The sequence below is a fragment of the Streptomyces sp. BBFR25 genome, assembly GCF_044590125.1.
In the GTDB taxonomy this organism is placed as follows: Bacteria; Actinomycetota; Actinomycetes; order Streptomycetales; family Streptomycetaceae; genus Streptomyces; species Streptomyces canus_D.
Genome location: NZ_CP172447.1, coordinates 7,158,542 through 7,213,838, shown reverse-complemented (window position 1 = coordinate 7,213,838; position 55,297 = coordinate 7,158,542). Strand labels below are relative to the sequence as shown.

The following is a 55,297-nucleotide window of genomic DNA, read 5'->3' as shown; positions in this document are numbered from 1 at the left end:
TGTCTGACGTATCCCGACGACGACTTCCGCGCCCGGCTGCCCCTGCTGCGCGAGGCGGCGCCGCAACTGCGCGGCTTCACCGACCACGCGACGGCGACCGGGCAGGGCGCGCTCCAGGCGCACTACGTGGAGGTCTTCGACTTCAAGAACCGGCACAGCCTGTACCTGAGCTGGTGGACCGACGGCGACACACGCAACCGCGGGATGTCCCTGGTCCGCTTCAAGGAGCTGTACCGCGCCCACGGCCTGGAGTTCACCGGCGAGGAGCTGCCGGACTTCCTGCCCGCGGTCCTGGAGTTCGTCTCCCGCACCGGGGACATGGAGATGCTCACCGAGCACCGCGACGCCCTGGAGCAGCTGCGCTCGCGGCTCACCGCCTTCGGCACGCCCTACGCGTGCGTCCTGGACGCCGTGTGCGCCACGCTGCCGCCCGCACCCACCGGAGCCCGCCGATGAACGTCTTCCTGTGGGGCGTCCTGCCCTACGCCGCCTTCGCGCTGCTCGTCGCGGGCCTGGTCTGGCGGCACCGCTACGACCGCTTCGGCTGGACGACGCGTTCGTCGCAGGTCTACGAGTCCAAACTGCTCAACATCGCCTCGCCGGTCTTCCACTACGGCATCCTGTTCGTGCTCGCCGGCCATCTGATCGGCCTGTTCGTCCCGGCGTCGTGGACCGAGTCCCTCGGCGTCAGCGAGCACGCGTACCACCTGTTCTCGCTCTACGGCGGCACCTTCGCCGGGGTCCTCGCGGTCGCCGGGATCGGCATCCTGATCTACCGCCGCCGCACCAACGCGCCGGTCTTCCGGGCCACCACGGCCAACGACAAGGTCATGTACGTCTTCCTGCTCGGCGCCCTGCTCCTCGGCATGATCGCCAAGCTGTCCGACACCTCGGGCGACGGCTACGACTACCGGAGCACCATCGCCCCGTGGTCGCGCAGCCTGTTCACGCTGAACCCGAGGACGGAGCTGATGGAGGGCGTCCCGGTGCTGTACCACGTGCACGCGGTGGTCGGGATGGTGCTGATCGCGCTGGTGCCCTACACCCGTCTGGTGCACATGTTCAGCGCGCCGCTTCAGTACCTGACCCGTCCGTACGTGGTCTACCGGTCGCGCGACCCCAGGCAGCTGGGGCCGCGCCCGGACCGGCGGGGCTGGGAGCGCACGGGCTCCTGACCCTCGCGGCTACCTGCCCGCCACCACTTCCGGTCGCAGCATCAGGGCACGGAGCTGCTCACGGGTGAGCGGCGGGGTCCGCAGCAGGGGGCCGAGCTGTCCGTGGCCGCGGTACCCGGCGCTGTCGCGGACGAACAGGGCCCGGCCGTCCGGGAGCACGAGCCGGCCGGTGAGTTCCTCGCCCCACTCCGGGCCGTCCTCGTTCCGCTCCCCCGGCTGCCGCCAGATGGTCAGCACCCGGCCGCCGGACAGTTCCTCGCGCACGCAGTCGGTGCGCGGGGGCTCGGTGCCGCTCGGCACGCAGAGGTCGTGGGCAGGGTCCTGCCCGTCGGGGAACTTGGCCTCCAGGTACCTCCGGTCGCGCAGGGCGACCCCGAGGTAACCGACCCCGTCCGCCCGGCGGACGGCGTACCAGCCGTCCAGAGCGCCCTGGGACTCCCCGCTGGTGGCGGCGTCCAGATCCGCGCCCTTCAGCAGCACGGCCAAGGAGACCTCCTCGACCTCCCCGGCGTCGGCGGGCAGCAGCCCGGCGAGCCTCTGCTCCCGCCCGGAGCCACCGGTCAGTTCGGTGTGCTCCGGAGCGGCGGCGGAGGGGGAAGCGGTGGCGGACGCCCGGTCCGCCCCGCCGGAGGGTACGGCGGACACGGTGAACACCGCGCCGGCCACGACGGCCAACGCCCCACCGGCCACCGCCGCCCGGCGCCTGCGGCGCACTCTGGCCGCCTCGGCGAACACCGCCGCCGTGTCGAACGAGGGACCGCCGGCCTCCTCGGCGGCCCGGGCGAGCAGGTCACGCACCTCGTCGTCCTTGGCGTCGCTCATACGAACTCCTTCCCCACCTGGGCGCGGAGAGCCGCCAGCCCTCGGGCCGTGTGGCTCTTCACCGTGTTCTCCCGCATCCCGAGCACCGCGGCGGTCGCCTCGACGCTCTGGTCCTCCCAGTAGCGCAGCACCAGGACGGCCCGCTGCCGCGGGGTGATGCGGGCCAGCGCCTCCCGCACCACCATCCCGGTCTCCGAGTCGGGCTCGGGAGCCGCCCGTTCGGGCAGCTCCCCGTACGCGTGCTCACGCCGCCAGAACCGGCGTCTGCCCTCGATGAAGGTGTTGAACAGCGTCTTGCGGGCGTACGCCTCGACGTTGTCCAGCTTCTGCAGGCGCCGCCAGCCGAGCACGACCTTGACCAAGGTCGTCTGCACCAGGTCCTCCGCCTCGTGGCGGTTGCCGCACATCAGGTAGGCGCTCCTGAAGAGCGCCAGGCGTCTGTCCCGGACGAAGTCGTGCAGCGCGTCCTCACCGCGGTCCACCCCACCCCCCTTTCCCCACCCGCCCGCGCGGACGGTCTCACCGTTCAAGTGCGGTGGCCCGCGCTCCTGGTTGCGGCCCGGGCCGTCGAATCGGGCGGCGGAAAAGGCGACGGCCGTCGCAACGTCCCGCGCCCGCCACCGCACTGAGAAGGAGTGCAGACGTCGAACACCGAGAGCGCAGCGGGAGAAGTCAGTATGAGTGGAACACGCCTCCGAACGAGAACCGCCTTCGCGGCCCTGGCCCTGGCCGCGGTCACCGTGCCGGCCGCCACGGCGCACGCCGACGCCCGGTGGTCCGCCACGGACCTGACGCGGGTGGGCGACGCGGCGCTGACCGGCGTCACCAGGGTGGACGGCGACACCACCTGGGCCTACGGGGTCCGGGTCGCCCGGGAGGGCAAGGTCGAGCGCAGGACGCCGCTGCTGCTCGCCCACGACGACGGTGGGAAGTCCTGGCGGGAGATCCCGATGCAGGGGTTCGCCGACCGCTCCAACCAGGTCAGCGCGATCGACGCGGTGTCACAGGACGACGCCTGGATGGTCGGTGCCTACGAGGAGCCCCGGGGCGTCTTCCTCACCCAGCACTGGGACGGCGCCGAGTGGCGGGTGGTCGACGCCCCGGCACCCGAGGGGAAGCGACTCGCCGGCGGCGGACTGCTGGACGTGTCGGTGCGGGCCTCGGACGACGTGTGGGCGGTCGGCTGGCTCATCGTCGTCGACAGCGAGGTACCCGATCCCGACAAGCCCGGGGGGGGCATCCAGGAGACGCACGCGGAGGCGATGGTGCAGCACTGGGACGGCGAGGCGTGGCACATCGTGCCGGTACCGGACGCCACCTCGCTGTGGACGTACTCCGTCACCGCCCTCGCCGACGACGACGTGTGGGTCTCCGGCTACACCTCGGACGACCGGCCCGCGATGCTGCACTACGACGGCACTTCCTGGTCCCGCGTACCGGTCCCCTACGACGGGGTCAACGGCGAACTCGTCGACCTGGAGGCCCGCGGGCCGAACGACGTCTGGGCGGCCGGGAGGAAGCTGAACGACGACGAGGACACGGGACACGCCCTGCTCGCGCACTGGAACGGCCGCTCCTGGAAGCAGGTGCCCGCACCCGCCGACGCCGGTCGCGTGAACGACCTGACCCTCGCGCCCTCCGGTGTGGCGGTCACCGGGGAACAGCGGGACGGCACACCGTACGTGATGCGGCTGCGCGATGGCCGCTGGTCGCAGCCCTCCGTGCCACCGGGCGGTACGGACGGCAGCCGGTACCTGAGCGGAGTGGCCTGGACCCCGCGGGGCGTCACCGCCGTCGGCTACGACCTGGGGGCGACGGGCCTTCCCAGCCCGTTGCTGGTGACCGGCGGGCGCTGACCGTCGGCCGCGCAGGACCGACCGCGCCCTCCAGCGCTGCGCGTGAGCGTGCTGGAGGGCGCGGGGCGTCGAGGTCAGGCGAGCTTGGCCGTCAGGGTGATGGTCGTGCCGGTCAGGGCCTGGCTGACCGGGCAGTTCTTCTTGGCGTCCTCGGCGGCGGCGACGAACGCGTCGTTGTCGAGGCCGGGGACGGTGCCCTCCACGGTGAGGTGGATGCCCTTGATGCCCTCACCCGGCTGGAAGGTCACGTCGGCGGAGGTGGTGAGCTTGGTGGGCGGGGTGCCGGCGCCGGCCAGGCCGTGCGACAGCGCCATGGAGAAGCAGCTGGAGTGGGCGGCGGCGATCAGCTCTTCCGGGCTGGTCTTGCCGTTCGCCTGCTCGGCGCGCGACGGCCACGACACCGGCTGCTCGCCGATGCCGGACGAGTCGAAGGTGACGACACCGTTGCCCTCGAGCAGGTTGCCTTCCCAGACGGTGTGTGCGGAGCGCGTGGTTGCCACGGCGGGTCCTCTCGAATTCGCTTGCTGTAGCGGGGTGGTAGGAGCCCGTGTCCGGGTTCCCACCCCCATCCGATCACACTACGGCTCAGCTCACTCGGAAGACCGGCCCTCGGGCGGTGAACGGCAGTCGCGCGCCCTGCGGAATCAGGTAGGCGTGCTCGCGCCGCACCCGCAGGACGTCGCACCAGCCGTCGGTGATGACGAGGACCGGCGCGGTGGGCGGGAAGTCGTCGGCGCGCAGCAGCAGATCGACGCCGGGCTGGAGGACGGTGCCGCCCCGGCCGTGCACCCGGACACGTCCGGCGATGTCCGTCACGGGCAGGTACCCGGCGTCGTGCGGCGCGGCGTCGCAGAACACGACGCGGGCGGCGGGCACGTCGCGGGCCTCGGCGTAGGAGGCGATGGCGCCGAGCGCCTTGCCCAGCAGGGTGCGGTCCATGGAGCCGGAGGTGTCCAGGACGACGCCGAAGGTGCACCGGGCAATCTCTTCCGGCGGGAAGTACCGCCCGGCGCGCGGGATGTCGGGGGTGGCGGCCTGGCGCCGCGAGGGGCGCGCGTACGACCGGACCGGCTCGGGGCGGGGCACGAACTCGTCGAACCAGCGGGCGAGGCGGGCGTCCCAGGGCAGCGGCGGGTGGCTGAGGGCGCGGATCTCCTCGATCAGTCCGCCGGGCAGGAAGCCGCGCTCCTGCTGCTGGTGGAGGTCGAAGCCCTGGGCCAGGCCCCGGCGGTAGAAGCCGTCGAGGTCGACGTAGTCGCGGGGCGCGCCGAGCGGGGCGCCGAGGACGTCGCCGACGCCCTTGCCGCGCAGGGTGGACAGGCGGCGCATGCGGCGCAGGTCGACGGCGATGCGGTCGTAGACCTCCTCGGCGGACAGCCCGGCCAGCTCCGGGTCGTGCAGCAGGCCCTCGGGCATGGTGCCGACCCGCATCTCGACGAGCCAGCCGTTGACGACGTAGTCGCAGGCGACGTTGAACAGGTACGGGTCGCGGGTGCGGCAGCGGTCGCCGTGGCGCAGGGCGGCGTGCAGCATCTCGTGGGCGAGGATGAAGCGCCATTCCTCGTCGTCGTACCGGCGCAGCGGGTTGACGTAGATCTCGCCGGCCTCGGCGTTGACGGCGGCGACGGAGATGCCGTGGGCGCGGGCCAGTTCGGCGTCGGCGACGAGGGTGATGCCGGAGGCGATGCCGCCGAGCAGCGGGTAGGACGAGACGAACCAGCTCAGGGCCTGCTGCCAGGGGTGCAGGCGGGTGGGGCCGCCGAGCATGGCGTCGCGGCGGCCGCCCGCGAGGTCGAGGGCGGTGGACATGGTGCGGGTCAGGGCGTGGGCGAAGGCGAGCTGCCAGTCGGGGACCTGGAGGTTCCAGCCGTCCCAGGGGACGAGCAGCTGGTCGGGCTCGCCGCCCGCGGTGCCGCAGTGCTCGTAGGCGGCCGGGATGCCGCCCTCGCGGCGCCAGGCGGCGGCGATGCGCTCCTCGTCGCCGTCGGGGTAGGTCGGCGGCAGGTGGTCGGGGGTGCGGCCGACCGGGAAGGTCTGGAGGAAGCGGTTGACGACGGTGCAGCGGGCGGCGAGGTCGTAGCGGTCCGGCGGGACGCGCTCGCCGTTGGCGGCGGGCACGTGGCCGAAGCCGAGGTGGATCAGGGCGTGGGCGATGGCCCAGGCCCAGTCGGCGGGTTCGGCGTGGCGGGTGGGGTGCAGGTGGACCCGGCCGTTGGAGCTGACGCGGACCAGTCCCTGCCGGGGCGCGACCTTGCACTCCTCCTCCCGGCAGAGCTTGACCTCCATGGCCGCGAGGGCCGGGTTGGCCCACACCAGCTGCACGCCCTTGGCGCAGTCCTCGGCGGCCGGGTCCTTCTTCTTCTGCTGTTGCTTCTGCTTGCGGGCGCGGCTCACCGGCGGGCCTCGACCAGCCGGGGCATGTCGCGGGCGGCCTCGACCAGGAACCAGGCGGGCAGCAGCGGGTTGCCGTGGGCGTCGGAGGCGATGACGCTCTGGGCGACCTCGACGGAGATCTCGGCGAGCTGTACGAGCAGCGACTTGGCGCGGTACGCGGTCTGGCGGCCGTTCGCCGACATGTGCTCCTTGCTCGCGGGCAGTTCCTTGACCAGGCGGCCGCGGAAGGACTCGGCGAGGTAGTAGAGCAGGTCGCGGTCCTGGAGGCGGCTGGGCCAGCGGGCCTCGCCCTTGAGGATCGCCTCGATGCCGAACCGGCTGCGGACGATCTTGACGTAGCCGCAGAAGGCGGTCGCGTGGGCCGGGGTGAGGGTGCCGTGCGCGAGGACCTTCAGGGTCTCCTCGTCGAGGTCCTGCCCGAAGGAGTGCAGGGCGTCGGAGAGCATGTGCCAGGAGCGCGGGGTGGAGAACGGCTCCTCGGTCTTGGGCGGCTTGGACCACAGGTGGTCGGGGCGGTCGGTGAGGTGGTCGGTGATCCAGGGGTGGATGCCGTGCTCGGCGGCCCAGAGCAGCCAGTCCTTCGCGGAGGCGTCCAGGTGGACGTGGGTGAGGCGGTTGACCAGCGCGGAGGCGAGGGGGCGGGCCAGCGCGTTGTCGGTGGCCCGGTTCCCGGCGCCGATGACGATGGAGCCCTTGGGGAGTTCGTAGTTCCCGATGCGGCGGTCCAGGATGAGCGAGTAGAACGCCTTCTGCACGTCCGGGGTGGCCGCGTTCAGCTCGTCCAGGAAGAGGCAGTACGGCTCGTCGCGGGCGATGGACTCCGGCGGGCAGAACACCGACCGGCCGTCGCGGATCTGCGGGACACCGATCAGGTCCTCCGGCGCGAGCTGCGTGCCGAGCAGGCTCACACACTCCAGGCCCAGCGACTCGGCGAAGTTCCTCACCAGGGAGGACTTGCCGATGCCGGGTGCGCCCCACAGGAACACCGGCCGCACGGTGGCGAGGCCGAGCAGCAGTTCCGGGAGGCGGGCGGGAGTGACGGTGACGGCTGCCTGCACGCAGGGGCTCCTCGGGCTGCTGTTCGAAGCGGACCCGCACCAGTGTGGGCGTGACGGGGCCCGTACGCAGCCGAATTACCGCGCGGCGGGTCCGTCCTGCCGCCGCCTGCGGGCCGCCATCACCGCGTACACCAGTACGCCCGCGAAGAGGAACAGCACACCCTGGTAGACCGCCGCGTAACCGGCGCCCGCGACCAGCCACAGGGAGAAGGCCGCCGCGACCGCCGCGATCACACCGTCCCGCGCCAGGCGCGCCCGGTCGACCTTCTCGCCCTGCCCGGAGACCAGGTGGAAGATCTGGGCGGCCGTGGCCAGCAGGTACGGCACGGTGGCGGTGAAGGTGGTGACCAGTACCAGGACCTCGAAGACCTTCGCCGAGCCGGACGTGTAGTTGTAGACGGTGAGCAGCGAGGCGAGGACGACGGTGACGCCGACGCCCACGGTGGGCACCCCGCGCCGCCTGCGCGCGAACGCGGCCGGGAAGAGGCCGTCCCGGGCCGCCGCGTACGGGGTCTGGGCGCTGAGCAGGGTCCAGCCGTTGAGGCAGCCGGTCATCGAGACCAGGGCGGCCAGCGCGACGGCCCAGCCGCCCCAGGCGCCGCCGAACATGGCGTTCACGGCGTCCGAGAAGGGGGCGTCCGAGGTGACCAGGCGGTCGTGGGCGACGGTGCCGAAGACCGAGAGGGTGCCGAGGAGGTAGACCAGGGCGGCGCCCGCGGTGCCGATGACCGTGGCCCGGCCGACGGTGCGGCGGGGGTCCTTGACCTCGCCGGCGCTGACGGCGGCGGACTCCACGCCGAGGTAGGAGAAGAGCAGGATCGCGGCGGCGGCGGAGACCGCGCCGATGCCGCTGGAGCCGCTCGCGTTGAACGGACCGAGGTTGTCCGGGTCGAAGAAGAACAGCCCGCCGACCGCGACGAGCAGCAGCGGCGCGAACTTCAGCACGGTGGAGACGAGCTGCACGGCGCCGACATAGCGGGTGCCCGCGAAGTTGGCGAGCGCGGGCAGCCACTGGATGGCGAGTGCGGCCAGGCACGCCGTCCAGCGGTGGTCGTTCACCGGGATCAGGACGTCGAGGTAGCCGACGGCGGCGACGGCGAGGGCCGCGTTGGACACCCAGGTGGTGATCCAGTACGCCCAGGCGGCGAGGAACCCGGCGAAGTCGCCGAAGGCCTCGCGGGCGTAGACGTAGGGGCCGCCGGTGCGCGGGTCGCGGGCGGCGAGGCGGCCGAAGACCAGCGCGAGCGCGATGGCGCCGACGGTCAGGACGCCGAAGGCGAGCAGGCTGATGGTGCCGAAGGGGGCGACGGAGGCCGGGAGCAGGAAGATGCCGCCGCCGATGATGTTTCCCATGACCAGGGCGGTGGCGACGGGGAGCCCGAAGCGGCGGGCGTGCCGGCCGCTGCCAGGGGCGGGGTCGGCGGGAGCGGTGGGGTCGGGGGCCGCGGGGGTCGCCTGCGGTTCCGGAGCCGGTGGGGGGACGGTCCCGGTGACGTGCATGGGGTGGTGCGCCTCTCATGGAACGGGGCCCGGGATCGCCGGACGCGCCCATGGTCGGGCACGGTCCGGCGCCGCTCCAAATCAGGCGCTTTTGTCCTGCACGAACCCGTCCGCGACGGGAAAAGGTGCGCTGTCCGCGACGTTCGGCCGCGAATCGTCCGCCGGGTCCACGGGCACCTGCGGGCCGTTCGACTCGCGCAGCCAGCGCCGCAGCACCCGGTGGACGTGTTCGGCGCCGGCGATCTCCGCGTCCTCGGCGACCGGCGGGGACAGGACGACCGGCGACAGCAGGAAGGCGTGCGACTGGGCGCCGCCGAGCCCACCGTGCGAGCCGATCTGCTCCTCGAAGGCGAGGACCTCGCCGTCGACCGGATCGTGGAAGGAATTGACCATGACGTCGGCGGTGTGCGGGAAGGAGTGCGTGCGGCGTACGGCGTCGGCGGCACCGGGCCCGAAGGGGGCGAGCGGCCCGGGGTCCTCGTCGAGCCGGTCCAGGGGCACCTCGGCGCCGCGCGCGCCGAGCACGACACCGCCGTGTTCCTCGCTGCGCACCAGCAGGAAGCCGATGCCGGGGTGGTTGGCGAGGGTCGGCAGCAGGGCGGGGTGGCGGGCGTCGATCTCCTCCCGGGTCATCCGGTGCGGGACGTCCGGGAAGGAGACCAGCCCCAGGTTGCCGGAGGCCAGCACGATCGGCTCGGAACGGCGCCCGGTGGGGGTGTCGGCGGGCCGCTGCTGCTCGGCGCCCTCCTCGACGGGGCGGTGCAGGGCGGCCCGTACGGTGTTGCGCGCCTCGGCGCCGCTGCGGGTGCGCCGGGCACTGCGCGGCACGGGCAGTCCGCAACCCGCCCGCACCAGGTCGGCGAGGGTCAGGCCGTAGCGCGCGCGGAAGGTCTCGCCGGGGCTCTGGCCGTGATCGGACAGGAGCACGATCCGGTACGAGCGGGGGGCGTGCTCGGCGACCTTCTCGATCAGGGCGAGGGACCGGTCGAGCCGCTGGAGGACCTTGGCGGCGTCCCGGCCGCCCGGCCCGGAGTGGTGCGCGACCTCGTCGTAGGCCACCAGGTCCGCGTAGACGGCGGTGCGGCCGGCGAGCATGTCGCCCATGACCGCGGCGACGACGACGTCGCGTTCGACGACGGTCGCGAAGGCGCGCACGAAGGGGTAGAGACCGCCGCGGGAGACCCGCGGGCGGACCTTGTGGACGCGGGCGCGGGTGGACTGGCCGATCTCCCGGCACACCTCGGCGACGAAGGACATCGCGGTGCGCACGGCGTTGGCGGGGTCGGAGAAGTAGGCGAAGTAGCCCGACCTGGAGCGGGTCTCGCGGCTGCGGCGGCGGGTGGCTATGGACAGCACGAGGGCCTGCTCGTCGGCGCCGCCGCCGAACAGGTTGCCGCGGCTGGCGCCGTCGAGGCTGAGCAGTCCGCCGTCGCCGGTGCGCCGGACGGCGCGGTACTGGAGTTCGGCGGCGCTGGTCGGGCGGTTGCAGACCATGACCTCGCCGCTGTCCTTCTCGTACCAGCGGAACGCGGGGACGTCGTGGTTGCTGCCGTGCAGGATGCCGAGCTGGCTGGCGCCGGTCTGGCTGGACCAGTCGGTGCGCCACGGGGCGAGCCGGTGGGTCGCGGAGGTGCCGGTGCGGCCGAGCCAGCGGGCGACGGTGGGCATGGCGCCGCGGTCGACGGCGTCGAGCAGGACGTCGTGGCCGACGCCGTCCAGCTGGAGGAAGACGGTGCCGGGGCCCGCCGGGCAGGGCGGGCCGGATCTGCGGCGGCGGTCGGCGAGGCGGTACAGGCGGCGCCGGTAGGCGTCGTCGTCGCGCACGGCCAGCGCACCGCCGGTGGCGGAGGCCACGGCGGACATGACGGCGGCCACCACGACCGCCGTCTCCGGGGCGACGCCGCCGCGTCCGGCCGGGTTGACGTCGATCGCGAGGAGCAGCAGCCCGCCGTTGAGGAAGAAGACCAGCAGACCGAGGACGAGGGCCGGCACCAGGAGCAGCAGGCGGACCATGAGCGGCCAGACCAGGGCGGACAGGAGGCCGAAGGCTCCGGCGCCGACCGCGGCGGTCATGGCGATGTCGGTCGCGCTGTCCCCGTCGGGCGACTGGAGCCGGAAGTCGGGCAGGATCCCGGCGAGCACGAGCATGGTGACGGTGGAGACGGCCCACACCGTGACACTCCGCCCCATCTGACTGGCGACCCGGCGCCAACGCCCTCCACCCACGCTCCGCACACCTCACGTCCCGGCCCGTCGTCCGTGCGGGCCGTGTCCACCCTGCCACAACGCTCCGGAGTGCCCGTTTGTCCCCCCGGGTCCGGTTCACACCCGCGCGACGGCGGTCAGCGGCCGTCGTACCCGGCCGTCGGCATCGAGAGCCTGCGGTGCACGCACGCCTTCATCCGGGCGTCGTACGAGGGTTCCGCGTGGCCGACGGTCTCGACGCGGACGCCGCGCCGCGCGCACTCCGTGGTGAAGTCGTCGACGGAGGACAGCGCGCTCTCCAGCACCCGGCGGCTGGGCGCCACGAACAGGTCCTGGCCGGGGCGCACTCCGTCCCACAGGGCGTCGTGGTCGTGCCGCAGACCGCGCACCAGCAGCTGTCTGGCGACGACGTAGCCGTGCTCCGCCGCCCAGTGGGCGCACATGGCGTGCTGGCTGCGGGAGTCGACCAGGAAGGGGTCGTCGTCCAGCTGTTCCAATGGCGTCAGACTCGCGATCGCCGTCACCCGCACCGGCCTCATGGTGTCCCCCCTCACCTCCCGTCACCTCCCGTTTTCGCCGCCGACCCTACTCCTGGACGTAGGCTTCGGGGAGTCGCGCGAAGGAGGCAAAGAGGTGCCGGTGGAGCTCACGTGGTGGGGTCACGCCACCTGCACGGTCGAGGATTCGGGCATCCGTGTGCTCACCGATCCCCTGTTCGTCCGCCGGCTCGCCCATCTGCGTCGCAGGCGGGGCGCGGTGCCGCCGCCTGCGGCGTGGCGCGCGGACGTGGCGCTGATCTCCCATCTGCACGCCGACCACCTGCATGTGCCGTCGCTCGCGCGGCTCGCGCCGGGCACGCGCCTGCTCGTGCCCCGGGGCGCACGACGGGCGGTGCCGGGGTTGCGTCGGCTGGGGCACCTGGAGCTGACCGAGGTGGTGCCGGGTGACGAGGCGAGCGTCGGTGACCTGCGCATACGAGCGGTCCCCGCGCGGCACGACGGGCGACGGCTGCCGGTCGGACGGCACCGCGCCCCCGCGCTCGGCTATGTCGTCGAGGGCGAGGCGCGGACGTACTTCGCCGGGGACACCGGGCTGTTCGACGGCATGGAGGAGGAGGTCGGGCCGGTCGACGCCGCGCTGCTGCCGGTGGGCGGCTGGGGCCCCTATCTGGGCGCGGAGCACCTGGACCCGGGGCGGGCGGCCGAGGCGCTGGCCCGGCTGGCGCCGCGCACGGCGGTGCCGGTGCACTACGGCACGTACTGGCCGATCGGGATGGACGCCGTGCGCCCCCACGAGTTCCACACGCCGGGCGAGGAGTTCGTGCGCCTGTCGGCGCTGCGCGCGCCGGGCGTGGCGGTGCACCGGCTGGGGCACGGCGAGAGTGTGCGGGTGGAGGTCGCGCGGTGAGCTGGCTGGGGGCCGCGACGCTGAACATACCGACGGAGCCGACGCAGCAGGCGCTCGGCTATCCGTCGCTGTTCCTGCTGGTGCTGATCGGGGCGCTGGTGCCGGTGGTGCCGACGGGGGCGCTGGTGAGTTCGGCGGCGGTGGTGGCGATGCACCAGACGCTGCCGTTCGCCATGCTGATGGTGTTCGCCACGGCGTCGCTGGCCGCGTTCTGCGGGGACATGGCGCTGTACTGGCTGGGCCGGCGCGGGGTGGGCTCGAAGAACGGCTCGCGCTGGCTGGAGGCGATCCGGTCCCGGGCGCCGGAGGACCGGCTGGAGCAGGCGCAGGACAAGCTCGCCGAGCACGACGTCGCGGTGCTGGTGCTCTCCCGGCTGGTGCCGGCGGGCCGGATCCCGGTGATGCTGGCCTGTCTGCTGGCGGAGTGGCCGCTGCGCCACTTCGCGCGCGGCAACCTGCCGGCCTGTCTGGCCTGGGCACTGACGTACCAGCTGATCGGGGTGCTGAGCGGCGCCCTGTTCAGCAAGCCGTGGGAGGGCGTGGCCGCGGCGATCGCCCTCACGGTACTGGTCAGCGCCGCCCCGGGCGTATGGCGACGCTTCCGCCGCCCGGCAAAGGCGTAGGCCTCCGGCGGTTGGCGCGAGGCTCCGCGGCGGCCCCACGGAGACCTGGCGGCGGTCCGTGTGTCGTGCGGTGGGGTCGCTCCGGCCGGGTGGCGGTGGCTACTCCAGTACGCGGGAGGCGCCGACCGGTAGGTCCCACAGGCGTTCGCGGGGCAGGCCCGCCTGCTGCCAGGCGGCGCGCACGCGGGTGAGGGGTTCCAGTACCGGTTCCGCGGACAGCACGAACGTGCCCCAGTGCATCGGCGCCATGTGGCGCGCGCCGACGTCCTGGGCGGCCCGTACCGCCTCCTCGGGGTCGCAGTGCACGTCGCTGAGCCACCAGCGGGGGTCGTAGGCGCCGATGGGGAGCAGGGCGAGATCGATGCCGGGGTAGCGGCGGCCGATGCGGGCGAACCAGTGGCCGTACCCCGTGTCGCCGGCGAAGTAGACGCGCCGCCCGTCGGGGTCGGTGAGGACCCAGCCGCCCCACAGGGTGCGGCACGTGTCGGTGAGGCTGCGCTTGGACCAGTGGTGGGCCGGGACGAAGTCGAACCGGACCCCGTTCAGCTCGGTCGCCTCCCACCAGTCCAGCTCGGTGACCCGGGTGAAGCGACGGCGGTGGAACCAGCGGCCGAGACCGGCGGGCACGAGGACGGGGGTGTCGCGCGGGAGCCTGCGCAGGGTGGGCGCGTCCAGGTGGTCGTAGTGGTTGTGGCTGATGACGACGGCGTCGACGCGGGGCAGGGCGCTCCAGGCGACGCCGACGGGGGTGACCCGGGCCGGGGTGCCGAGGATCCGGCGGGACCAGACGGGGTCGGTGAGCACGGTCAGGCCGCCGATCCGCACCACCCAGCTGGCGTGTCCGGCCCAGGTGACGGCGACGGTGCGTGCGTCCACGCGGGGCAGCTGGCCGGGGGCGTAGGGCAGCCGGGGGATGTCGGCGAGTCCGGCGGGGCCGGGTCTGACCGCGCCCTCGCGGGCGAATCTGGCGAAGGCCTTCAGACCGGGCAGCGGCGCGGTCAGCCGGTCGTGGAAGGTCCGCGGCCACACCCGGTGCTCGGCCGGTGGCCGGGGCTCGGCGAGCGGCGGGTGGGCGGCGCCCGCGTCGGTGTCCTCGGCGGACGCGGGGGTGCTCGTGGTCGACCGGGGCTGCTGCGTCATCGAGGGGGCTCCCATCGCTGAGCGTCGCGGAGACCGTCGAAGACCGACTTCAGACCGGTCAACGCGCGTCGCACGTGTGGCAGTTCCAACGGGTCCGTCGAGGTGAGGCACTCCGTCCGCCGCTCGTCGGTGCCCGCGTCGAGCAGGGGCCCGGTGGCGAGCCGGACACGCAGGGCGGGCAGGTCGTCCCCGAAGCGGTGGCCGCCGGGGGCCGGCATGCCGAGCCGGGCGCTGAGGAAGTCCTCCAGTTCCTGGGCGTCGCCGACGCCCTCGGCGCCGAGCGCGTCGCGCAGCGGACCCAGGTCGGCGTACAGGTGGCGGCCCGCCTGCGGAGGGCGGGCGGTGGCGCCCGCGGCGACCACTGCGGCGTGCACGGCGGCGGCCACGCGCGCGTGCAGGCGTACGGCGGCGGCCCGGCGGTCGGTGACCGGCTCGGGTTCGTCGAGCGCGTACCCGGCCGCGGCGGCGACGGGTGCCGCGACCCGGGCGCCGAGCGCGGTGAGCACGTCGAGCACGCGCGCGTGCAGGCCGTTCCCGGCGGCGGAGGCGGGGAAGCGGGCGACGGCGGCCGGCCAGGCCGGCGGCAGCAGCGCGCCCGCCAGGTCGGTGACGACGGTGACCCGCTCGGGCAGCATCTCGGCGGGGCTGAGGAGCACGGTGGCGTGCGGGTCGTGCAGGGTGTCCCGCCAGGTCTCGTCGCTGACCAGGTGCAGCCCCTCGCCCGCGGCGGCCTCGACGGTCTCGTGCAGCAGCTCGGGCGGCGCGACCGTGCCGGTCGGGTCGTCGGCGACGGACAGCACGAGCAGGCGGGGATCGCCGCCCTCGGCGCGGACCCGGCGGACGGTTTCCAGCAGGGCGTACGGGTCGGGTACGCCGCCGGACTCGGCCGGTGTCGGCACGTGGAAGACGGGTCTGCCCAGCAGCCGTGCGTACGGCGCCCACCAGGCGGCGCAGGGACGGGGCACCAGCACGTCGCCGCCCAGCGCGGCGGTCAGCGCGAGCAGGAGGGCGCCCGCGCCGGGGGCGGCGGCCAGGTGGGCGGGGTCGGTGGTCAGGCCGCGCCGGTCCCAGTAGCCGCTCGCGGCCTCCAGGAGGGCGGGGGCGCCGCCGGCCGGTTCCCCGCGCGCGCGGCCCGCGGCGGCGGCGAGCACGGCGGACAGCTCGGGCAGCACCGGCAGCCCGTCGTCCGGGAAGTGCGGGCCGTAACGGACGGGACCGTGGCCCACGGGGTCGTGACCCGCACCGGGACGGCCACCGGGGTCGTGGCCTGCGGGTCCCGTGGCCAGGCCGCCCTCGGGGTCCGTGCGCCGCATGCGTACCTCCGCGCGGTCCGTGCCGCCTGTCCGTACCGTGCCCTGTCTCGTCGGACCGGGCCGCCGACCCCGTCGGGCCCGTCCCGTGTGCGCTCGACTGTGCGCTCGCCGTTCGTTGATCCCAGTACCCATCGTGCCGCCCCGCCATGGCTCCGGTTCCGGTTCCGCGTGTCACAGGCGGACCGGCGTCCGCGCGGGGTCAGCGCTCGCCGTCCTCCCCGCGCAGGCGCAGCCGCAGCCGGTGCGCGGCCGCACCGCACGCGCCCGCGATCAGGACACCACCGGCGACCAGGGCGGGCACCGAGTCGCCGAAGGTCCCGCCGGCACCGGCGCGCACTCCGTGCTCCGCCGTCGCACCGCCGCAGGACGTGCCCTGCCCGGCGGAACCACCGTGCGGGGCGGCGGTCTCCCGGCACGTCGGCCGGGCGGCACCTGCGCCCGCACCGCTCTCCTCCGGCACGCTCATGGTCGCGCTCCAGGGGTCGCCGCCCTCGCCGCCCGAGGCGTCCGGGCAGGCGCCGTCGACGGTCCAGTCCTCCGCGGTCCCGGCGGCGCCCTCCGTCTCCGCCCAGTCCTCGGTCTCCGCCGAGCCCCCGCTGTCCGCGACGCCACCGGTGCCCGCGGTGCCCGTCGAGTCCTCCGTGCCCTCCGCGCTCCGCTCGGCCGCGAAGTCCTCGGCTGCGGCTATCCGCGCGGTCCCCCGGTAGGCCGGTCCGGCTGCCGTCCCGGCGTCTTCCGCCACCTTGCGCAACTCCACGATGCCGTCCTCGAAGGCCGCCGAGGTGGCGTCGAGGCTCGCGGGCGCGGCCCCGCCGGTCGGGCCGCACGAGACCGAGACGGTGACGGTGTCACCGGGGGCGGCGTTCGCGGGGCTGACCTGTGCGGCGGCCTGCCCGGCGGACGGCGGGACGGCCTCCTCCGCGGACGGCGGGGGCACGGCGGCCGGGTCGTCGGCGGGCGGCGGGACGACGGGCTCCCCCAGGTCGGCGGGGGGCGGCGGGACCCCCGGGTCGGCCGCGCCGAGGCCTGCGGAGAGACCGAGGGCGGCACTGGCCAGCACGGCGACGGACAGGGCGCGGGCGGTGCGACGCATGGGACGGGCTCCTTCGAGCGACGGCTTGCGGGGCACTGCACTCGCGCCCCTCGGCCATCACAGCCCGCCCGGCACCGGGACGCCCGTCACCGTGCTCCGTTCGCGCGAACGGAGCGCCCGGGCGGGTGAGCCCGAGGTTTCACGCCCCCTGCCCCGGGTCCCGCAGCACCTGCTCCCGCACCCGGTCGCAGCAGCGGGTGATCAGGCGGGAGACGTGCATCTGGGAGATGCCGAGCTGTTCCGCGATGCGGCTCTGGGTCATGTCGTCGAAGAAGCGCATGTAGAGGATGGCGCGCTCGCGCGGGGGCAGGGCGGCCAGCCGGTCCTTGACGGCCTCCCGGTCGACGACCGTGTCGAGGGCCGGGTCGGGGCCGCCGAGCGCGTCGCTCAGCGAGTAGCCGTCCTCGCTGCCCGGGAGTTCCGCGTCCAGGGACAGGGCCGTGAAGCTCTCCAGGGCCTCCAGGCCGGTCCGGACGTCCTCCTCGCTCAGATCGGCGCGCTCGGCGATCTCGGAGACGGTGGGCCTGCGGCCCGGGATGGTCTGGGACAGGTCCTGGCCGGCGAAGCGGACGCGGTTGCGCAGCTCCTGGACCCGGCGCGGCACGTGCAGGGTCCACATGTGGTCGCGGAAGTGGCGCTTGATCTCGCCGGTGATGGTCGGCACGGCGTAGCTCTCGAAGGCATTGCCGAGTCCGGGGTCGTAGCGGTCGACGGCCTTGACGAGACCGAGGGCCGCGACCTGGCGCAGGTCCTCGTAGCTCTCGCCGCGGCTGCGGAACCGTCCCGCAAGCCGTTCGGCCATGGGCAGCCACGCCTCGACGATCCGGTCGCGAAGCGCGTCGCGCTCGGGGCCGTCCGGAAGGGTGGCGAGCCGGCGGAAGGCGTCGGCGGTGTCGGGGGCGTCGTCGTGCGGGTGCTTCACACTGGCGTGGATCGGCATGGTGCGTCGCAACTCCCTCGGAGTGCGGGGTCCCGTCGTCGCGCCGGACGGCAGTCCGGTCGGCACGGCCCGCCTTGGGCGGCCGGGGTTGGGGCAACCTCCGGCTCGCGGGGCGGGCGGAGCCGTACGACGACACGGCCCTGGGGGTCGGGCGGTCACCGTGGGAGAGCGTCCGGGCCTCGCGCGGACGCGTCCGTGGCGGTCTCGCGCCGCTCCCACGGACGTGCCTCCTGTCCGAAGCACTGACCTTGCACCTGCCCCCCGTCCCCCGTCCCAAACACCCGGATTCTCAGCCCTTGCGCGGCTGCTTGAAGCGCACCATGTTCCCGGCGGGGTCGCGGAAGGCGCAGTCGCGGACGCCGTAGGGCTGGTCGACCGGTTCCTGGAGGACCTCGGCGCCCGCCGCGCGGACCTGCTCGAAGGTGGCGTCGACGTCGTCGGTGGCGAGGATGACGCCGCGCAGGTGGCCCTTGGCCAGCAGGTCGGCCATCGCCTGGCGGTCGGCGGCCGAGGCGTTGGGGTCCGCGAGCGGGGGTTCGAGGACGATGTCCACGTCGGGCTGCGCCGGAGAGCCGAGGGTCACCCAGCGCATGTCCTCGTACCCGACGTCGTTGCGGACCTCCATGCCGAGCACGTCCCGGTAGAAGGCGAGCGCCTTGTCGTGGTCGTCGACGGCTATGAAGCACTGCGAGAGGTTGATGTCCATGCGCGTCACGCTACGGGCGGTGACGCGGGCGTCGCTTCTCCGTTCCTGACCGACTCGCCGTTCCCGACCGACCCGCCGCTCCTGACCGACTCGCCGCTTCTGACCGACTCCCCGTTCCTGACCGGCCGGGTGTAGACCTTGGCGACGCAGGCCGGGACGGCGGCACCGTCGGTGTGGTCGCGCTCGCGGTAGGCGCTCGGGCTCTCGCCGACCAGTTCGGTGAACCGCGAGCTGAACGACCCCAGCGAGGTACAGCCGACCGCGAAGCAGACCTCGGTGACGCTCAGGTCGCCGCGCCGCAGCAGCGCCATGGCGCGCTCGATGCGGCGCGTCATCAGGTAGCTGTAGGGCGTCTCCCCGTAGGCGGCGCGGAAGCTGCGGGAGAAGTGGCCCGCCGACATGAGGGCGACGCGGGCCAGCGCCGGCACGTCGAGCGGCTCGGCGTACTCGCGGTCCATCAGGTCGCGGGCCCGCCGCAGCCTGGCCAGGTCCTCCAGCGTCGTCACCCGACCACGATCCCACAGCGCCGGAGACCGCCGGTAGCCGTACCGGCGCCGTGGGCCCGCGGCACGGTCAGGCGCCGACGTAGGCGGCGAGGTGCTCGCCGGTGAGAGTGGAGCGGTCGGCGACGAGGTCGGCGGGGGTGCCCTCGAAGACGACCCGGCCGCCGTCGTGCCCGGCGCCGGGGCCGAGGTCGATGATCCAGTCGGCGTGCGCCATGACGGCCTGGTGGTGCTCGATGACGATGACGGACTTCCCTGCGTCGACGAGGCGGTCGAGCAGACCGAGCAGTTGCTCGACGTCGGCGAGGTGCAGTCCCGTGGTGGGCTCGTCGAGGACGTACACGCCGCCCTTCTCGCCCATGTGGGTGGCCAGCTTGAGCCGCTGCCGCTCGCCGCCGGAGAGGGTGGTCAGCGGCTGGCCGAGGGTGAGGTAGCCGAGGCCGACGTCGGAGAGCCGCTGGAGGATCTTGTGCGCGGCCGGGGTGCGCGCCTCCCCGGCGCCGAAGAACTCCTCGGCCCGGTCCACCGACATCGCGAGCACCTCGCTGATGTCCCGGCCGCCGAAGCGGTACTCCAGCACGGCGGGCTGGAACCGCTTGCCCTCGCAGTCCTCGCAGGGCGCGGCGACGCCGGCCATCATCGCCAGGTCGGTGTAGATGACACCGGCGCCGTTGCAGGTGGGGCAGGCGCCCTCGGAGTTGGCACTGAACAGGGCGGGCTTGACGCCGTTGGCCTTGGCGAAGGCCTTGCGGATCGGGTCGAGCAGTCCGGTGTACGTCGCCGGGTTGCTGCGCCGCGAGCCCTTGATGGGGCTCTGGTCGACCGACACGACGTCGGCACCGGCCGGGACCGAGCCGTGGATCAGGGAGCTCTTGCCGGAGCCCGCCACGCCGGTGACCACGCAGAGCACGCCGAGCGGGACGTCGACGTCGACGCCCTGGAGGTTGTGCGTCCTCGCGTCGCGGATCTCCAGGGCTCCGGTGGGCTTGCGGACCGACTCCTTGAGGGCGGCCCGGTCGTCGAGGTGGCGGCCGGTGACGGTGTCGGCGCCCCGCAGTTCCGCCACGGTGCCCTCGAAGCAGACGGTGCCGCCCGCGGTGCCGGCGCCGGGGCCGAGGTCGACCACGTGGTCGGCGATCGCGATCGCCTCCGGCTTGTGCTCGACGACGAGGACCGTGTTGCCCTTGTCCCGCAGCCGCAGCAGCAGGTCGTTCATCCGCTGGATGTCGTGCGGGTGCAGTCCGACGGTGGGCTCGTCGAAGACGTACGTGGTGTCGGTGAGGGAGGATCCGAGGTGGCGGATCATCTTGACGCGCTGTGCCTCGCCGCCGGACAGGGTGCCCGCCGGCCGGTCCAGGGAGAGGTAGCCGAGGCCGATCTCGACGAAGGAGTCGAGGGTGTCCCGCAGCGCGGTGAGCAGCGGCGCCACCGACGGTTCGTCCAGTTCGCGCACCCACCCGGCCAGGTCACGGATCTCCATCGCGCAGGCGTCGGCGATGCTGATCTTGCCGATCCTGGACGAGCGGGCGCCCTCGCTGAGCCGGGTGCCCTCGCACTCGGGACAGGTGGTGAAGGTGACCGCCCGCTCCACGAAGGCCCTGATGTGCGGCTGCATCGCCTCCTTGTCCTTGGACAGGAAGGACTTCTGGATCTTCGGGATGAGACCTTCGTAGGTGAGGTTGACGCCGTTGACCTTGACCTTGACCGGCTCGCCGTGGAGGAAGTCCCGCAGCTCCTTGTCGGTGTAGTCGCGGATCGGCTTGTCCGGGTCGACGAGGCCGGACTGGGCGTACACCTGTACGGTCCACTGGCTGTCCGACTTCCAGCCGGGGATGGTGAACGCGCCCTCGGCCAGCGACTTGGAGTCGTCGTAGAGCTGGGTGAGGTCGATGTCGGAGACGGTGCCGCGGCCCTCGCAGTTCGTGCACATGCCGCCGGTGCGCTGGAAGGTCGCCTTCACCGCCTTCTTGTTGCCGCGCTCGACGGTGATCGCGCCGCTGGCCCGCACGGAGGCGGTGTTGAAGGAGTACGCGCTGGGCGGGCCGATGTGCGGCTCGCCGAGGCGGCTGAAGAGGATGCGCAGCATCGCGTTGACGTCGGTGGCGGTGCCGACGGTGGAGCGGGGGTCGGCGCCCATCCGCTGCTGGTCCACGATGATCGCGGTGGTGAGGCCGTCCAGGACGTCCACCTCGGGGCGGGCCAGCGTGGGCATGAAGCCCTGGACGAACGCGCTGTAGGTCTCGTTGATCAGCCGCTGCGACTCGGCGGCGATCGTGTTGAACACCAGCGAACTCTTGCCCGAGCCGGAGACGCCGGTGAACACCGTCAGCCGGCGCTTGGGAATGTCGATGCTGACGTCCTTGAGGTTGTTCTCGCGGGCGCCGAGCACACGGATCAGGTCGTGGCTGTCGGCGGCGTGCGACCCGGGTCCCTGGGTGCCCGGCCTCTTGGCGCTGCTCATCGTGTCTCCATCTGTCGGGGGCTCTGTGAAGGTGACGCCCTCAGTGCCTCGTGGTCACACGCTAGAGCGGGCGCGGCGGCCCGCGCTTCTCGATTACTGATCCGCTTCCGGGCCGCGGAAATCGGAGCGGACCCGTCCGGTGGAATCCGTGTCGGCCCGCGGTGTCCGGGTACGCGGTCGGCACCCCTTAAGGATCTGGAGGGAGACATGCAGCGAGGAAGCGACCGGATGAGCGTCCACCGCGACGACGAGATGAAGCACGAACTGCAGGGTCTGCTCAGGTCCGGGCACCCCACCCGCAGCGAGGAGTGGAACGACCCGGAACCGGCCGCCGAGGACGATCCGGACGTCATGTACGGACCGGTGACACCGGGCCGCGGACCGACGTACCTGGAGGCCCTGCGGCTTGAGCTGGCCCGGAACCTGACCCGGGGCAGCTTCCCCGCGGGACCGCGCGAACTGACTCGCGCACTGCGCCGCGGCAACGCGCCGGACGCCCTCGTCGAGGGGCTGGACCGACTGCCGCACAAGGCGCGCTACGACAACGTCCAGGAGCTGGCGGTGGCCCTCACCGAGAGCGGCACCTCGGGTTCGCAGGGCGCGTAGGCGCCGGAAGGGAGACCGAACTCCATGCGTATCGCATTTCTGTCCGCGCCCGAGGGCGTGGAGCAGGTGGAACTGACCGAACCGTGGCAGGCGGCGAAGGACGCGGGGCACGAGCCCGTGCTCGTCTCCACGCAGTCCGGCGAGATCCAGGGCTTCAACCATCTCGACAAGGCGGACACCTTCCCGGTCGACGAGGTGGTGGGCGACACCTCCGCCGACGCGTTCGGCGGTCTCGTCCTGCCCGGCGGGGTGGCCAACCCGGACTTCCTGCGCACGGACGAGAAGGCCGTGGCCTTCGTCAAGGACTTCTTCACGCAGGGCCGGCCGGTGGCCGCCATCTGCCACGCGCCGTGGACCCTGGTGGAGGCGGACGTCGTACGCGGCCGCACCCTGACCTCGTGGCCCAGTCTGCGGACCGACCTGCGCAATGCGGGCGCCACCTGGGTCGACGAACAGGTCAAGGTCTGCGACGGGGGCGACAACGTCCTGATCACCAGCCGCAAGCCGGACGACCTCAAGGCGTTCTGCGAGACCTACCTGGCGGAGTTCGCCAAGGCGGCCGGCTGAGACGGTCAGGGACGGCCGCGGACAACCGGGCGACGGGCGGACGGGCCACCGGCGAGGAATCGCGGGTGGCCCGCCGCCGCGCTCAGCCACCGGGGGCGGCGGGCTGGCCGCAGCCGCGTTCCCTGGCGCCCTCGCGGGTGCGGCCGGGGGCCACCGGACGCCGCGGGTTGCGGCGCAGCCATTCGCCCTCCAGCCGGGCCATGCGGTCGTTGTGGGCCCGCAGCGCGTCGTTCGACCCGTAGAGCAGGGTGTCGTGGCGCGTGCGGTGGATGGTCTCCAGTTCTTTCATCAGCTGCTGGTCGTCCAGGCGGCCCGGGTCCACTCCGATCACGGAGTCGTCCCGCGTGTCGTGTTCGTTCATGCGTCCCGGGTACCCGCCCCGCAGCACTACCACCCCCGAGCGGCACCCGGGAGGGCAGCCACATGGATCTCGCGTTTCTGCACCCCCTCTACGAGCACCAGGGACCCTGGGCCTCCGTCTACGTCGACCTCTCCCGGAACGCGGAGGACACCGCCCACGAGCGTGAGCTGACGGCCGCCGCGGTGGCCCGGGAGCTGGCGGAGCAGGGCGCGGACGACGCCACCTGCCGGGCGGTGCGGGAGGCGGTGGACGAGCTGCGGCACGCCAGCGATCCGCACGGGCGGGCCCTGTTCGCGTGTGCCGGGCAGGTGGTCCTCGATCCGCCGCTGGCCCGGCCCCCGTACGGCGGGACGACCGCCGACTGGGCCCCGCTGCCGCATGTCACGCCGCTGCTCGACCTGGTCGGCGAGGACCCGGTGTGCGTGGTGGCCTACATCGACCGCAAGGGCGCCGACTTCGAGCTGCGCAGCGCGCTGGGCAGCTCCGACGCGGGCGGCGTGACCGGGCGGCAGTGGCCGGTGCACCGCACGAGCAGCGCGGACTGGTCGGAGCGCCATTTCCAGCTCCGGGTGGAGAACACCTGGGAGCACAACGCGGCCGAGATCGCGGACGCGCTCGCCGTGTGCCAGGAGGAGACGGGCGCGGACCTGCTGATCCTGGTGGGTGACGACCGGGAGCGGCGCTCGGTGCACGAGCGGCTGCCCTCGCGCCTCCAGGACCGCGTCGCCGAGGCCTCGCGCGGCGCCGGCAGCAGGCTGCTGGACGACGAGGTGGAGGGGCTGCGCGAGGACCACGTCCGTGCGCGTGCCCGGGAGGACCTGGACCGGTTCCTGGCCGCCCGGTCGCCGGACGGCGAGGGCCGCTCCGGCGCGGCGGAGGGCGTGCCCGCGCTGGTGGAGGCCGCCCGGGAGCACCGCATCGACGAGCTGCTGGTCATCCCGGACGCGCCCGACACGCACCGTGAGGTGTGGATCGGCGAGGACGCGGACCAGGTGGCGGTGCGCCGCACCGAGCTGCAGACGCTCGGCGAGCAGAACTCCTGGGCGGCCCGGGCGGACGACGCCCTGCTGCGCTCGGCGGTGATGACCGGTGCCCCGGCGATCTCGGTGACGCCGGTGCTGCCGCCGGAGACCGCGCAGAAGGCGCCGGTGGGCGGCCTGGGGGCGCTGCTGCGCTGGAGGTGACCGCCCAGTAGGCCCAGGGCGTCAGCGCGCCCGTTCCACCCGCCGTTCGTCCCAGACCGGCTCCGGTGTCTCGCGCACCCGCCCGTCGCTGCCGAAGACCAGGTACCGGTCGAAGGAGCGGGCGAACCAGCGGTCGTGGGTGACCGCGAGGACCGTGCCCTCGAAGCCCTCCAGGCCTTCCTGGAGGGCTTCGGCCGATTCCAGGTCGAGGTTGTCGGTGGGCTCGTCGAGGAGCAGGGCGGTGACGCCCTGGAGTTCGAGCAGCAGGATCTGGAAGCGGGCCTGCTGGCCGCCGGAGAGCCGGTCGAAGGCCTGTTCGGCCTGCTGGGTCAGCTCGTAGCGGCGCAGCCGGGACATGGCGGCGCCCCGGTCCTGCGCATGCTCGGTCCACAGGATGTCCAGGAGGGTGCGGCCGAGCAGCTCGGGGTGGGCGTGGGTCTGTGCGAAGTGTCCCGGCACCACGCGCGCCCCCAGCTTCCAGTTCCCGGTGTGCGTCACGTCGTCGCCGGCCAGCAGCCGCAGGAAGTGCGACTTGCCGGAGCCGTTGGAGCCGAGGACGGCGACCCGTTCGCCGTAGAAGACCTCCAGGTCGAAGGGCTTCATCAGGCCGGTGAGTTCCAGTCGCTCGCAGGTGACGGCGCGGATGCCGGTGCGGCCGCCCTTCAGGCGCATCCTGATGTCCTGCTCGCGCGGCGGCTCGGGCGGCGGCCCGGCCTCCTCGAACTTGCGCAGCCTGGTCTGGGCGGCGGCGTAGCGGGACGCCATGTCGTGACTGATCGCGGCCGCCTGGCGCAGCGTCAGGACGAGTTTCTTGAGCTGCGCGTGCTTCTCGTCCCAGCGGCGGCGCAGTTCCTCGAAGCGGGCGAAGCGGTCCCGGCGGGCCTCGTGGAAGGTGTCGAAGCCGCCGCCGTGCACCCAGGCGTCGGCGCCCGCGGGGCCGGGCTCGACGGAGACGATCTTCTGCGCGGCGCGGGCGAGCAGCTCCCGGTCGTGGGAGACGAACAGCACGGTCTTGCGGGTCTCGGCCAGCCGCTCCTCCAGCCAGCGCTTGCCGGGCACGTCGAGGTAGTTGTCCGGCTCGTCGAGCAGCAGCACCTCGTCGGTGCCGCGCAGCAGCGCCTCCAGCACGAGGCGTTTCTGCTCCCCGCCCGAGAGCGTGCTGACCTGCCGCCACTGGGCCTTCTCGTACGGCACTCCCAGGGCGGCGGTGGTGCAGATGTCCCACAGGGTCTCGGCCTCGTACCCGCGCGCCTCGGCCCAGTCGGCCAGGGCCTGGGCGTAGGTCAGCTGGGCGGCCTCGTCGTCCACCGTCATGATCGCGTGCTCGGCGGTGTCGACGGCGCGCGCGGCCTCGCGGATCCTGGGCTGCGCCACGGACACCAGCAGATCGCGCACGGTCGTCTCGTCCCGTACGGAGCCGACGAACTGGCGCATGACGCCGAGGCCGCCGGTGACGGTGACGGAGCCGCCGTGCGGCTTCAGCTCACCGGCGAGGAGGCGCAGCAGGGTGGTCTTGCCGGCGCCGTTGGGCCCGACGAGGGCCACGACGGCCCCCTCCCCCACGCGGAAGGAGACGTCGCCGAGGAGCGCCCTCCCGTCGGGCAGGTAGTACTCCAGGTGCGCGGCTTCGAGGTGACCCATGGGACCGGATTCTCCGGCTCCGGCCGTGCCCCGGGCAAACGCTTTTCGTCCTGCGTGCCCGCGTCCTCGGCACGTGACCGGGACCACCGGCGGGGCGGCGGCAGGAAACGCCGTCCGCAGGGTAGGCGGGACCCATGAGCCCCGACGTAGACCTCACCGCCGCGATGCCCGGCCCGCACCCCCTCCGCAACGGTTTCCTGCGGCTGGACCAGCGGGTGTTCGAGGCCGTCGCCGCCCGCACCTGGCCCGGCGCCGACCCCCTGCTGCCCCGGTTGAGCCGCGGTGCCAACCACGGGGTGCTGTGGTTCGGCGCGGCCGCCGCCCTGGCCGCGTCGCGCACTCCCAGGGCGCGTCGCGCGGCGGCCCGGGGGATCGCCTCGCTGGGTCTGGCCTCGCTGACGATCAACACCATCGGCAAGCGCTCGGTGCGCCGGACCCGCCCGGTACTGGACCCGGTGCCGCTGGTCCGGCAGCTGAAGCGGCAGCCGATCACGACGTCCTTCCCGTCGGGGCACGCGGCCTCGGCCGCCGCGTTCGCGACCGGCGTGGCGCTGGAGTCCCCGGCGTGGGGCGCGGCGGTGGCCCCGGTGGCCGCCGCGGTCGCCCTGTCCCGGGTCTACACCGGCGTCCACTTCCCGAGCGACGTGGTGGCCGGTGCCGCCCTCGGGGTGGGGGCCGCGTTCGCCGTGCGGGCCGTGGTGCCGACCCGTGCCCAGCACACCCCGCCGGCCCGGCCGCGCGCCGAGGTGCCCGCGCTGCCCGGCGGCGAGGGACTGGTGATGGTCGCCAACGTCGGCTCGGGCACCTCGGACCGGGTGCGGGCGCTGTGCGACGCGCTGCCCGACGCGGAGGTGGTGGAGTGCGAGCCGGGGGACGTCCGGGCGGAGCTGGAGAAGGCGGCCGGTCACGCCCGGGTGCTCGGCGTGTGCGGCGGCGACGGCACCGTGAACGCGGCGGCCGAGATCGCGCTCCGCCACGGGCTGCCGCTCGCGGTGCTGCCGGGCGGCACGCTCAACCACTTCGCCTACGACCTGGGCGTGGAGGACGTACGGGATCTGTGCGGGGCGCTGGAGCGGGGCGAGGGGGTACGGGTGGACGTGGGCCGGTTCGCCTCGGGCGGGCGGCGCGGTGTCTTCCTGAACACCTTCAGCCTCGGCGTGTACCCGGAGCTGGTCCACGAGCGGGAGCGCTGGTCGTCGCGGATCGGGGGCTGGCCGGCCGGGGTGCTCGCGGCGGTGCGGGTGCTGCGCGCCGACCGGCATCCGCTGGAGGCCGAGGTGCGCGGCCGCAGGCGCCCGCTGTGGATGCTGTTCGCGGGCAACGGCACCTACCACCGCCGGGGGCTCGCCTCGGGGCGCCGGCTCGACCTGGCGGACGGGCAGTTGGACGTGCGGGTGGTGCACGGGGGGCGCCGGCCGGCCCTGCGGCTGCTGTCCGCGGCCCTCGCGGGACCGCTGACCCGCTCGCCCGCGCACGCGGCGGTGCAGGTGCCCCGGCTGCGCCTGTCGGGCGTCGCGCCCGGCACGTTGATGGCGTTCGACGGTGAACTGACCGAGACGGAGGGCGACCTGACGCTGGAGAAGCTGCCCGAGGCGCTCACGGTGTACCGGCCGCTGCCCGGAGGCGGGCTGCTCTCCTGATGCGGTTCTGACGATGCGTCAGACCACATCTTGATACATGGATCTCATCATTCGGCTGGCGGGCGTACCGTGACCGCACTGTCGGGAGAGGGGATCCACCATGCCGAAGCCGCATGAGACCGCCGTCTACACGCACGGGCACCACGAGTCCGTACTGCGCTCGCACACCTGGCGCACCGCCGAGAACTCCGCCGCCTATCTGCTCGGATCCCTGCGCCCCCACATGCGGGTCCTGGACATCGGCTGCGGACCGGGCACCATCACCGCCGACCTGGCGGAACTGGTACCGAACGGCCATGTCACCGGCGTGGACCGGTCGCCGGAGATCGTGGAGCGGGCCCGGGCCACGGCCGCCGCGCGCGGGCTCGGCAACACCGACTTCGCGGTCGCGGACGTGCACGCGCTGGACTACCCGGACGACACCTTCTGCGTGGTCCACGCCCACCAGGTGCTCCAGCACGTGGGCGACCCCGTGCGGGCCCTGCGCGAGATGAAACGGGTCGCCAAACCGAACGGGATCATCGCCGTCCGCGATTCGGACTACGCCGCCATGACCTGGTACCCCGCGTCCCCGGGCATGGACGACTGGCTGGACCTGTACCGGCGGGTGGCCCGTGCCAACGGGGGCGAGCCGGACGCCGGGCGCCGGCTGAAGGCCTGGGCGCTCGAGGCGGGGTTCACCGACATCACGGCCACCTCGGCCACGTGGACCTTCAGCACGCCCGAGGAACGGGAGTGGTGGAGCGGTCTGTGGGCGGACCGCACCGTGGAGTCGGCCTACGCGGACCGCGCCACCGGCGGCGGCCATGCGACGCCGGAGCAATTGCGCGCCGTATCGGCGGCCTGGCGGGAATGGGGAAAGCACCCGGAAAGCTGGTTCAGCGTCCTGCACGGGGAGATCCTGTGCCGAAAGGGCGTGTGACCGATGCCTGACCAGTGAAATTCGGGAAACCAGTACGGCAGGAGGTTCGACATTATGGTTCCGCTTCTGCTCGTACTGCTTCTCGCGATCGTCCTTTTCGGTATCGGATTCGCGGTGAAGGTTCTCTGGTGGATCGCTCTGGCGGTTCTCGTCCTGTGGCTGATCGGATTCCTGGCCCGCGGGACCAGGGCCGGTGGCGGCAGGGGCCGCTGGTACCGGTGGTGAACGACAGGTGGTGAGGCTGCTGCCCCGGGAGTGCTCACTCCCGGGGCAGCAGCGGTCCCAGCGGCCCGAGGTCCAGGTTCAGGTCCTCGGGCCGCAGTCCGTAGCGGTCCCGCAGTTCGGTCATGCGGTCGTCGAGGAGCATCAGGGTGAGCCCGATCCGCTCCTCCTGGTCCTCGCTCAGGTCGCCCTCGTCGACGCGGCGCAGCGCCTGGCGTTCCATGAGCTGGCGCAGCAGTTCGACGACCGTCAGCACCAGCTTGATCAGGTCGCGCTCGACCGTGTCGGGTTCGAGGTCGAGGCGGCGCTTGCCGGGTTCGGGAAGTTCGCTCACGTCAGTCCCCGAACGGTGAGGGAACGTTGCGGTTGACCGAGCTGATCAGCGCGTTCAGATCGATGCGGACCAGGTCGACGTCCGCGATGCGCAGCGTGACGTCGCCGGTGATGACGACTCCGCCGGCCAGCAGCCGGTCGAGCAGGTCCACCAGAGCGATCTCACGGCGCTCCACGACGGTCACGATCCCTCCCCCTCTGTCTCCCCGGCGAAGGAATAGGCCGCCCAGGGTCCGGTGAGTTCCACCCGGATTCCGGGGGCGTCGTCCTTCGTGCGGTCCACTGTTTCGACGAATTCCTCCGATGCGTCGCGGGCCACCAGATAGGCGGCATTGAGAACGTTCCGTCCGGCGGCACCGGAAAGGCGGGGGTTCTGCGGCGCGTGCAGCCGCGCGTCGTCGGCCCGCTCGGAGAGCCTCGCGTGCAGCCCGGTGGCGAACTCCTCGGCCCTGCTCCACAGGTCGTCGTTCGCCCGGGTCTGGCGGCGCCGCTGCCGCAGGTAGTCCCGGCCCGTGGCGGGCTTGGGCGCGGGCGGTGCCGACGCCTGCGGCCGCTCGGCCGGCTCCCCCTCGACGTACACCTTCACGCCCCACTCCACCCGGCCGTCCAGCCGGTCGAGCGTGCGCCGGAAGGCCGCCTCGCGCTCCTCCAGCATCACCCGTACGCCGCTGTCGTCGCGGAAGACGGTGGCCAGCCGGAGCGGCAGCGGGGTGGTGACGGCGGTGAGGGCGTCGACCACCTGCTGGTGGGCGCGGGCGGTGGCGGTCAGCCAGTCCAGGTCCTCCAGGCGGGCGCGCAGCGCCTCCTCGCCGAAGTCGGCCTCGGGCACATGGCTGACGACGGCGATCAGGTCGCCGTGCGGCAGCAGCCGGGGCGGGTCGCCCGCCACCCCCGTGAGCTGGGCCTGGAGGGCCGCGTCGAAGGGGCGGCAGACGGCGTAGACGTAGCGCAGTCCGGTCACTGCTCCTCCCTCGGTACGCGGCCCGGGTCCAGCTCCCGCAGGCGTTCGCGGAGCGCCGCGTTCTCCCGGGTGAGTTCGTCGTGCCGAGCGCGCGAGGACAGTGCGGGGTCGCTCTCCCACCAGTCGATGCCCATTTCCTTGGCCTTGTCGACGGAGGCGACGACGAGCCGCAGCTTGATGGTCAGCAGCTCGATGTCGAGCAGGTTGATCTTGATGTCGCCCGCGATCACGACTCCCTTGTCGAGCACCCGCTCCAGGATGTCGGCGAGGTTGGCGCTCTGTCCCTGGCCGTAGGGATCGGGCAGCCGGCTGGGGGTGGTCATCGACGGCTCCCGCCCTCGGCGTCCTCGTACTCGTCACGGGACGCGTACTCGTCCTCCCCGGCCTCCTTCTCCTCCTCGGGCTCCTCGTACTCGCCCTCCGGCTCCTCCTCGTACTCCTCCTCGGGCTCGCCTTCCGGCTCTTCCTCGTACTCCTCCTCGGGCTCCCCCTCCTGCTCGCCCTCCGGCTCCTCCTCGTACTCGCCCTCGGGCTCCTGGCCCGCTTCCTCGTCCTGGTCCTCCTGCCGGTCCCGCTGCTCCTCTTCCTCCTCCGCGACCGCGTCCTCGTGGCTGCGGACGACCTCGCCGTCGCGGATCTCGCCGCGCCAGCCGTCGTCCGCCTCGCCCTTGAAGGTGATGTGGCGGACGTAGTTCTTGAGGTCGAGCCGGGCCCGGCGACCCTGGGCGCGCCAGATGTTGCCGGTCTTCTCGAACAGGCCCTTCGGGTAGTACTCGATGACCAGGACCACGCGGGTCAGGCTGGGCGCCAGCTCGTGGAAGCTGACGACGCCCTTGGTCGAGCCCTTGGCACCCTCCGACGTCCACGAGATCCGGTCGTCGGGCACCTGCTCGGTGGTCTTCGCCTTCCAGCTCCGGTTGGACCAGAAGACCTTCAGCTGCCAGTCCGAGGACGTGTCGTCGGCGCGGTTGGCGCTCTTGACGCCCTTGGCGAAGGTGCTGAAGTCCTGGTACTGGGTCCACTGGTCGTAGGCGGTGCGCAGCGGTACGCCGACGTCGACGTACTCGATGATGACGGTCGGCTTCTGCCCCCCGCCGCCCTTCTTGCGGCCCTTGCCGCCGGTGAGGTTCTTGACGGCACCGACCACGTTGTCCTTCACCTTGCCCGCGCCGACCTCGAAGGCGGCCCGCATCGGGCCCTTGCCCTCGGCGAGCTTGCGTCCGCCGTCGAGGGCAAGCTTGGCGAATCCCGGGCTGTTGCCCTCGGCGATGTCGTTGAGCTTGCCGGTCGTCTGGCCGAGCTTGGTGCCGACGCCGGTCAGCAGCCGGGTGGCCTGGGCGGCGAGGTACTCCTGCACCTCGGCCTTCAGCCGGTCGGCCGCCTCGCTCTGCGCCACGTCGGCCAGCGGGTTCTTCTTGGCGGCCTTGCCCGCCGAGGAGGCCGCGGACCCCAGGGTGTCGCTCATCGCTCACCACCGCCCTTCGACTGCCGGGCACCCGCACCGCGGGCGGCGCTCCTGGCCCCCGCCGTCTTCTTTCCGGCCGCCTTCTTGGCGGGCTGGGCACGCTTCGCCGCCGCCTTCTTCGCCGGGGCCTTGGCGGCGGACTTCTTCACGGGCGCCTTTCCGGCCGTCTTGCGCGCCTCGGGCGGCGCCTTCCTCGCGGGCCGCTCGCGGCGGGGCGCGCGCCGCTCCTCGGCGTCCTCGCGCTCACCGGCGTCCTCGCGCTCGTCGGGCTCCTCGCGCTCCCCGGTCTCCTCGTACTCCTCGTACTGCGCGTCCTCCGAGTCCTCCGAGTCCTCGGAGTCACGGTCGCGGTCGCGGGAGTCGTCGGATCCGACGCCGGGTGCCCGGGACGCCACGCCGGAGAGCTGGTCGCGCACCTCGGCGGTGCGCCCGTGCAGCCGGTCGGCGAGCGCGTCGATCTGCCGCTCGACCATGGCACCCGAGGCCGCCTTGCCCACGCCCCTCAGGTCCGTGCGCAGTTGGTCGCCGATCTCCTTGAACTGCGGGTTGTTCTGCAGTTGTCCGGAGACCAGCTCGGCGATGCCCTTCGGGGTCAGGTTCATCTTCTTGCCGGCCACCATGGTGCCCACGGCGACCGCCAGTTTCAGCTTCTTGGTGCGTCCCAGCAGGTAGCCCGCACCTATCGCGAGGCCCAGTCCCACTCGATTCATGGTGCCGTCCCGTTGCCCAATCCCGCGCTCGTGCGCGTAGCGATCTCCAGCCGGTCAAGAAGCTCGTCCTCCTGTCGGTCGAACTCCTCCTCCGTGATCTCACCGGCCTCCAACTGCTTTTCCAGGTGGGCAAGTTCGGCCCTCACCGTGGCGGGGTCGTAGTAGATCCGCTCGGCCTCCTCCAGCACCTGTCTGATGGCCCAGGCGCCGCCGCGCACCGGTGCGAACGGCAGCAGCAGGACCTCCGAGATCAGTCCCATGCCGTCACCCCGCTCCGGCGTCCGCACCGCCGGCCGCCGTGCCCGCGGGCTCGGCCGGGCCGGGCTCGACGAAGCTGTACGGCGGCAGCGGGCCGTTCACGCGGACCTCCAGGTGCGGCATGGCGCCGCGGGCCCGCTCGACGGCGGCCAGGAACTCCTCGGCCGCCTCCCGCTTCACCAGGAACGAGACGTTCGCCAGCCAGCCGGTGGACTCGGGGCCCACGCTCACGGCGTCGGCGGCGGGCTCCAGGGTGCGCTCCAGGGCGGTGGCGTCCTCGGCCTCCTTGCCCTTGACCGCGGCCGCGACCATCTCGCCGAGCTGGATCTTCGTCTCGTACGTCCCGCCGCCCGCCTGCCGGTTGGACTCGGCGAGGGCGCGGATCTCGGGGTTCTCGGCCATCACGTGGTGCAGTACGGCCTCTTCGACGTGGTTGGCCTTGATGTTGTACTCGACCCGGCCGTCCAGCGCTCCCAGGCGTTCCGCGTAGTGGTCGGCGCGCTCGGCGAGGACCCCGGTGACGGCCTCGTCGTCGGGGGCGACGCTGCCGAAACGCATGGGCAGCACGCAGCCGTCCGCGCCGATCTCGCTCAGCACGTTCTGGTGGGCGAGCAGTTCCCTGCGCTTGGGGCGCAGTCCCTCGGGCGCGTCGCTGACGACGGCCGCCAGCCCGCCCTCCTTGAGGATCCGCACCTCGCGCGGCGGTTCGCCGACTCCGACCGTGCCCTCGGGGAGCGAGGGATGCGTGGCGGCGGTGATGCCGTAGACGTACGTACTCACTCCTGCTCCTCCTTCCGGCGCGAGGGCGCGGCCTTGCGGGCGCGCGGACGCGACGACGTCTCGCGCTCGGAGCCGCTGTCGTCACGGGCCTGCTTGAACGCGTCGGAGATGGTCTCGGCGGCGCCGGACAGCGCCCCCTTGGACTTCCCCTTGGCTCCGGACTCGGTGATCGACCCGACCAGGTCGGGCAGCCCCGGGTCCTTGCGCGGCCCGGCCTCCAGGTCGAGCCGGTTGCAGGCCTCGGCGAAGCGCAGATAGGTGTCCACGCTGGCGACGACGACACGGACGTCGATCTTCAGGATCTCGATGCCGACCAGGGAGACGCGCACGAATGCGTCGATGACGAGCCCCCTGTCCAGAACAAGCTCAAGCACGTCGTAAAGGCCGCTGCTGCCGCCTCCGCCGCCGGTCTGTTGTGCCGGTACGACAGTCATGCCTGTTGTTCCTCCATCTTGTCGGTGGTGTGGGTGGTGTGCGCCGGTACGGGCGTGCACCCTGCGCCGGTCTAGCGGCTGCCGCGGGAGTCGGCCCGACCGCGCTCGTAGCGCCGTACGCGCCGGTAGCCCGTGAGCTGCCCCTCGTCGTCCAGTTCCACCTGGTAGCTCGCCATCAGGCTCATGGTGTCGGGCACCCGCTCCAGTTCCAGGACCTCGACCTCCAGTGCCCAGCCCTCCTCCGTCCGCTCGAAGGACGAGACGGACTCGGCGGTCATACCGGTGAGTTCCGCGAGCTGGGCGCGCGCCTCGCGCAGAACCTCCATCGGCTTGGGCCGGTGCGGCTCCTGTGACGACTGTGACTTCTGATCCGTATGTGGCTTTTGTGGCTTTCGTGAACTCTGTTGTGATTCTTGCGAGTCGGATGTGCTTTTCGTGTTCGTCATGGCCACCTCCCCCTCCGTGTGGCCGCATGTGTGTTCGCCAAACCTCGCCGGGTTGCGCAGTCCGCTCAGCCGTGCAAGGCGTTCAGGCGCCGCCGGCCGGGACCCAGGGCCCGGGCGCGGTCCGTGAGCCCGGCCCAAGGCCGGGTGCGGGCCTGCTCGACGGCGTCCGCGACGGTCCAGCGGCGGGCGTGCAGGGCGGGGTCGTCCACCTGGTCCCAGGAGATGGGCGTCGCCACGGGGGCGCCGGGGCGGGCGCGCACGGTGAAGGGGGCGACGGCGGTCTGGGCGTAGGCGTTGCGCTGGATGTCGAGGTAGAGCCGGTCGCCGCGGTCCTTCTTGCGGGCGGCGGTGGTGAGCCGGTCGGGGTGGGCCGCGGCCAGGACGTCGGCGACGGCCCGCGCGAACTCGCGTACGTCGTCGAAGTCCTGGCGGCCGTCCAGCGGGACGACGACGTGCAGCCCGCGGGAGCCGGTGGTCATCGGTGCCGAGGGCAGCTTCAGCTCGTCGAGCAGCTCGCCCAGCAGCCGGGCCGCCGTGCGCACCGCCTCGAAGTCGTCTCCGGACGGGTCGAGGTCGAAGACCATGCGGTCCGGCCGGTCGACCCGCCCGGACCGGGACAGCCAGCGGTGCAGGGTGAGCGCGGCCTGGTCGGCGAGGTAGACGAGGGTGGCGGAGTCGTCGCAGACGGTGTGGCAGACGGTGCCGCCCTCCTTGCCGACCTCGACGCGGTCGATCCACTCCGGGTAGTGCTCCGGGGTGTTCTTCTGCATGAAGCGCGGTCCGTCGATCCCGTCCGGGTGCCGTTCCAGCATCAGCGGGCGGCCCCGCAGGTGCGGCAGCATGAACGGGGCGACGGCACGGTGGTAGTCGACGAGATCGCCCTTGGTGTACTCCTGGGCGCCGCCCTCACCCGCCGGAAACAGGACCTTGTCCGGCCGGTGCACCTCCACCGTGTGCCGTCCGGCCCGCACGGTTCGGGTGCCGTCGCCGCTCCCGCTCACGGGACGATCGCCTGCTCCACGAGCATCCGTGCGGCCGCCTCGATGGACTCGGCGTCGATCCCCGCCGCGTGCAGTTCCTCCGCCGGGGACGCGGAGCCCGGCATCGTCGTGACCGCGAGGCGCACCAGCCGGGGCACCGGTCGGCCGTCCGTGAACGCGTCCAGCACGGCGTCGCCGATGCCGCCCTCCCGGCGGTGGTCCTCCACGGTCACCAGGCAGCCGGTCTCCTCGGCGGCCGCGCGCAGGGTGGCCCGGTCGACGGGCTTGACCGAGTACAGGTCGATCACCCGGACCGGGATGCCGTCCGCCGCGAGGGCGTCGGCCGCGGCGAGTGCCTCGTGCAGGGTGACACCGGCCGCGACGACGGTGAGCCGGTCGGCGTCGGAGGAGCGCAGCACCTTGCTGCCGCCGACCGGGAACTCCTCGTCGGGGCCGTAGATCACCTTGCTCTCGCCGCGCGAGGTGCGCAGGTAGCGGATGCCCTCAAGGCCGGCCATCTCGGCGACCAGGCGCGCGGCCTGGTTGGCGTCGCACGGGTACAGCACGGTCGAGCCGTGGATGGCCCGCATCATCGCGAGGTCCTCCAGGCCCATCTGGCTGGGCCCGTCCTGGCCGATGGCGACGCCCGCGTGGGAGCCGACGAGGTTGATGCCGGAGCCGCTGATCGAGGCCATCCGCACGAAGTCGTAGGCACGGGTCAGGAAGGCGGCGAAGGTGGTGGCGAACGGCACCCAGCCGCGCGCCGCCATCCCGACCGCGGCGGCGACCATCTGCTGCTCGGCGATGTAGCACTCGAAGTAGCGCTCGGGGTGTTCCTTGGCGAAGAACTCGGCCCGCGTGGAGTCGCCGACCTCGCCGTCGAGGGCGACGACGTCTCCGCGCGCGGTGCCGACCGCGGCGAGCGCCTCCCCGAAGGCGTTGCGGGTGGCGATCTCGTCGCCCTTGTCGTAGCGGGGCAGCTCGGTCTGTCCGGTGCCCGCCGAGTGCAGCGCCCGTGCGGCCTCGGGGGCGTGCACCCGCACGCTGATGTCGCGGGGGCCGCCGAGTTCGGCGATCGCCTCCTCGGCCTCGGGCAGCGGCTTGCCGTGCTGTCCCTCGCGGTCCTCCACGGCCTTCACGCCCTTGCCCTTGAGGGTGCGGGCGATGATCGCGGTGGGCTGGCCCTTGGTGGACAGGGCCTCGCCGTAGGCGCGGTCGACGGCGTCCACGTCGTGGCCGTCGATCTCGATGGTGTGCCACTCGAAGGCCCGGAAACGGCGCGCGTACGCGTCGAGGTCGTGGCCGTGCCGGGTGGGACCGCGCTGGCCGAGCCGGTTGACATCGACGATCACGGTGAGGTTGTCGAGGTGCTCGTGTCCGGCGTGCTCGGCTGCCTCCCACACCGATCCCTCGGCCAGCTCGCTGTCGCCGCACAGCACCCACACGCGGTAGTCGGTGTGGTCGAGGCGCTTGCCGGACAGCGCGATGCCGACGCCCACGGGCAGCCCCTGGCCGAGCGAGCCGGTGGCCGTCTCGACCCACGGCAGCCGCTGGGGCGTGGGGTGCCCCTCCAGGCGGCTGCCCAGCTTGCGGAAGGTGAGCAGTTCCTCGTCGTCGATGGCGCCGGCCGCCTTGAAGGCGGAGTAGAGCAGGGGCGAGGCGTGTCCCTTGGACAGCACGAAGCGGTCGTTGCCGGGGTGGGCGGGGCGCTCGAAGTCGTAGCGGAGGTGGTTGGCCAGGAGTACGGCCACCAGGTCCGCGGCGGACATCGACGACGTCGGGTGCCCGGAGCCCGCGGCGGCGGACGCCCGTACGCTGTCGACGCGCAACTGCTGTCCGAGGTCGACGAGTTCACCGGTGTTCATGAGTCTCCTTCCGCCGCACGGCCGTCGGTGCGCTTGACGGGGCCGGGGGCGATGTCGGGTCCGGGGGGCGGCTGGTTCGCCGGGGGTTCGGGGCCGGGGTCGGTGGGCGGGCCCGCGGACCGGCTCGGTCCGGACGGGGCGGTGGGCCGTTTCCGCACGGAGCCCGCACCGGTGCCGCGGGAGGCCTTGCCCGAGCCGCTCCGGGCGGGGCGCGGTCCGGCGGCCTCGACGGCCCGGCGCGGCTTGCCGGACGCCCGGGGCGAGCCGGACCCACTCCGCTCCGCCCGCTCACCGCGCGGGGGGCTCTTCGCCGGTTCACCACCGGGCTGCTTCTTGGCGGGCTCACCGCCGGGCTGCTCCGTCGCGGGCCCGGGGGGCGGCTGGTTCTTCGCAGGCTCGCCGCCTGGCTGGTTCTTCGCGGGCTCACCACCGGGCTGCGCCTTCGCGGGCTCGGTGCCCGGCTGGTTCTTCGTCTCGTCGCCGTCGGAGGGCTTTCCGGTGGGCCCGGTGTCCTTGCCGGACCGCTCCGGGCCGCCCGGTACGCGCGCGACCTCGGGCGACGACGACTCCAGCGGCACGGACCAGGACCGTACGAGGCCCAGCTGTACGGCCTGGCGGGGCAGCACCGCGTCCAGCAGCCAGTCGGCGGCGACCCGCACGCGGTTGCCCGGCATCGCCGCGAGGTGGTAGCCGCGGGTGACCGCACCCGCCGCCGGGCCGGACATCGGCAGGCCGAGCGGGTTGGCGGCGGCCTTGGCGCCGCCGAGGTCCACGACGAACCCCAGGTCACGGTGGCGATAGGCCCGCCGCTTCCCGATGCCGAGCGAGGCGGCGACGTTCTGGGCGCAGACCTTGCCGTGCCGCCAGGCGTGCTGTGCGGTCATCGGCGTGTACTGGCCCGGCTGGTTCAGGTCGGGCACCGCGGCCACGTCACCGCAGGCGAACAGCTCGGGCCGCCCCGCCACCTGGAGGTGGGGGTCGACGAGCAGCCGACCGCGCTCCATGGGCAGCCCCAGGGACTCCACCAGCGGGTCGGGCCGTACGCCCACGCACCACACCAGCGTGCGGGTGTCGACGCTCGTGCCGTCGGTCAGCAGGACCCCGTCGTGCGTGGCCTCCTTGACGGAGATCCCCATCCGCACGTCGACGCCCCGCTGCCGCAGCACCCGCTCGGCGGTGCGGGAGAGCCGTTCGTCCATCTCGGGCATGACCCGGGGCGCCACGTCGAGCAGCATCCAGCGGGGCCGCATGCCGGTGCGCATCGGGTGCCTGCGGACCTGCGCGTCGGTGTACATCGCGCCGTGCGCGGCGACCTCGGTGCCGGTGTATCCCGCGCCGACCACGACGAAGGTGCACCGCGCGGCGCACTCCGCCCGGTCGTCGGCCGCGGCGGCCAGCTCCACCTGCCGGGTCACGTGGTCGCGCAGGTAGAGCGCCTCCGGCAGCCCTCGGAAGCCGTGGGCGTGCTCGGCGACGCCGGGGATGGGCAGCAGCTTGTTGACGCTGCCCGCGGCCAGCACCAGCCGGTCGAAGGGCAGGGTGCCCTCCTCGCCCTCCGGGCCGGTGTAGTGCACGGTGTGCCCGTCGAGGTCGATGCCGTCGGCCTCGCCGAGCACGAGCCGTACGTGCGGCAGCGTGCCCGACAGGGACACGCTGACCCGGCGCGGTTCCAGGATTCCGGCGGCGACCTGGGGCAGCAGGGGCAGGTAGAGGAAGTAGTCGGTCGGGTTGAGCACGGTGATGTCGGCCTGGTGCCGGGTGAGCCGGGACAGGGTGCGGGCCGTCCGGTACCCGGCGAAGCCGGCACCGACGATCACGATGCGGGGTCGGCTCACGGTTCGCCTCCGGGCTGTCGCGTACCTCGTGAGCCTTCCGCGTCCCCTTGGCCGGGGCACCCAAACGTCCGCGGGCACGCCGCGGCACGCCACCGCCCGCCGGTTTCCGGCCCCGCGCCCGGGTACCCGGCCCCGGACCCACCCGCTCCCTGTCCGGAGGCAACCCCTCATGCCCGAATACGGCTATTTCCTCTCGAGCGAGCAGTACGGTCCCGCGGAGTTGATCGAGCAGGCGCGCATGGCCGAGCAGGCCGGCTTCCAGGCGCTGTGGATCTCGGACCACTACCACCCCTGGAACGGCGAGCAGGGCCAGAGCCCGTTCGTGTGGTCGGTGATCGGCGCGCTGTCCGACGCGGTGTCCCTGCCGGTGGAGACGGCGGTGACCTGCCCGACGGTGCGTATCCACCCGGCGGTGGTGGCGCAGGCCGCGGCGACCAGCGCGGTGATGACGGACGGCCGCTTCCGGCTGGGCGTCGGCACCGGCGAGGCGCTGAACGAGCACATCTTCGGCGACGCCTGGCCGGCCGCGCACGTACGCCTGGAGATGCTGGAGGAGGCCATCCTGATCATCCGGCGGCTGCTCACCGGCGAGGAGGTCAACCACCACGGCACCCACTACACGGTGGAGAACGCCCGCCTGTACACGGTGCCCGACGAGCCGGTCCCGATCGACATCTCGGGCTTCGGCCCGGCGGCGACGAAGCTGGCGGCCCGGGTCGGCGACGGCTACATCACGATGATGCCGGACGCCTCGATGGTGGAGCAGTACCGCAAGGGCGGGGGCGGCGGGAAGCTGGTCAGCGGGGGCACCAAGGTCTGCTACGACACCGACAAGGACGCGGCGGTGCGCACCGTGCACCGGCTGTGGGCCAACGAGCAGCTGCCCGGCGAGCTGGGCCAGGTGCTGCCCTCGCCGAAGCACTTCGAGCAGGCGCAGACCCTGGTCACCGAGGACATGGTCCGCGACAACCGGGTGTGCGGCGACGACGTGGACGAGCACGTGGCGGAGCTGAAGCAGTTCGCCGACGCCGGTTTCGACCGGGTCTACGTCAACCAGATCGGCCCGGACCTGCGCGGCTTCTTCGACCTCTACCGCACCAAGGTGCTGCCGCAGCTCCAGCAGAGCGCCTGAGGCGCGCGCGGCACGAAGCGGCACGCACAGGGGTACGCCCGCACGTCCGTGCGGGCGTACCCGTATGCGGTGCTGTGCGGTACGGGGCAGGTCAGCCGCGCCCACCCTTGTTTTCGGGGTCGACGTCGTCCTGGCGCGGTGCGGCGGGCCCGGTGCCGCCCGGTGCGGGAGTGCCCGCGCCCGGGGCGCCGGTCGCGCCGCCCGCACCGCCGGGCGCCACGGGGGGCATCGGCGGGTAGGGCACGCCCAGTCCGCCCGGCGACGCGGTGGGCGCGCCGCCTCCGGGGACGTGGTCGTGCCCGGTGCCGGGTGCCGTGCCCGGCCGCGACGGGTGCGGCCGGGCCGCGCCCCGCAGCAGGTACGCCGCGACGCCCAGGAGGGCGGCCGTGATCAGCGCGGCGGCCCAGCCCGGGAGCGCGAGGGCGAGCGCCAGCCCCACGGCGAGCGCGACGGCGGCGCCCGCGTACAGGGCGGCGGTGCCGGACGCGGCGTACAGCGTGGCCTTGCGGCGCTGCCTGCGGGTCTGTTCACGCAGTTCGTCGCGCACGGTCTCGCGTGCCACCTGCGCCAGTTCGTCGACCAGTTGCCTGTCCAGGTGTTCCAAGTGATCCATGCGGTCCATGTGTTGCGGGTACCCGCGGGCCCGGCTTCCATGGCCGAACGACCGGCGGGGAGTGGGCGGCGGGCGGCCCGTCGTTCCAACTAGGCTCGTCCGTATGGACATTCTGGGAGCCACACTGCGCATCTACGTCGACGACCTGGACAAGTCGATCCCCTTCTACGAGGGGCTGGCCGGCGGCGAGGCCCTTCGTTTCGAACGCGGCGGCGTCCAGGTCGCCGCCATCGGCTGCTTCCTGCTGATGAGCGGGCCCGAGTCCCAGCTCGAGGTGTTGCGCAAGGTGGCCGCGACCATCGCCGTGTCGGACGTCGAGGAAACCCGACGCGTACTCGGTTCCCTCGGCGCCGACATCATCGCCGGCCCGGTCGCGACGCCCGGGGGCCGCAACCTGATCGCCCGGCATCCGGACGGGACGATCTACGAGTACGTGGACCGGCAGCAGTAGGGCCCCGGCACGTCACCCGGGGGCGGCCGGGCGGGGCTCACTCCCCGTCCGGCCACATCCGGAAGTCGTAGCGGGCCGGGAGCGGTGCGTCGTCCAGCCTCGCCCACAGCAGGCCGATGCTGTCGGCGCCCTCCCTCAGGTCGGCGACCTCGAAGCCGTCGTCGAACACGGCCCGCGCCTCCTCAGTCCGGCCCTCCGCGGCCAGCAACTCGCCCTCGGCCAGCCGGAACCGGCCACGGGCCCGCGTCGCGGGGTCCAGCCGCTCCCACACGGCCCGGGCGTCCGCGGTGCGCCCGGCCGCGAGCAGCGCCCCGATCGCCTCCCGGCCCAGCGCCGCGGTGACGGCCGCCCACCCCGCGTCCCCTTCCGCCGCCGCGTCGGTCCGGCGTGCGCACAGGTCGTCGAAGGCCTCCGCGTACCGGTCGGCGGCGCGCTCGTGGTGGCCGTCCTGCTGGTCGGCGACCGCGAGACAGCGCAGCAGCGGCCAGCGGTCCGCGGCGCACTTAAGTCCGCGCTCCCAGCTGCGCACCGCCTGCGCCCGGTCGTCGCCGTGCCACTGGGCGACCCCGAGGTGGTACTCGGCGAGGGGGGTGGCGGCCGTGGTCTCCAGCATGTCCCGCCAGGGCCGGGCGACCAGCGTCCCGCCGGGCGGCTCGTGGTGTTCGGGCTCGGGCAGCGACCCGGTGCGCAGCAGGTGCACCCAGGGCCGCTGTTCCTCGCCGAGGGTGTCCTCGTCGAAGGGGGTGCCGGGCAGCTTCCAGCCCGCCCGCAGCACTTCCAGCGCGCCCCAGCCCGACCCGGTGGCCAGGCGCTCGCCGGGCTCGGTGTCGGCGTACGGCCGCCAGGCGTCGTACGCGGCGTCGACGTCCGCCCGTGGCAGGGCGGCCTCCAGCCGGTCCTCGGCACGGCGCAGCACGGTGGGCCAGTCGCCGTCCGGCGCGGCGTCGAGCGGCCCGTACGCCTCCAGCCAGGACACCTCGCTCTCCGCCTCCAGCTTGACGTGCTCCAGCTGGGTGCGGACGAGCCCGGCCTGGATCTCGCAGTAGCCGCCGGTGCCGGGCTCGGTGAGCCACTCCTGCCAGCGGCGTCCGCCGGGCCCGGTGCCCCACACGAACAGCTTGCGGCCGCGCAGCAGGTCGGTGGAGGTCTGCACCAGTCCGTGGCCGTCCTCGTCGAGGGCGGCGATCCAGCGGCGCCGGTCGTCCGGCACCTCGTAGAAGTAGTCGGCGGCGTAGGTGCTGTTCAGCGGGTACGTGCGGTCAACGCCGTCGTACTCCGGGACGGGCACGCGGCGGAGCCTGCGCTCGTAGCCGAAGTGCCAGGCCTCGTCGGCGGGGGCGAGGACGCGGCGGTCCTCCGGGACGGCGATGTTGGACCACCAGTAGGTGGGCACGGGGCGCTCGTGCGGGTTGCGGATGCGGGCGCCGACGTAGAGGAAGTCCGAGCCGTCCGGCAGCCACAGGTCGACCTGGAAGGGCAGGTCGCGCAGCCGCTCCCACTCCCACAGGCGCAGCATCTCCCCGCCGTCGGGGGCAGGGACGCGGGCGGCGTACACCGGCGAGCAGGACAGGGTGGTGTGGCCGGTGGCGCCGATGTTCCACTCGATGCCGCCGGAGAACCAGGCGCCGTTGAGGGCGAAGTTGGCGGGCTGGAGCACGGGGTTGACGTAGAGGAGTTCGCGGCCGGTGGGCTTGTGGTGGAGGGAGGCGATGCGTCCGCCCAGGCCGGGCAGGACGGTGGCGCGCAGCCGGTCGTTCTCGATGACGAGCGCGTCGAGTCCGCGCGGTGCGCGCTCCCGGTCGTAGCCGTCCCGGACCCGGACGGGCAGCAGGCTGCGCAGTGGCTCGTAGTCGACCTGGCGGGCCATGTCGCGCGGCAGGTCCGCCCGGTCCCGGTCGTCGATGCGGTGGGCCTCGTCCAGGGGGCGCAGCGGCGGCAGGGGGTTGTCCGGCCCCAGCGGCGCGGCGGGCAGGGTCAGTACCTCGCGTCGGATCGTCGTCACGGTTCCTCATGGAAGCCGCTCTCCGGCGCGGTGAACAGGGGCTCCGCCGGGCGGGAGGGGCGACGTGACTCACGTTTAATCCGCTGGGGCCCGGTACGGGCGCGGGCATAGGGTCGGGCGGTCGGCGCGCGTACCAAGACGAAGACGACGATGAAGACGAAGGAGAGCGGCCGTGAGTGAGCAGCACACCTACCGGGTGATCGTCCGGGGCACCTGGGAGGGGCTGACCGAGGAGGCACGTGCCCGGTTGCTCGCCGAGGCGGGCGAGCACGGGATGGCGAGCATGCGGTTCACCGAGGAGGGCTCGCTGTCGTACGAGCCCGCGCCGCTGAAGCACTTCTCGATGCGCTACGTGGTGGTGTCGGACGCGGCGGACGGCGAGGAGATGGCGGGCGCGATCGCGGAGGACCGGGCCGAGACCACGCTCGGCGGGCTCGGCTACGGGTTCCGCGACCTCAGGTCCACGGTGACGGACCTGGACACGATGAAGATCAACCGGAAGTCACGGTCTCGGCGGTGATCGCCCAGCGCTGGTGGTCGCGCCAGGCGCCGTCGATGTAGAGCATCCTCGGCGAGTAGCCCTCCAGGTGGAATCCGCAGGCGCGGGCCAGGGCGATCGAGGCGGCGTTGCCCGGCTGGACGTTGATCTCCAGCCGGTGCAGGCGCATCGGCCCGAACGCGTGGCGCACCACGAGGTCGAGTCCTTCGCGCATCAGCCCGCGGCCCGCCGCGTGCACGAAGGCGCCGTAGCCGAGCGCACCGCTGCGGAAGCCGCCCTCGACGATGTTGTTGATGTTCACGAACCCGGCGATGGAGCCGCCGGGTGCGCCCCCGGAGGTCGCGTCCGTGTCCTTCTCGCACACCAGGAACCCGGCCTTGGCGGGGTCCTCGATCAGCCGGCCCGCGTAGGCCTCGTACGCCTGCATGCTGTCGGGCGGGAAGAGCCAGGGGTGGTGCAGGTCCTTGCTCTGACGCGCCCGGGCGGTGAACTCGGCGCCGTCCGCGTAGGTGAAGTGCCGGATGCCCACGCGCGGGCCCTCGGCGAGGTGGCGGGAGGGGGTGTGCGGCATGGGATCAGCCTACGACGGTCAGCGCAGCGCGGGCGTGTCCAGCGTCAAGGTGCCCGCGTCGGCGTCCAGTTCCGCCCGCACGCCGAAGGGGACGGTCAGCGCGCCCTCGCAGTGCCCGAACCCGAAGTCCTCGGCGACCGGCACGCCGAGCCCGCCGAGCCGGTCGGCCAGCAGGGGCCGCAGCCGCTCGCGGGGCTCGCACTCCGCCCACGAGCCGAGCAGCACGCCACCGACCCCGTCGAGCCATCCGGCGCGGAGCAGCTGCGTGAGGTAGCGGTCGATGCGGTACGTCTCCTCCCCCACGTCCTCCAGGCACAGCAGCCCGCCGCGCGCGGAGGGCCGGGCGTGCGGGGTGCCCAGGTCGGCGGCGAGCAGGGCGAGGCAGCCGCCCAGGGTGACGCCCCAAGCCCGGCCGGGCACCAGCGGTGTGCCGCCCGAGGCGATCACGCGGACCGACTCGGGGTCGCACAGGGTGGCCCGCAGGTGCTCCTGTGCCCGGGCGTTCTTGACGAAGTCGATCCCGGCCGCCATCGGTCCGTGCAGGGTGACCAGGCCGAGGCGGGTGGCGAAGGCCTCGTGCAGTGCGGTGATGTCGCTGAAGCCGACGAACACCTTGGGGCCGGCCGCGCGCATCGCCTCCCAGTCGAGCAGGTCGACCATGCGCTGGACGCCGTACCCGCCGCGGGCGCACAGCACCGCGTCCACGGCCGGGTCGCACCAGGCGGCCTGGAGGTCGGCGGCCCGGTCGGCGTCGGTGCCCGCGAGGTAGTCGAAGGTGCCGTGCCGGTCCAGGACGTGCGGCGCCACGACCGGGTCGAGGTCCCAGCCGCGCAGCACGTCCAGTCCCGCCTGGAGCCGCTCCTCGGGCACCGGCCCGCTGGGTGCGACGACGGCCACCCGGGCGCCGGGGGCGAGCCGGGCCGGCCGGACCAGCTCTCTCACCCGGCTCACCGGGTCAGCTCCAGGGGCGGGACGCCGGGCGGGGTCAGCCCGAAGACCTGGGCGTAGAGGGAGAGCTCGGCCTCCAGGGCGCGGACCATGGTCTGCGCGCGGCGGAAGCCGTGTCCCTCGCCCTCGAAGGCGAGGTAGGCGTGCGGCACGCCGCGGCCCGCCATCCGGTCGAGGAACCGCTCGCACTGCACGGGCGGGCAGATAACGTCGTCCAGTCCCTGGAGCAGCAGGAACGGGGCGGTGACGCGCTCGGCGTGCTCGGCGGGCGACCGCTCGGCGTAGCGGTCCGGGACCTCGGCGTAGGGGCCGATCAGGCTCTCCAGGTACTGCGACTCGAAGTCGTGGGTCTCGCCGGTCCCCCAGCCGGTCAGGTCGAGGATCGGGTAGATGATCGTGCCGCAGGCGTAGACGTCGGTGGTGGCGAGCGACGCGGCGGACGTCCAGCCGCCCGCGCTGCCGCCGCGCACGGCGAGCCGGTCCCGGTCGGCGGTGCCCTCCTCGGCGAGGGCGACGGCGACGGCCGCGCAGTCCTCGACGTCGACGACGCCCCACTGTTCACGCAGCCGGTTGCGGTACTCCCGGCCGTGCCCGCTGGAACCCCCGTAGTTGACCTCGGCGACGCCGATGCCGCGGGAGGTGAAGTAGGCGATCTCCAGGTCGAGGACGAGCGGGGAACGGCTGGTGGGGCCGCCGTGCGCCCAGATGACGTACGGCGGCAGCTCGCCGTCCGGCGCCTGGCAGCCGGGGTGGTGCGGCGGGTAGAGGTGGGTGTGGATCTCGCGTCCGCCCGGGCCGGTGAAGGTACGGATCCGCGGCCGCGGGTAGTACGCCGGGTCGACGGCGTCCTCGTGCGGGGCACCGATGACCCGGGCGCGGCCGGTGCGGGCGTCCAGCTCCACGACCTCGTATCCGCTGTGCGGCCCGGCGCCGACGCCGACGACCCGCTCGCCGTGCGCGGCCAGGGTGGGCGCGAACTCGGTCCAGGGACCCGCGGCGTCGGCGACGTCGCCGGTCTCGGGGTCGAGGATGCCGAGGGCGGCGGCGCCCCGGCCGTGCAGGACCGCGATCAGGCCGCTGTCCAGGGCCGCGAACCAGCGCTGCCCGAGCTTCCACAGCGGCCCGCCGAACTCCTCCTCGCGGGCGCACAGCGGCTGCCCGTCGCGGTAGAGGTTCCACCAGCCGGTGCGGTCGGAGGCGTACAGCAGGGTGCCGTCCGGTGCCCAGTCCGCCTGGGCGATGGACTCCTCGGGGCCACCGGCGACGGGCCGGGCGTCTCGGAACAGGCCCTCGGGGCCGACGTCGGCGACGATCAGCTCGGTGCCGTCCCAGGGCATGCGCGGGTGGTCCCAGGCGAGCCAGGCGGCGCGGCGCCCGTCGGGCGAGAGGCGGGGTCCGGTGACGAAGCGGTGCCGTTCGGGAGTGAGTTCGCGGACCGCGCGCCGGTCGTCGGCCGCGGAGCCGTCCAGCGGCACCGCCACGAGGACGCGGCGGACGTCGGTGGGCCCCTCGCCGGTGAACTCCTCCAGGACGCACCACACCTCGCCGCGCTCGGGACGCGGGTCCGGCTCGATCCAGCGCAGTCCGCCGCCCACCGGGGAGAGCGGTGTCAGCGGGCGCGGCTCGCCGCCGCCGGGGGTGAAGGCGTACAGCCGCTGGTCGGCGAAGTTCACGAAGACCACCAGCGGACCGGTGTCGGTCGTGGCCGCGCCCCACGGCCGGCCGCCGTACTCGATGACGCGGCTGCGCACGTTCCACGGTGCGGGCAGCACCGGTTCCTCGGTGCCGTCGGCGTGCCGCCGCACCAGGGTGCGCCGCCCGCCCTCGGTGGGCCGGGGCGCGGTCCACCACACCTCGTCACCGACGAAGCCGACGTCGTCGGGCCGTCCGTCGTGCGCGGCGGCGAGGGCCGCGTCGACGGGCGAGGGCCACGATCCGTACGACAGAGTCGACACTGACTCCCCCACTTCTCCTCCAGCTGCTTGCTCGTCCGGGCGGTGCCCGGGTCTTACGCCGTGCGCAGGAAACGGTCCAGGACTCTGACTCCGAAGTGCAGTGCCTCGACCGGGACCCGCTCGTCCACACCGTGGAAGAGGGCCTGGTAGTCGAAGCCCTCGGGCAGCTTCAGCGGCGCGAAGCCGTATCCGGTGATGCCGAGCCGGGAGAACTGCTTGGCGTCGGTGCCCCCGGACATGCAGTACGGCACGACGTGCCCCTCGGGCGCGAACTCCTCCACCGCCGCGCGCATCCGGGCGTACGTCGGCGCGTCCACCGGCGCCTGGAGGGCGACCTCGCGGTGGACGAACTCCCAGTCCACGTCCGGCCCGGTGAGCCGGTCGAGGGTGCTGCGGAACTCGTCCTCGCCGCCGTACAGGAACCGCCCGTCGACGTGGGCGACGGCCTCTCCCGGGATGACGTTGACCTTGTACCCGGCGTCCAGCATGGTCGGGTTGCTGCTGTTGCGGACGGTGGACTCGACCAGCTTGCCCGCCTCGCCGAGCTTGTCCAGCAGGGCGTCGACGTCGCTCAGGTCGGTCTCGATGCCGTAGACGGCGGCGATCTCGGTCAGGGCCGCGCGCACGGTCGGGGTCAGGCGCAGCGGCCACTCGTGGGCGCCGATGCGGGTGATCGCGGCGGTGAGCCGGGTGATCGCGTTCTCCCGGTTCACCTTCGAACCGTGCCCGGCGCGCCCGCGCGCGGTGAGCTTGAGCCAGCCCGTCCCCCGTTCACCGGCGGCGATGGGGTAGAACTGCCGCCCGGCCCCGTCGTGGAAGGTGAACGCCCCGGACTCGCTGACGCCCTCGGTGCAGCCCTCGAACAGGGCGGCGTGCCGGTCGGCGAGGAAGCCGGAGCCGTCCTCGGCGCTGGCCTCCTCGTCCGCGGTGAACGCGATCACCACGTCCCGCCGGGGCCGCACCCCTTGCCGGGCCCAGTCGCGGACGACCGCGAGGATCATCGCGTCCATGTTCTTCATGTCGACGGCGCCGCGCCCCCAGACGACGCCGTCGCGGATCTCCCCGGAGAAGGGGTGCACGTTCCAGTCGGCGGCCTCGGCGGGCACGACGTCCAGGTGGCCGTGGACCAGCAGCGCGTCGGCGGAGGGGTCGGTGCCCTCGATGCGGGCCACGACGTTGGTGCGGCCCGGGGTGCGCTCCAGCAGCGTGGGCTCGATCCCGGCCTCGGCGAGCCGCGCGGCGGCGTACTCGGCGGCGGGCCGCTCCTGGCAGTCGCCGCCGCCCCGGTTGGTGGTGTCGATCCGGATCAGCTCGGAGGTGAACCGGACGACCTCGTCCAGCGCCTGCTCGCCGGTGTCCGGTCCGGTCCCCGTGTGCTCAGCCATACTGCTCCTCCACCGCCGCCGAGACGATCGTCGTGACCGCCTTGAACGTCCGGATCGCCTCGAACATCGTGTCGTGGGTGTATGCCACCTTCCGCTCCCCGACCTGCGCCACACCGGGCACCACGGTCGCGGCCGCCGCCAGGTGCTCGGCGTCGAACTCCAGGGCGAGGGTGAAAGGCCCGCCGCTCACCGGCTCCTGCCGCACGGCTAGCGCGGTGGCCTCCTTGGCGGCGGCCCGGATGTCGGCGGCGGTCCTCGCCGGGGTGCGGCACACGGCCGCGTACCGCGACACATGGTCCTTGACCGCGACCTTGCGCGCCTCGGGCGCGTACCCGAGCGCGTCCTCGCAGGCCACGTCGTCCCCGGTGACCAGCACCACGGGCACCCCGTACTCGGCGACCACGTGTGCGTTGAGCAGACCCTCACTGGCCCGTACGTCGTTCAGCCAGACGCCGGTGAGCTGGTTGGCGAGGTAGGTGTGGGCGAGGACGCCCTCCATACCGGCGCCCGCGTGGTACCCGATGAACGCGATGCCGTCCACGTCCCCGTGCTGGACGCCCTCCACCATGGACAGCGCCTTGTGCCGTCCGGTGAGCATCTCCGTGCGCTCGTCGAGCCGCTCCAGGAGGAGATTGCGCATGGACCAGTGCGCCTCGTTGACCAGCACCTCGTCGGCTCCGCCGTCGAAGAAGCCGAGCACGGCCGCGTTCACGTCCGAGGTGAACATCGACCGGCACCGCTCCCACTGCGGCGTCCCCGGCAGCACGTCGGCCGGCCAGGTGACACCGGTGGCGCCTTCCATGTCGGCACTGATGAGGATCTTCATGGCTCGAACCGTACGCGCTGCCCGGCCACCTCTGCCAGGCCTGTGGATAACCATCGGTGGTCTGGACCACTGAAGCGCCCCGTCCGGCCTACGATCAGCGCTTTCACGGGGGCGGGACCGTCAACTCCACGGCCCGTCCGGCACCAGCGCGCCGAGGACCGCCGACAGCTGGGGCGGCTCGACCGGGTCCGCAAACGAACCCAGGTCCGGCCACGCCGTCCAGGCGTACGTGTCCAGACTGGCCTGCTCGTCGGGGAGCAGGCCGGTCCGCGCCGGCGCCGGCCGCTCGCCGGTGAACTCGGCCGCCGCCAGGGGCGTCTCCCCCGGCTCGATGCCGCCCTCCCGGCGGCTCCCAGAGGTACGTTCCGTCGAACGGGTCCCGCCAACGCAGGAGCAGCAGGCGACGGGCGGCGTCAAGACAGAGGACCCGGGAGGCGGACCGGTGCGTCGATTCCACCGTCCCGATGCTGGGCGACGCCCGCCACCACCCAAGTCGACGGCAGTTCTATGCGGGTGCCGTCCGACGTGTACTCCGTGGTGACCAGCGGCAGTTCGCCGCTCGCCAGGACGGTCAGTCCGGCCGCGCGGAGGTACCCGGGCACCGCCTCGTCGGGGACGGCGCCGGGGGTCAGGCCGTGGCGCAGGACGGGGGCGAGTTTGGCGGGCGGCCCGGCCGGCCCCTGCGCCAGGCCCGCCAGGACGGTCTTGGCCGCCTGGGAGGGCTCGACCAGGAAGGCGCGGCCGCGTGCGCCGAGGAGCGCGGCGAGGGCGTCGGCCAGGGGCTGCCGGTCGTCGGGCTCGCACTGGTGCAGGACGCCCCGGACGTAGACGTTGGCGTCGCCCAGTTCCGCGTGCAGCGCCTCCGCCTCGGCCTTGTCGGCGGCGTCCAGTTGCCGGTACGCGGCCAGTCCGCCCGGGTCGGCGTGGCGGGCGTGGGCGAGGGCGGCGGCGGAGAGGTCGGCGCCGACCACGTGCGGGAAGCGTTCGGCGAAGTAGCGGGTCTGGGTGCCGTTTCCGCAGCCCAGGTCGATCAGCGGCAGGGCGGCGTCGGTCAGGTGCGGTTCGAAGTGTGCCAGGTGGCGACCGGCGGTCAGCGTCGGCTCCGCGTCCCAGAACACCGCCCCCCGGTCCCCGGAGGCCTCGTTCCAGAAGCCCTCCCAGGCGTCCCGGTACCGACTCGTCACGCTCATGCCCGTCTCCCCAGGTGCGACGACGTACGGCCCGCCGACGACGACGGGTCCGTACGGTGTACCGCGCCCGGCGCACACCCACAAGCGCCCGGCGCATTCCTTCACCACCCGTTCGCGCCGGGCGAATTGGTCCGCGGATCGATCCGGCGCATTGCGGCGGTCGGCCAGGCGCGGAACGCCGCCGTCCTTGGCGTGCTGCTCCCGGCCCTGTACTGCGGTCCGCGCGGCGGCGCCTCGGCGCTAGCGGTACCGGGCGGGCAGTGTCAGCTCGAACCACACCGTCTTGCCCGCGGTGGTGCGGCTGGCGCCCCATGCGCGGGCGAGGGTGCTGACCACGCGCAGGCCGCGCCCGGCCTCGTCCTCGGGACCCGCGCTCCTGAGCGCGGGCAACTCGTGGTCGTCGTCGTCCACCTCGCACAGCAGCGTGTCGGCGCGCACCAGGCGCAGTTCGACGGGGCGGGCGTGGGAGTGGCGTACGGCGTTGGTGACGAGTTCGCTGACCATCAGCTCCGCGGGGCCCGCCAGCTTCGGCAGCCCCCAGTCGTGCAGCTGTTCGCGGACCGCCGCGCGGGCGCGGCCCACTTCGGCCGGGTCGCGGGCGAGGCTCCATTCGGCGACGGCGTCGGGCTCGATGCCGGTCAGCCGGGCCATCAGCAGGGCGACGTCGTCCTTGCGGCCGCCGCGGGTGCCCAGGGCGCGGATGATGGTGTCGCAGGCGTCGTCCATGGACGCGGCCGGGTGGGCGGCGGACTCGCAGAGGGTGGCGAGGCCGACGCCGATGTCCTCGCCGCGCACCTCCACCAGGCCGTCGGTGCACATCACCAGCCGGTCGCCGGGCGCCACCGGCACGCGCACCGACTCGAAGGGCACCCCGCCGACGCCGATCGGCGCCCCCGTCGGCAGGTCGATCAGCTCGCTGGCGCCGTCCTCGGCACGGACCAGGACGGGCGGGATGTGACCGGCGTTGGCGAGGTGCAGTTCACCGGCGACCGGGTCGTACACGGCGTACAAACAGGTCGCCAGGTGCGTTTCGCCGAGCCGCTGGGCGAGGTCGTCGAGGTTGCGCAGCAGTCGCGCGGGCGGCAGGTCGAGACCGGCCATGGTCTGGACGGCGGTGCGCAACTGGCCCATCATCGCCGCCGAGCCCAGACCGTGGCCCATGACGTCGCCGACGACGAGCGCGGTGCGGGCGCCCGGCAGCTTGACCGAGTCGAACCAGTCGCCGCCGACCCGGCCGAGCAGCGTCCCCGGCAGATAGCGGGTGGCGATGTCGCACCCGGCCATGCGCGCGGGGATGTGCGGGAGCATGCTGTCCTGGAGCGTCTCGGCGACGTTCTCCTGGTGGGTGTACATGCGCGCGTTGTCGAGTACGAGGCCCGCGCGGGCGGCGAGTTCGGCACCGGTGACGCGGTCCATGTCGTTGAAGACGGGCCGCTCCGGGTGCCGGAGCAGGATCATGAAGCCGAGGACGACCTGCCGGGCCTTGAGCGGCACCAGCAGCATCGAGCGGTCCGTGATGAGCGGCCGGATGTCCCGCTTCTCGAACTGGGAGGCGATGGCGTGGCCCATCTCCTCGGTGATGCGGGGCACCAGCACCGGCTCACCGCTGGTCATGCACTGGAAGAAGGGGGTGTGCGCCGGGAAGGGCATGGCCTCGCCGACGGGTACGACGTCGTCCCAGCGGCCGGGTTCGTCGGTGTGCTCCAGGGCGACGCGGTGCCACATGGTGGTGGTGTCCGGTACGCCGTCGGGGAAGCCCTCACCGGCGACGACCTGTTCGCGCAGGTAGGTCCCGGCGACGTCGGTGAAGCGGGGGACGACCGCCCGGCTGACCTCCACGATGGTCTGCGCCAAGTCGAGGGAGGTGCCGATCGCGCCGCTGACCTCGTTGAGGAACTCCAGGCGTTCGCGGACCGCCGCGTACTCCAGGTCCTCGGCCTCGTCCCGCAGCTCCTGGGGCACCGGCTCACCGGCCGCCAGTGCCCGCGCGGCCCGCTCGCGGCGCGCCCGGCGCTCGGCCCGCCGGGGCACGCCCCAGTCCGGGATAACGGGCACCCGGTCGTTCTGGCTGAACTCCAGGACCGGGTAGCCCAGCTCGAGGACCTGGGCGACGATGCGGGCGCTCTCCCCGACGCTCATGCTGGGCAGGATCTCGGGGAGGCGGCGGGCGAGTTCGTCGGCGCCGGGGAAGTCGGTGTGCAGGGCGAACCCGGGCGCGATCCGCTCGACGACACCCGCCCCGGCGCCGTCGTCGGCGTAGTCCCGGCGCAGTCCGTCCGCGTCGGCGGCCAGCACGAGCAGCCGCTCCGGCCCGGGCCCCACCAGGGGGTACGCCCACCAGAGCACGTCGACGCGGGCGTCGGCCGGCACGGTCAGCCGGGCCCGGCCCGCCGCCGGGTAGGAGAGCCGCCCGTCGAGGGAGGACTCCAGGCCCGGCCCGAGGCCGTCGTGGTCCGGGTACGGGCCGTAGGCCGAGCCCTCGTCCTGCGCCCCGTCCCCGGGGAGCACGCCCGAGACGGGCAGCAGGTCGAGGGCGGGCCGCCCGATCGCCTCTTCCTTGGGCAGGGCGAACAACCGCCGTGCGCCCCGGCTCCAGTGGGAGACCAGTCCGTCGCGGTCCACCACGACGACGGCCAGTGGGACGCGGCCCGTGACGGGGTCGGCCGGCACGGCGTCGGGTCCGGCACGGTGGCCGGGAGGTGCGTCCCGCTCGGTGCCATGGTCCATGGCGTCAGGCCCTCTCTGCCCACGGCTCCGCAAGATCTGTGTCGCCGTCACCACCGTACGGGGGTGGTCGGTGACCATGTGCGGCAACGGGGGAATTGGTGGCGCGCGAACACACCGGCGCGCGCCCGCGCGCCGGTGTGCCGGTCTCAGTCCTCGTGCCCGAGCTGCAGGTCGCGCTCCGTCCGGCCGCCGCCGGCCACCTGGAGCACGGTCGCGACCGGCGGGTATCCGGCCGCGATGACGGTGTACTCGCCGGACGACAGGTCCACGAACCGGAAGGTGCCGTCGGGGCCGGTGGTCAGGGTGTCCACCACGTTGCCCGCGGCGTCGAGGAGCGTCACGCGCGCGTCCTCCACGACACGGCCGCCGCTGGCCCGCACCGTGCCGCGCAGCACGGCGCCGCCGGCCAGTTCGACGTCCTGCCGGGTCTCCCGGGCGGCCTGGACGCTGACCGGCAGCGCGGCCGGACGGAAGGCGGGGGCGCTGGCGGCGAGGGTGTACTCGCCCGCCACCAGCTCCGTGATGACGTAGCCGCCCTCGCGGCCGCTGCGGGTGGTGGCGACGACCTCGCCGTGGACGTTGGTGAGGGTGACGGTCGCGTCGCGGACGGGGCTGCCGTCGGCGGTCATGACGCTGCCGGCCAGGCGTCCGGCACCGCCGAGGACCACGTCCAGTTCCACCGGGCGTTCGCCGACCGTCACCGAGACCGCCTGCGGCTGGTGGCCGCCGGCCGCGGCGATCAGGACGTAGGCCCCGGAGCCGGGCGTGGCCAGCGCGTAGCGTCCGTCGTCGCCGCTGGCGCCCCGGCCGATCTGTTGCCCGCCGACGTCGATGAGGGTGAGTGCCGCGCGGGGCACGACCGTGCCGTCGGGGTGCTGCACCGTGCCGCAGACGGGGATGCCGCCGGCGTAGGGCGACCGGGCCGGCGGCACCTGGGTCGCCGGCTGGGCCTGCGGGGCGTGCGGTGCGTGCTGTGCGGTCTCCGGGTCGGTGACGGGGGCGTTGTGGGACACCAGTGGTTTCTCCTTGAGGAAGAGGGCGATGAGGAGCCCGAGGACGAGCACCGGCACCAGGTAGAGGAAGATCCGCGGCATGGCGTCGGCGTACGCCCCGATGTAGGCGTCGCGCAGCGCCGGGGGCAGGGAGTGGACGAGCTGGGGGGTGATGGCCTCGGCGTCCGGGAGCCCGGATGCCGCCTCGGCGGGGATCCGGTCGGCCAGGGCGTCGGTGAGGCGGCCCGCGAAGAGGGTGCCGAAGACGGCCGCGCCGACGCTGCCGCCGATCTGCCGGAAGTAGTTGTTGGCGCTGGTGGCGGTGCCCAGGTCGGTGGGGCGCACCGAGTTCTGGACGGCGAGGACCAGGACCGGCATCACCATGCCGATGCCTGCGCCGAGCACGGCCATCCAGATGCTGTAGTGCAGCCGGGAGGTGTCGGCGTCGAGGCGGGAGAGCAGCCACATGCCGACGACGGACAGCGCGCTGCCGAGGATCGGGTGGCTCCGGTAGTGACCGGTGCGGCTGATGAGCTGTCCGGAGATGATCGAGGCGCCCACGACGCCGCCCATCATCGGCAGCATCAGCAGGCCGGACTCGGTGGCGCTGGCGCCGTCGACCATCTGGAGGAAGGTCGGCAGGTAGCTGGCGGCGCCGAACAGGGCGACGCCGATGACCAGGCCGACCAGGGCGGTGACGTTGAAGATGGAGTCCCGGAACAGGCGCAGCGGGATCAGCGGTTCGGGCGCGAAGTGCTCCGCGACCAGGAAGAGCAGGGTGGCTCCGGCCGCTCCGGCGGCGAGGCCGAGGATGACCTCCGAGCCCCACGCGTACTCGGTGCCGCCCCAACTGGTGAGCAGCACCAGGCAGGTGGAGGCGGCGGCGAGCAGCAGGGCGCCGAGGATGTCCAGGCGCGGCTTGACCCGCGGCCGGGGCAGCTTGAGGACGACGGCGACGACGGCCATGGTGACCAGGCCGAAGGGCACGTTGATGTAGAAGCACCAGCGCCAGGAGAGGTGGTCGGTGAAGTAGCCGCCGAGCAGCGGTCCGGCGACCGAGGCGAGGCCGAAGGCGGCACCGATCAGGCCCATGTACCGGGCACGTTCACGGGGCGGCACGATGTCCGCGATGATCGCCTGCACGCCGATCATCAGGCCGCCGGCGCCGACGCCCTGCACCGCGCGGAAGGCGATCAGCTGGTCCATGGTCTGCGCGCGTCCGGCCAGCGCGGAGCCGACGACGAAGACCAGGATGGCGAACTGGAAGACGCCCTTGCGGCCGAAGAGGTCGCCGAGCTTGCCGTAGATCGGCAGGCCGACGGTGGAGGTGAGCAGGTAGGCGGTAATCGCCCAGGACATCTTGTCCAGACCGTGCAGCTCACCGACGATCTTCGGCAGCGCCGTGGCGACGATCATCTGCTCCAGGGCGGCGAGCAGCAGCGCCAGCATCAGCCCGACGAAGACCAGCCGCACCCGGCGCGGGCTCAGCCCGGTGTCCCGCTCCCCGCCCGGCTCGGGGACGGGAGGCTCCGGGGGTGCCTCGGCCACGGCGACCGGTTCGTCCCGCGCGGGACTGCCTACCGGGTCCTGCACCAGAGTG

General features: G+C 73.5%; 55 protein-coding genes (2 of these 55 cut by a window edge). 14 read left to right on the top strand and 41 right to left on the bottom strand.

What is annotated here, in order from left to right:
* A protein-coding gene (gene narJ / locus ACGH52_RS32415) for a nitrate reductase molybdenum cofactor assembly chaperone (protein WP_059300125.1) crosses the window boundary here: on the top strand, positions 1–456 show its 3' portion. It extends 39 nt beyond the left edge of the window; only the last 456 of its 495 coding nucleotides appear in the window; its start codon lies off the left edge, out of view; the stop codon is at positions 454–456.
* Positions 453–1,175 carry a respiratory nitrate reductase subunit gamma gene (gene narI, locus ACGH52_RS32410; RefSeq protein WP_059300124.1) on the top strand — a complete coding sequence of 241 codons (723 nt, stop codon included), beginning with the start codon at positions 453–455 and terminating at the stop codon, positions 1,173–1,175. The genes narJ and narI overlap by 4 nt, the downstream gene beginning before the upstream one ends.
* 9 nt (positions 1,176–1,184) lie before the next feature.
* Here narI and ACGH52_RS32405 read toward each other — a convergent pair whose 3' ends face one another.
* Both ACGH52_RS32405 and ACGH52_RS32400 read right to left on the bottom strand, forming a co-directional pair.
* Complete coding sequence (locus ACGH52_RS32405) at positions 1,185–1,997, bottom strand: hypothetical protein (protein WP_399944485.1); 813 nt, start codon at positions 1,995–1,997, stop codon at positions 1,185–1,187.
* Positions 1,994–2,479: a SigE family RNA polymerase sigma factor gene (locus ACGH52_RS32400; RefSeq protein ID WP_059300122.1), complete on the bottom strand. Its 486-nt coding sequence runs from the start codon at positions 2,477–2,479 to the stop codon at positions 1,994–1,996. The genes ACGH52_RS32405 and ACGH52_RS32400 overlap by 4 nt, the downstream gene beginning before the upstream one ends.
* A 195-nt stretch (positions 2,480–2,674) precedes the next feature.
* Here ACGH52_RS32400 and ACGH52_RS32395 point away from each other — a divergent pair, with 195 nt between their 5' ends.
* Complete coding sequence (locus tag ACGH52_RS32395; RefSeq protein WP_399944482.1) at positions 2,675–3,853, top strand: hypothetical protein; 1,179 nt, start codon at positions 2,675–2,677, stop codon at positions 3,851–3,853.
* Positions 3,854–3,927: 74 nt separating this feature from the next.
* Here the strand turns inward: ACGH52_RS32395 and ACGH52_RS32390 are convergent, their stop codons facing one another.
* The 6 genes from ACGH52_RS32390 to ACGH52_RS32365 all read right to left on the bottom strand — a co-directional run bounded on the left by ACGH52_RS32390 (position 3,928) and on the right by ACGH52_RS32365 (position 11,549).
* Positions 3,928–4,353, bottom strand: a complete 426-nt coding sequence (locus ACGH52_RS32390) for an OsmC family protein (RefSeq protein ID WP_043377849.1) — start codon at positions 4,351–4,353, stop codon at positions 3,928–3,930.
* An 85-nt stretch (positions 4,354–4,438) separates the two neighbouring features.
* A complete protein-coding gene (locus tag ACGH52_RS32385; protein ID WP_399944478.1) occupies positions 4,439–6,247 on the bottom strand; it encodes a hypothetical protein in 1,809 nt (602 codons plus the stop codon).
* Positions 6,244–7,305: an ATP-binding protein gene (locus ACGH52_RS32380; protein WP_121700818.1), complete on the bottom strand. Its 1,062-nt coding sequence runs from the start codon at positions 7,303–7,305 to the stop codon at positions 6,244–6,246. The genes ACGH52_RS32385 and ACGH52_RS32380 overlap by 4 nt, the downstream gene beginning before the upstream one ends.
* 75 nt (positions 7,306–7,380) lie before the next feature.
* Entirely contained in the window at positions 7,381–8,805 is a 1,425-nt protein-coding gene (locus ACGH52_RS32375; protein ID WP_059300118.1) for an amino acid permease, read from the bottom strand.
* A gap of 81 nt (positions 8,806–8,886) precedes the next feature.
* Positions 8,887–10,995 carry a phage holin family protein gene (locus tag ACGH52_RS32370; protein ID WP_399946954.1) on the bottom strand — a complete coding sequence of 703 codons (2,109 nt, stop codon included), beginning with the start codon at positions 10,993–10,995 and terminating at the stop codon, positions 8,887–8,889.
* Positions 10,996–11,147: 152 nt separating this feature from the next.
* The gene (locus ACGH52_RS32365; protein WP_121700914.1) at positions 11,148–11,549 is read right to left on the bottom strand and encodes a hypothetical protein; all 402 of its coding nucleotides are present in this window, start codon (positions 11,547–11,549) and stop codon (positions 11,148–11,150) included.
* Positions 11,550–11,643: 94 nt separating this feature from the next.
* On the opposite strand from ACGH52_RS32365, the gene ACGH52_RS32360 reads away from it, so the two are divergent.
* Together ACGH52_RS32360 and ACGH52_RS32355 are read left to right on the top strand one after the other, a co-directional pair.
* The gene (locus ACGH52_RS32360) at positions 11,644–12,417 is read left to right on the top strand and encodes an MBL fold metallo-hydrolase (protein WP_059300115.1); all 774 of its coding nucleotides are present in this window, start codon (positions 11,644–11,646) and stop codon (positions 12,415–12,417) included.
* On the top strand, positions 12,414–13,040 hold the full coding sequence (locus tag ACGH52_RS32355; protein WP_121700915.1) for a DedA family protein: 627 nt from the start codon (positions 12,414–12,416) through the stop codon (positions 13,038–13,040). Before ACGH52_RS32360 ends, ACGH52_RS32355 begins: the two co-directional genes overlap by 4 nt.
* A gap of 99 nt (positions 13,041–13,139) precedes the next feature.
* Here the strand turns inward: ACGH52_RS32355 and ACGH52_RS32350 are convergent, their stop codons facing one another.
* The 7 genes from ACGH52_RS32350 to ACGH52_RS32320 form a co-directional block, all read right to left on the bottom strand.
* Positions 13,140–14,180, bottom strand: coding sequence for an MBL fold metallo-hydrolase (locus ACGH52_RS32350; protein ID WP_121700916.1), 1,041 nt, complete (start codon positions 14,178–14,180; stop codon positions 13,140–13,142).
* Positions 14,177–15,493, bottom strand: coding sequence for an aminotransferase class I/II-fold pyridoxal phosphate-dependent enzyme (locus tag ACGH52_RS32345; protein ID WP_399944472.1), 1,317 nt, complete (start codon positions 15,491–15,493; stop codon positions 14,177–14,179). The genes ACGH52_RS32350 and ACGH52_RS32345 overlap by 4 nt, the downstream gene beginning before the upstream one ends.
* A 199-nt stretch (positions 15,494–15,692) precedes the next feature.
* The gene (locus tag ACGH52_RS32340) at positions 15,693–16,586 is read right to left on the bottom strand and encodes a hypothetical protein (RefSeq protein WP_399944469.1); all 894 of its coding nucleotides are present in this window, start codon (positions 16,584–16,586) and stop codon (positions 15,693–15,695) included.
* A gap of 139 nt (positions 16,587–16,725) precedes the next feature.
* On the bottom strand, positions 16,726–17,526 hold the full coding sequence (locus ACGH52_RS32335) for an RNA polymerase sigma factor SigF (protein ID WP_059300111.1): 801 nt from the start codon (positions 17,524–17,526) through the stop codon (positions 16,726–16,728).
* 289 nt (positions 17,527–17,815) lie between these two features.
* Complete coding sequence (locus ACGH52_RS32330; protein WP_399944466.1) at positions 17,816–18,232, bottom strand: VOC family protein; 417 nt, start codon at positions 18,230–18,232, stop codon at positions 17,816–17,818.
* A 5-nt stretch (positions 18,233–18,237) separates the two neighbouring features.
* Positions 18,238–18,690: a helix-turn-helix transcriptional regulator gene (locus ACGH52_RS32325; protein ID WP_216353577.1), complete on the bottom strand. Its 453-nt coding sequence runs from the start codon at positions 18,688–18,690 to the stop codon at positions 18,238–18,240.
* Positions 18,691–18,805: 115 nt separating this feature from the next.
* Positions 18,806–21,196, bottom strand: coding sequence for an excinuclease ABC subunit UvrA (locus tag ACGH52_RS32320; RefSeq protein WP_210976230.1), 2,391 nt, complete (start codon positions 21,194–21,196; stop codon positions 18,806–18,808).
* 207 nt (positions 21,197–21,403) lie between these two features.
* Here ACGH52_RS32320 and ACGH52_RS32315 point away from each other — a divergent pair, with 207 nt between their 5' ends.
* Together ACGH52_RS32315 and ACGH52_RS32310 are read left to right on the top strand one after the other, a co-directional pair.
* A complete protein-coding gene (locus tag ACGH52_RS32315; protein ID WP_059300108.1) occupies positions 21,404–21,802 on the top strand; it encodes a DUF2795 domain-containing protein in 399 nt (132 codons plus the stop codon).
* A 24-nt stretch (positions 21,803–21,826) separates the two neighbouring features.
* Positions 21,827–22,369, top strand: a complete 543-nt coding sequence (locus tag ACGH52_RS32310) for a type 1 glutamine amidotransferase domain-containing protein (protein WP_121702293.1) — start codon at positions 21,827–21,829, stop codon at positions 22,367–22,369.
* An 82-nt stretch (positions 22,370–22,451) separates the two neighbouring features.
* Here the strand turns inward: ACGH52_RS32310 and ACGH52_RS32305 are convergent, their stop codons facing one another.
* Entirely contained in the window at positions 22,452–22,730 is a 279-nt protein-coding gene (locus ACGH52_RS32305; RefSeq protein ID WP_059300106.1) for a DUF6158 family protein, read from the bottom strand.
* A 62-nt stretch (positions 22,731–22,792) separates the two neighbouring features.
* On the opposite strand from ACGH52_RS32305, the gene ACGH52_RS32300 reads away from it, so the two are divergent.
* On the top strand, positions 22,793–23,914 hold the full coding sequence (locus ACGH52_RS32300) for a Vms1/Ankzf1 family peptidyl-tRNA hydrolase (protein WP_121702292.1): 1,122 nt from the start codon (positions 22,793–22,795) through the stop codon (positions 23,912–23,914).
* A gap of 21 nt (positions 23,915–23,935) precedes the next feature.
* On the opposite strand, the gene ACGH52_RS32295 is transcribed toward ACGH52_RS32300, so the two are convergent.
* Positions 23,936–25,555, bottom strand: a complete 1,620-nt coding sequence (locus tag ACGH52_RS32295; protein ID WP_059300104.1) for an ABC-F family ATP-binding cassette domain-containing protein — start codon at positions 25,553–25,555, stop codon at positions 23,936–23,938.
* A 134-nt stretch (positions 25,556–25,689) separates the two neighbouring features.
* Between ACGH52_RS32295 and ACGH52_RS32290 the strand changes: the two genes are divergently transcribed.
* The 3 genes from ACGH52_RS32290 (at position 25,690) to ACGH52_RS32280 (ending at position 28,342) form a co-directional block, all read left to right on the top strand.
* Entirely contained in the window at positions 25,690–27,195 is a 1,506-nt protein-coding gene (locus ACGH52_RS32290; protein ID WP_076977207.1) for a bifunctional phosphatase PAP2/diacylglycerol kinase family protein, read from the top strand.
* A 100-nt stretch (positions 27,196–27,295) separates the two neighbouring features.
* Positions 27,296–28,117, top strand: a complete 822-nt coding sequence (locus ACGH52_RS32285; RefSeq protein ID WP_399944459.1) for a class I SAM-dependent methyltransferase — start codon at positions 27,296–27,298, stop codon at positions 28,115–28,117.
* A gap of 54 nt (positions 28,118–28,171) precedes the next feature.
* A complete protein-coding gene (locus ACGH52_RS32280) occupies positions 28,172–28,342 on the top strand; it encodes a hypothetical protein (RefSeq protein WP_059300101.1) in 171 nt (56 codons plus the stop codon).
* Between the two features lie 34 nt (positions 28,343–28,376).
* Here ACGH52_RS32280 and ACGH52_RS32275 read toward each other — a convergent pair whose 3' ends face one another.
* The 13 genes from ACGH52_RS32275 to ACGH52_RS32215 all read right to left on the bottom strand — a co-directional run bounded on the left by ACGH52_RS32275 (position 28,377) and on the right by ACGH52_RS32215 (position 38,406).
* Entirely contained in the window at positions 28,377–28,673 is a 297-nt protein-coding gene (locus ACGH52_RS32275) for a gas vesicle protein K (protein ID WP_059300100.1), read from the bottom strand.
* A 1-nt stretch (position 28,674) separates the two neighbouring features.
* The gene (locus ACGH52_RS32270) at positions 28,675–28,857 is read right to left on the bottom strand and encodes a gas vesicle protein (RefSeq protein ID WP_003972471.1); all 183 of its coding nucleotides are present in this window, start codon (positions 28,855–28,857) and stop codon (positions 28,675–28,677) included.
* Complete coding sequence (locus tag ACGH52_RS32265; RefSeq protein WP_059300099.1) at positions 28,854–29,633, bottom strand: GvpL/GvpF family gas vesicle protein; 780 nt, start codon at positions 29,631–29,633, stop codon at positions 28,854–28,856. Before ACGH52_RS32265 ends, ACGH52_RS32270 begins: the two co-directional genes overlap by 4 nt.
* Complete coding sequence (locus tag ACGH52_RS32260) at positions 29,630–29,956, bottom strand: gas vesicle protein (protein ID WP_059300098.1); 327 nt, start codon at positions 29,954–29,956, stop codon at positions 29,630–29,632. Before ACGH52_RS32260 ends, ACGH52_RS32265 begins: the two co-directional genes overlap by 4 nt.
* Entirely contained in the window at positions 29,953–31,098 is a 1,146-nt protein-coding gene (locus ACGH52_RS32255) for an SRPBCC family protein (RefSeq protein ID WP_210976234.1), read from the bottom strand. Before ACGH52_RS32255 ends, ACGH52_RS32260 begins: the two co-directional genes overlap by 4 nt.
* Positions 31,095–31,808: a DNA primase gene (locus tag ACGH52_RS32250; protein ID WP_076977203.1), complete on the bottom strand. Its 714-nt coding sequence runs from the start codon at positions 31,806–31,808 to the stop codon at positions 31,095–31,097. Before ACGH52_RS32250 ends, ACGH52_RS32255 begins: the two co-directional genes overlap by 4 nt.
* Entirely contained in the window at positions 31,805–32,068 is a 264-nt protein-coding gene (locus ACGH52_RS32245) for a gas vesicle protein GvpG (protein ID WP_399944453.1), read from the bottom strand. Before ACGH52_RS32245 ends, ACGH52_RS32250 begins: the two co-directional genes overlap by 4 nt.
* 4 nt (positions 32,069–32,072) lie before the next feature.
* Positions 32,073–32,846: a GvpL/GvpF family gas vesicle protein gene (locus ACGH52_RS32240; RefSeq protein WP_076977202.1), complete on the bottom strand. Its 774-nt coding sequence runs from the start codon at positions 32,844–32,846 to the stop codon at positions 32,073–32,075.
* A complete protein-coding gene (locus tag ACGH52_RS32235; protein WP_059300093.1) occupies positions 32,843–33,280 on the bottom strand; it encodes a gas vesicle structural protein GvpA in 438 nt (145 codons plus the stop codon). The genes ACGH52_RS32240 and ACGH52_RS32235 overlap by 4 nt, the downstream gene beginning before the upstream one ends.
* A 71-nt stretch (positions 33,281–33,351) precedes the next feature.
* Positions 33,352–33,726 (bottom strand): gas vesicle protein, encoded by a 375-nt coding sequence (locus ACGH52_RS32230; protein ID WP_121702297.1) that lies wholly within the window; start codon positions 33,724–33,726, stop codon positions 33,352–33,354.
* A 65-nt stretch (positions 33,727–33,791) separates the two neighbouring features.
* Complete coding sequence (ligD, locus tag ACGH52_RS32225; protein WP_399946951.1) at positions 33,792–34,697, bottom strand: non-homologous end-joining DNA ligase; 906 nt, start codon at positions 34,695–34,697, stop codon at positions 33,792–33,794.
* A 26-nt stretch (positions 34,698–34,723) separates the two neighbouring features.
* Positions 34,724–36,571, bottom strand: a complete 1,848-nt coding sequence (locus tag ACGH52_RS32220) for a transketolase (protein ID WP_399944448.1) — start codon at positions 36,569–36,571, stop codon at positions 34,724–34,726.
* The gene (locus ACGH52_RS32215; RefSeq protein ID WP_399944445.1) at positions 36,568–38,406 is read right to left on the bottom strand and encodes an FAD-dependent oxidoreductase; all 1,839 of its coding nucleotides are present in this window, start codon (positions 38,404–38,406) and stop codon (positions 36,568–36,570) included. Before ACGH52_RS32215 ends, ACGH52_RS32220 begins: the two co-directional genes overlap by 4 nt.
* A 169-nt stretch (positions 38,407–38,575) precedes the next feature.
* Between ACGH52_RS32215 and ACGH52_RS32210 the strand changes: the two genes are divergently transcribed.
* Complete coding sequence (locus tag ACGH52_RS32210) at positions 38,576–39,538, top strand: LLM class F420-dependent oxidoreductase (RefSeq protein WP_121703788.1); 963 nt, start codon at positions 38,576–38,578, stop codon at positions 39,536–39,538.
* Positions 39,539–39,629: 91 nt separating this feature from the next.
* Here ACGH52_RS32210 and ACGH52_RS32205 read toward each other — a convergent pair whose 3' ends face one another.
* Complete coding sequence (locus tag ACGH52_RS32205) at positions 39,630–40,160, bottom strand: phage holin family protein (protein ID WP_193777817.1); 531 nt, start codon at positions 40,158–40,160, stop codon at positions 39,630–39,632.
* 94 nt (positions 40,161–40,254) lie between these two features.
* Here ACGH52_RS32205 and ACGH52_RS32200 point away from each other — a divergent pair, with 94 nt between their 5' ends.
* Entirely contained in the window at positions 40,255–40,602 is a 348-nt protein-coding gene (locus tag ACGH52_RS32200) for a VOC family protein (RefSeq protein WP_076977198.1), read from the top strand.
* Between the two features lie 37 nt (positions 40,603–40,639).
* Here ACGH52_RS32200 and ACGH52_RS32195 read toward each other — a convergent pair whose 3' ends face one another.
* Entirely contained in the window at positions 40,640–42,604 is a 1,965-nt protein-coding gene (locus ACGH52_RS32195) for a DUF5107 domain-containing protein (RefSeq protein ID WP_399944440.1), read from the bottom strand.
* Between the two features lie 172 nt (positions 42,605–42,776).
* Between ACGH52_RS32195 and ACGH52_RS32190 the strand changes: the two genes are divergently transcribed.
* Positions 42,777–43,124, top strand: coding sequence for a DUF6204 family protein (locus ACGH52_RS32190; protein WP_059302702.1), 348 nt, complete (start codon positions 42,777–42,779; stop codon positions 43,122–43,124).
* On the opposite strand, the gene ACGH52_RS32185 is transcribed toward ACGH52_RS32190, so the two are convergent.
* The 9 genes from ACGH52_RS32185 to ACGH52_RS32145 all read right to left on the bottom strand — a co-directional run.
* Positions 43,096–43,674, bottom strand: coding sequence for a GNAT family N-acetyltransferase (locus tag ACGH52_RS32185; RefSeq protein WP_121703790.1), 579 nt, complete (start codon positions 43,672–43,674; stop codon positions 43,096–43,098). The two genes, ACGH52_RS32190 and ACGH52_RS32185, sit on opposite strands and share 29 nt — an antisense overlap.
* Positions 43,675–43,692: 18 nt before the next feature.
* On the bottom strand, positions 43,693–44,616 hold the full coding sequence (locus ACGH52_RS32180; RefSeq protein ID WP_121703802.1) for an LD-carboxypeptidase: 924 nt from the start codon (positions 44,614–44,616) through the stop codon (positions 43,693–43,695).
* 5 nt (positions 44,617–44,621) lie between these two features.
* A complete protein-coding gene (locus tag ACGH52_RS32175; protein ID WP_399944435.1) occupies positions 44,622–46,577 on the bottom strand; it encodes a prolyl oligopeptidase family serine peptidase in 1,956 nt (651 codons plus the stop codon).
* Positions 46,578–46,630: 53 nt separating this feature from the next.
* Complete coding sequence (locus tag ACGH52_RS32170; protein WP_399944433.1) at positions 46,631–47,962, bottom strand: M20/M25/M40 family metallo-hydrolase; 1,332 nt, start codon at positions 47,960–47,962, stop codon at positions 46,631–46,633.
* Positions 47,955–48,788: a M55 family metallopeptidase gene (locus ACGH52_RS32165; protein ID WP_059302698.1), complete on the bottom strand. Its 834-nt coding sequence runs from the start codon at positions 48,786–48,788 to the stop codon at positions 47,955–47,957. The genes ACGH52_RS32170 and ACGH52_RS32165 overlap by 8 nt, the downstream gene beginning before the upstream one ends.
* Before the next feature lie 120 nt (positions 48,789–48,908).
* Complete coding sequence (locus ACGH52_RS32160; RefSeq protein ID WP_238696938.1) at positions 48,909–49,205, bottom strand: hypothetical protein; 297 nt, start codon at positions 49,203–49,205, stop codon at positions 48,909–48,911.
* Complete coding sequence (locus ACGH52_RS32155; RefSeq protein ID WP_076977192.1) at positions 49,202–49,978, bottom strand: class I SAM-dependent methyltransferase; 777 nt, start codon at positions 49,976–49,978, stop codon at positions 49,202–49,204. The genes ACGH52_RS32160 and ACGH52_RS32155 overlap by 4 nt, the downstream gene beginning before the upstream one ends.
* 240 nt (positions 49,979–50,218) lie before the next feature.
* Positions 50,219–52,705 carry a SpoIIE family protein phosphatase gene (locus ACGH52_RS32150; RefSeq protein WP_399944428.1) on the bottom strand — a complete coding sequence of 829 codons (2,487 nt, stop codon included), beginning with the start codon at positions 52,703–52,705 and terminating at the stop codon, positions 50,219–50,221.
* A gap of 146 nt (positions 52,706–52,851) precedes the next feature.
* On the bottom strand, positions 52,852–55,297 hold the 3' portion of the coding sequence (locus ACGH52_RS32145) for an MFS transporter (protein WP_399944425.1). 11 nt of this gene lie beyond the right edge of the window; 2,446 of the gene's 2,457 nt are visible here — the last part of the coding sequence; its start codon lies off the right edge, out of view; its stop codon occupies positions 52,852–52,854.

Excerpts from the sequence above, each read along its gene's own strand:
- narI (WP_059300124.1), top strand. The coding sequence starts at position 453 with ATGAACGTCTTCCTGTGGGGCGTCCTGCCCTACGCCGCCTTCGCGCTG.
- ACGH52_RS32405 (WP_399944485.1), bottom strand. The coding sequence starts at position 1,997 with ATGAGCGACGCCAAGGACGACGAGGTGCGTGACCTGCTCGCCCGGGCC.
- ACGH52_RS32395 (WP_399944482.1), top strand. The coding sequence starts at position 2,675 with ATGAGTGGAACACGCCTCCGAACGAGAACCGCCTTCGCGGCCCTGGCC.
- ACGH52_RS32375 (WP_059300118.1), bottom strand. The coding sequence starts at position 8,805 with ATGCACGTCACCGGGACCGTCCCCCCACCGGCTCCGGAACCGCAGGCG.
- ACGH52_RS32370 (WP_399946954.1), bottom strand. The coding sequence starts at position 10,995 with ATGGGGCGGAGTGTCACGGTGTGGGCCGTCTCCACCGTCACCATGCTC.
- ACGH52_RS32365 (WP_121700914.1), bottom strand. The coding sequence starts at position 11,549 with ATGAGGCCGGTGCGGGTGACGGCGATCGCGAGTCTGACGCCATTGGAA.
- ACGH52_RS32350 (WP_121700916.1), bottom strand. The coding sequence starts at position 14,180 with ATGACGCAGCAGCCCCGGTCGACCACGAGCACCCCCGCGTCCGCCGAG.
- ACGH52_RS32345 (WP_399944472.1), bottom strand. The coding sequence starts at position 15,493 with ATGCGGCGCACGGACCCCGAGGGCGGCCTGGCCACGGGACCCGCAGGC.
- ACGH52_RS32340 (WP_399944469.1), bottom strand. The coding sequence starts at position 16,586 with ATGCGTCGCACCGCCCGCGCCCTGTCCGTCGCCGTGCTGGCCAGTGCC.
- ACGH52_RS32335 (WP_059300111.1), bottom strand. The coding sequence starts at position 17,526 with ATGCCGATCCACGCCAGTGTGAAGCACCCGCACGACGACGCCCCCGAC.
- ACGH52_RS32330 (WP_399944466.1), bottom strand. The coding sequence starts at position 18,232 with ATGGACATCAACCTCTCGCAGTGCTTCATAGCCGTCGACGACCACGAC.
- ACGH52_RS32325 (WP_216353577.1), bottom strand. The coding sequence starts at position 18,690 with ATGGACCGCGAGTACGCCGAGCCGCTCGACGTGCCGGCGCTGGCCCGC.
- ACGH52_RS32320 (WP_210976230.1), bottom strand. The coding sequence starts at position 21,196 with ATGAGCAGCGCCAAGAGGCCGGGCACCCAGGGACCCGGGTCGCACGCC.
- ACGH52_RS32315 (WP_059300108.1), top strand. The coding sequence starts at position 21,404 with ATGCAGCGAGGAAGCGACCGGATGAGCGTCCACCGCGACGACGAGATG.
- ACGH52_RS32310 (WP_121702293.1), top strand. The coding sequence starts at position 21,827 with ATGCGTATCGCATTTCTGTCCGCGCCCGAGGGCGTGGAGCAGGTGGAA.
- ACGH52_RS32305 (WP_059300106.1), bottom strand. The coding sequence starts at position 22,730 with ATGAACGAACACGACACGCGGGACGACTCCGTGATCGGAGTGGACCCG.
- ACGH52_RS32300 (WP_121702292.1), top strand. The coding sequence starts at position 22,793 with ATGGATCTCGCGTTTCTGCACCCCCTCTACGAGCACCAGGGACCCTGG.
- ACGH52_RS32295 (WP_059300104.1), bottom strand. The coding sequence starts at position 25,555 with ATGGGTCACCTCGAAGCCGCGCACCTGGAGTACTACCTGCCCGACGGG.
- ACGH52_RS32290 (WP_076977207.1), top strand. The coding sequence starts at position 25,690 with ATGAGCCCCGACGTAGACCTCACCGCCGCGATGCCCGGCCCGCACCCC.
- ACGH52_RS32285 (WP_399944459.1), top strand. The coding sequence starts at position 27,296 with ATGCCGAAGCCGCATGAGACCGCCGTCTACACGCACGGGCACCACGAG.
- ACGH52_RS32280 (WP_059300101.1), top strand. The coding sequence starts at position 28,172 with ATGGTTCCGCTTCTGCTCGTACTGCTTCTCGCGATCGTCCTTTTCGGT.
- ACGH52_RS32260 (WP_059300098.1), bottom strand. The coding sequence starts at position 29,956 with ATGACCACCCCCAGCCGGCTGCCCGATCCCTACGGCCAGGGACAGAGC.
- ACGH52_RS32255 (WP_210976234.1), bottom strand. The coding sequence starts at position 31,098 with ATGAGCGACACCCTGGGGTCCGCGGCCTCCTCGGCGGGCAAGGCCGCC.
- ACGH52_RS32250 (WP_076977203.1), bottom strand. The coding sequence starts at position 31,808 with ATGAATCGAGTGGGACTGGGCCTCGCGATAGGTGCGGGCTACCTGCTG.
- ACGH52_RS32245 (WP_399944453.1), bottom strand. The coding sequence starts at position 32,068 with ATGGGACTGATCTCGGAGGTCCTGCTGCTGCCGTTCGCACCGGTGCGC.
- ACGH52_RS32235 (WP_059300093.1), bottom strand. The coding sequence starts at position 33,280 with ATGACTGTCGTACCGGCACAACAGACCGGCGGCGGAGGCGGCAGCAGC.
- ACGH52_RS32230 (WP_121702297.1), bottom strand. The coding sequence starts at position 33,726 with ATGACGAACACGAAAAGCACATCCGACTCGCAAGAATCACAACAGAGT.
- ACGH52_RS32220 (WP_399944448.1), bottom strand. The coding sequence starts at position 36,571 with ATGAACACCGGTGAACTCGTCGACCTCGGACAGCAGTTGCGCGTCGAC.
- ACGH52_RS32210 (WP_121703788.1), top strand. The coding sequence starts at position 38,576 with ATGCCCGAATACGGCTATTTCCTCTCGAGCGAGCAGTACGGTCCCGCG.
- ACGH52_RS32205 (WP_193777817.1), bottom strand. The coding sequence starts at position 40,160 with ATGGACCGCATGGATCACTTGGAACACCTGGACAGGCAACTGGTCGAC.
- ACGH52_RS32200 (WP_076977198.1), top strand. The coding sequence starts at position 40,255 with ATGGACATTCTGGGAGCCACACTGCGCATCTACGTCGACGACCTGGAC.
- ACGH52_RS32185 (WP_121703790.1), bottom strand. The coding sequence starts at position 43,674 with ATGCCGCACACCCCCTCCCGCCACCTCGCCGAGGGCCCGCGCGTGGGC.
- ACGH52_RS32170 (WP_399944433.1), bottom strand. The coding sequence starts at position 47,962 with ATGGCTGAGCACACGGGGACCGGACCGGACACCGGCGAGCAGGCGCTG.
- ACGH52_RS32165 (WP_059302698.1), bottom strand. The coding sequence starts at position 48,788 with ATGAAGATCCTCATCAGTGCCGACATGGAAGGCGCCACCGGTGTCACC.
- ACGH52_RS32155 (WP_076977192.1), bottom strand. The coding sequence starts at position 49,978 with ATGAGCGTGACGAGTCGGTACCGGGACGCCTGGGAGGGCTTCTGGAAC.
- ACGH52_RS32150 (WP_399944428.1), bottom strand. The coding sequence starts at position 52,705 with ATGGACCATGGCACCGAGCGGGACGCACCTCCCGGCCACCGTGCCGGA.